The sequence below is a fragment of the Methylobacterium sp. Leaf465 genome, from assembly GCF_001424705.1.
Taxonomy (GTDB): Bacteria; Pseudomonadota; Alphaproteobacteria; order Rhizobiales; family Beijerinckiaceae; genus Methylobacterium.
This window is the reverse complement of the sequence record NZ_LMRA01000012.1, coordinates 455598-511779: the sequence shown is the minus strand read 5'-3', so window position 1 is coordinate 511779 and position 56182 is coordinate 455598. Positions and strand designations below refer to the sequence as shown.

The 56182-nt window shown below is 70.3% G+C and carries 53 protein-coding genes (1 of these 53 running past the window's edge); 24 read left to right on the top strand and 29 right to left on the bottom strand.

The genetic code is table 11. From position 1 onward, the window contains the following. The 6 genes from ASG51_RS10805 to rpsT all read right to left on the bottom strand — a co-directional run. On the bottom strand, positions 1-859 hold the 5' portion of the coding sequence (locus ASG51_RS10805; RefSeq protein WP_056380724.1) for a hypothetical protein. The gene continues 305 nt to the left of window position 1, outside the view; only the first 859 of its 1164 coding nucleotides appear in the window; its start codon is at positions 857-859; its stop codon lies beyond the left edge, outside the window. Between the two features lie 172 nt (positions 860-1031). Further along, on the bottom strand, positions 1032-2882 hold the full coding sequence (recQ, locus tag ASG51_RS10800; RefSeq protein WP_056380723.1) for a DNA helicase RecQ: 1851 nt from the start codon (positions 2880-2882) through the stop codon (positions 1032-1034). Between the two features lie 287 nt (positions 2883-3169). Next, positions 3170-4297: a DNA replication/repair protein RecF gene (recF, locus tag ASG51_RS10795; RefSeq protein WP_056274775.1), complete on the bottom strand. Its 1128-nt coding sequence runs from the start codon at positions 4295-4297 to the stop codon at positions 3170-3172. Between the two features lie 60 nt (positions 4298-4357). Continuing rightward, the gene (gene dnaN / locus ASG51_RS10790; protein WP_056222704.1) at positions 4358-5479 is read right to left on the bottom strand and encodes a DNA polymerase III subunit beta; all 1122 of its coding nucleotides are present in this window, start codon (positions 5477-5479) and stop codon (positions 4358-4360) included. A 187-nt stretch (positions 5480-5666) separates the two neighbouring features. Next, positions 5667-7181, bottom strand: coding sequence for a chromosomal replication initiator protein DnaA (gene dnaA, locus ASG51_RS10785; protein WP_056223003.1), 1515 nt, complete (start codon positions 7179-7181; stop codon positions 5667-5669). A gap of 579 nt (positions 7182-7760) precedes the next feature. Then, positions 7761-8027 carry a 30S ribosomal protein S20 gene (gene rpsT / locus ASG51_RS10780; RefSeq protein ID WP_055951936.1) on the bottom strand — a complete coding sequence of 89 codons (267 nt, stop codon included), beginning with the start codon at positions 8025-8027 and terminating at the stop codon, positions 7761-7763. A 292-nt stretch (positions 8028-8319) separates the two neighbouring features. Here rpsT and speB point away from each other — a divergent pair, with 292 nt between their 5' ends. Together speB and ASG51_RS10770 are read left to right on the top strand one after the other, a co-directional pair. Further along, positions 8320-9258, top strand: coding sequence for an agmatinase (gene speB, locus ASG51_RS10775; protein ID WP_347379733.1), 939 nt, complete (start codon positions 8320-8322; stop codon positions 9256-9258). Positions 9259-9528: 270 nt separating this feature from the next. Continuing rightward, on the top strand, positions 9529-10164 hold the full coding sequence (locus ASG51_RS10770; RefSeq protein WP_056380719.1) for a glutathione S-transferase family protein: 636 nt from the start codon (positions 9529-9531) through the stop codon (positions 10162-10164). 44 nt (positions 10165-10208) lie between these two features. Here the strand turns inward: ASG51_RS10770 and ASG51_RS10765 are convergent, their stop codons facing one another. The 4 genes from ASG51_RS10765 to ubiE form a co-directional block, all read right to left on the bottom strand. Continuing rightward, positions 10209-10496, bottom strand: a complete 288-nt coding sequence (locus ASG51_RS10765) for a hypothetical protein (protein WP_244480013.1) — start codon at positions 10494-10496, stop codon at positions 10209-10211. Between the two features lie 269 nt (positions 10497-10765). Beyond that, a complete protein-coding gene (coaBC, locus tag ASG51_RS10760; protein ID WP_056380716.1) occupies positions 10766-12037 on the bottom strand; it encodes a bifunctional phosphopantothenoylcysteine decarboxylase/phosphopantothenate--cysteine ligase CoaBC in 1272 nt (423 codons plus the stop codon). A gap of 47 nt (positions 12038-12084) precedes the next feature. Continuing rightward, entirely contained in the window at positions 12085-13641 is a 1557-nt protein-coding gene (ubiB, locus tag ASG51_RS10755; protein ID WP_056380714.1) for a 2-polyprenylphenol 6-hydroxylase, read from the bottom strand. 31 nt (positions 13642-13672) lie between these two features. After that, a complete protein-coding gene (gene ubiE / locus ASG51_RS10750) occupies positions 13673-14458 on the bottom strand; it encodes a bifunctional demethylmenaquinone methyltransferase/2-methoxy-6-polyprenyl-1,4-benzoquinol methylase UbiE (RefSeq protein ID WP_056222692.1) in 786 nt (261 codons plus the stop codon). A 131-nt stretch (positions 14459-14589) separates the two neighbouring features. On the opposite strand from ubiE, the gene mutM reads away from it, so the two are divergent. Beyond that, the gene (gene mutM / locus ASG51_RS10745; protein ID WP_056380713.1) at positions 14590-15489 is read left to right on the top strand and encodes a bifunctional DNA-formamidopyrimidine glycosylase/DNA-(apurinic or apyrimidinic site) lyase; all 900 of its coding nucleotides are present in this window, start codon (positions 14590-14592) and stop codon (positions 15487-15489) included. A 241-nt stretch (positions 15490-15730) separates the two neighbouring features. Further along, positions 15731-17134 (top strand): sensor domain-containing diguanylate cyclase, encoded by a 1404-nt coding sequence (locus ASG51_RS10740; protein ID WP_244480114.1) that lies wholly within the window; start codon positions 15731-15733, stop codon positions 17132-17134. A gap of 7 nt (positions 17135-17141) precedes the next feature. On the opposite strand, the gene ASG51_RS10735 is transcribed toward ASG51_RS10740, so the two are convergent. From ASG51_RS10735 to uvrB, 3 genes are all read right to left on the bottom strand, one after another. Further along, on the bottom strand, positions 17142-17867 hold the full coding sequence (locus ASG51_RS10735) for a YidB family protein (RefSeq protein WP_056380711.1): 726 nt from the start codon (positions 17865-17867) through the stop codon (positions 17142-17144). A 50-nt stretch (positions 17868-17917) separates the two neighbouring features. Then, positions 17918-18301, bottom strand: a complete 384-nt coding sequence (locus tag ASG51_RS10730; protein ID WP_338011826.1) for a hypothetical protein — start codon at positions 18299-18301, stop codon at positions 17918-17920. Between the two features lie 103 nt (positions 18302-18404). Then, complete coding sequence (uvrB, locus tag ASG51_RS10725) at positions 18405-21353, bottom strand: excinuclease ABC subunit UvrB (RefSeq protein WP_244480113.1); 2949 nt, start codon at positions 21351-21353, stop codon at positions 18405-18407. Positions 21354-21405: 52 nt separating this feature from the next. On the opposite strand from uvrB, the gene ASG51_RS10720 reads away from it, so the two are divergent. The 5 genes from ASG51_RS10720 to ASG51_RS10700 all read left to right on the top strand — a co-directional run bounded on the left by ASG51_RS10720 (position 21406) and on the right by ASG51_RS10700 (position 27194). After that, positions 21406-23025, top strand: coding sequence for a glycosyltransferase family 61 protein (locus ASG51_RS10720; RefSeq protein ID WP_056380709.1), 1620 nt, complete (start codon positions 21406-21408; stop codon positions 23023-23025). 105 nt (positions 23026-23130) lie between these two features. Beyond that, on the top strand, positions 23131-23688 hold the full coding sequence (locus ASG51_RS10715; protein WP_056222680.1) for an ankyrin repeat domain-containing protein: 558 nt from the start codon (positions 23131-23133) through the stop codon (positions 23686-23688). 71 nt (positions 23689-23759) lie between these two features. Then, the gene (locus ASG51_RS10710; protein ID WP_056380851.1) at positions 23760-25526 is read left to right on the top strand and encodes a PQQ-binding-like beta-propeller repeat protein; all 1767 of its coding nucleotides are present in this window, start codon (positions 23760-23762) and stop codon (positions 25524-25526) included. Between the two features lie 94 nt (positions 25527-25620). Next, the gene (locus tag ASG51_RS10705) at positions 25621-26043 is read left to right on the top strand and encodes an acyl-CoA thioesterase (RefSeq protein ID WP_056380707.1); all 423 of its coding nucleotides are present in this window, start codon (positions 25621-25623) and stop codon (positions 26041-26043) included. Further along, positions 26040-27194, top strand: coding sequence for an endo-1,4-beta-xylanase (locus ASG51_RS10700; RefSeq protein WP_056380705.1), 1155 nt, complete (start codon positions 26040-26042; stop codon positions 27192-27194). Before ASG51_RS10705 ends, ASG51_RS10700 begins: the two co-directional genes overlap by 4 nt. Positions 27195-27261: 67 nt before the next feature. Here the strand turns inward: ASG51_RS10700 and ASG51_RS10695 are convergent, their stop codons facing one another. Both ASG51_RS10695 and ASG51_RS10690 read right to left on the bottom strand, forming a co-directional pair. Beyond that, positions 27262-28170, bottom strand: a complete 909-nt coding sequence (locus tag ASG51_RS10695) for an alpha/beta hydrolase (RefSeq protein WP_056380703.1) — start codon at positions 28168-28170, stop codon at positions 27262-27264. Positions 28171-28316: 146 nt separating this feature from the next. Then, a complete protein-coding gene (locus ASG51_RS10690; RefSeq protein WP_200941336.1) occupies positions 28317-29297 on the bottom strand; it encodes a lytic transglycosylase domain-containing protein in 981 nt (326 codons plus the stop codon). 138 nt (positions 29298-29435) lie between these two features. Here ASG51_RS10690 and ASG51_RS10685 point away from each other — a divergent pair, with 138 nt between their 5' ends. The 4 genes from ASG51_RS10685 (at position 29436) to ASG51_RS24065 (ending at position 32876) form a co-directional block, all read left to right on the top strand. Beyond that, positions 29436-31064, top strand: coding sequence for an ABC transporter ATP-binding protein (locus tag ASG51_RS10685; RefSeq protein WP_056380701.1), 1629 nt, complete (start codon positions 29436-29438; stop codon positions 31062-31064). Between the two features lie 11 nt (positions 31065-31075). Then, positions 31076-32296 (top strand): phosphopentomutase, encoded by a 1221-nt coding sequence (locus tag ASG51_RS10680; RefSeq protein ID WP_056380698.1) that lies wholly within the window; start codon positions 31076-31078, stop codon positions 32294-32296. A gap of 19 nt (positions 32297-32315) precedes the next feature. Next, positions 32316-32507, top strand: coding sequence for a DUF1192 domain-containing protein (locus ASG51_RS10675; RefSeq protein WP_056222663.1), 192 nt, complete (start codon positions 32316-32318; stop codon positions 32505-32507). A gap of 207 nt (positions 32508-32714) precedes the next feature. Continuing rightward, entirely contained in the window at positions 32715-32876 is a 162-nt protein-coding gene (locus ASG51_RS24065) for a hypothetical protein (protein WP_156389656.1), read from the top strand. A gap of 9 nt (positions 32877-32885) precedes the next feature. Here ASG51_RS24065 and ASG51_RS10670 read toward each other — a convergent pair whose 3' ends face one another. Next, on the bottom strand, positions 32886-33980 hold the full coding sequence (locus ASG51_RS10670; protein ID WP_056380697.1) for a helix-turn-helix transcriptional regulator: 1095 nt from the start codon (positions 33978-33980) through the stop codon (positions 32886-32888). A 252-nt stretch (positions 33981-34232) separates the two neighbouring features. On the opposite strand from ASG51_RS10670, the gene ASG51_RS10665 reads away from it, so the two are divergent. From ASG51_RS10665 to ASG51_RS10645, 5 genes are all read left to right on the top strand, one after another. Then, on the top strand, positions 34233-34880 hold the full coding sequence (locus ASG51_RS10665; RefSeq protein ID WP_056222983.1) for a TetR/AcrR family transcriptional regulator: 648 nt from the start codon (positions 34233-34235) through the stop codon (positions 34878-34880). Positions 34881-34958: 78 nt separating this feature from the next. Beyond that, the gene (locus tag ASG51_RS10660; RefSeq protein WP_056351113.1) at positions 34959-35411 is read left to right on the top strand and encodes a DUF2852 domain-containing protein; all 453 of its coding nucleotides are present in this window, start codon (positions 34959-34961) and stop codon (positions 35409-35411) included. Between the two features lie 184 nt (positions 35412-35595). Further along, on the top strand, positions 35596-36237 hold the full coding sequence (gene upp / locus ASG51_RS10655; protein ID WP_056222654.1) for a uracil phosphoribosyltransferase: 642 nt from the start codon (positions 35596-35598) through the stop codon (positions 36235-36237). 123 nt (positions 36238-36360) lie between these two features. Then, entirely contained in the window at positions 36361-37371 is a 1011-nt protein-coding gene (locus ASG51_RS10650) for an NAD(P)H-quinone oxidoreductase (RefSeq protein WP_056380694.1), read from the top strand. A 131-nt stretch (positions 37372-37502) separates the two neighbouring features. Continuing rightward, positions 37503-37805 (top strand): hypothetical protein, encoded by a 303-nt coding sequence (locus ASG51_RS10645; RefSeq protein ID WP_056222648.1) that lies wholly within the window; start codon positions 37503-37505, stop codon positions 37803-37805. A gap of 28 nt (positions 37806-37833) precedes the next feature. Here ASG51_RS10645 and ASG51_RS10640 read toward each other — a convergent pair whose 3' ends face one another. From ASG51_RS10640 to ASG51_RS10610, 7 genes are all read right to left on the bottom strand, one after another. After that, on the bottom strand, positions 37834-38715 hold the full coding sequence (locus tag ASG51_RS10640; protein ID WP_056222980.1) for a 3-hydroxybutyryl-CoA dehydrogenase: 882 nt from the start codon (positions 38713-38715) through the stop codon (positions 37834-37836). A gap of 189 nt (positions 38716-38904) precedes the next feature. Further along, on the bottom strand, positions 38905-39852 hold the full coding sequence (locus ASG51_RS10635) for an FAD-binding protein (protein ID WP_056380693.1): 948 nt from the start codon (positions 39850-39852) through the stop codon (positions 38905-38907). A gap of 101 nt (positions 39853-39953) precedes the next feature. Continuing rightward, complete coding sequence (locus ASG51_RS10630) at positions 39954-40703, bottom strand: electron transfer flavoprotein subunit beta/FixA family protein (protein WP_056274741.1); 750 nt, start codon at positions 40701-40703, stop codon at positions 39954-39956. Positions 40704-40943: 240 nt separating this feature from the next. After that, complete coding sequence (locus ASG51_RS10625; protein ID WP_056380691.1) at positions 40944-41516, bottom strand: cob(I)yrinic acid a,c-diamide adenosyltransferase; 573 nt, start codon at positions 41514-41516, stop codon at positions 40944-40946. Between the two features lie 163 nt (positions 41517-41679). Continuing rightward, a complete protein-coding gene (locus tag ASG51_RS10620) occupies positions 41680-42240 on the bottom strand; it encodes an acyloxyacyl hydrolase (RefSeq protein WP_244472653.1) in 561 nt (186 codons plus the stop codon). 258 nt (positions 42241-42498) lie between these two features. Beyond that, positions 42499-42684: a twin transmembrane helix small protein gene (locus ASG51_RS10615; protein ID WP_056222977.1), complete on the bottom strand. Its 186-nt coding sequence runs from the start codon at positions 42682-42684 to the stop codon at positions 42499-42501. 92 nt (positions 42685-42776) lie between these two features. Beyond that, on the bottom strand, positions 42777-45413 hold the full coding sequence (locus ASG51_RS10610) for a TIGR02302 family protein (protein WP_056380689.1): 2637 nt from the start codon (positions 45411-45413) through the stop codon (positions 42777-42779). A 196-nt stretch (positions 45414-45609) separates the two neighbouring features. Here ASG51_RS10610 and ASG51_RS10605 point away from each other — a divergent pair, with 196 nt between their 5' ends. After that, the gene (locus ASG51_RS10605) at positions 45610-46125 is read left to right on the top strand and encodes a DUF533 domain-containing protein (RefSeq protein ID WP_056380687.1); all 516 of its coding nucleotides are present in this window, start codon (positions 45610-45612) and stop codon (positions 46123-46125) included. A gap of 3 nt (positions 46126-46128) precedes the next feature. On the opposite strand, the gene lysA is transcribed toward ASG51_RS10605, so the two are convergent. The 5 genes from lysA to ASG51_RS10580 all read right to left on the bottom strand — a co-directional run bounded on the left by lysA (position 46129) and on the right by ASG51_RS10580 (position 49957). Beyond that, the gene (gene lysA, locus ASG51_RS10600; RefSeq protein ID WP_056380684.1) at positions 46129-47406 is read right to left on the bottom strand and encodes a diaminopimelate decarboxylase; all 1278 of its coding nucleotides are present in this window, start codon (positions 47404-47406) and stop codon (positions 46129-46131) included. Between the two features lie 110 nt (positions 47407-47516). After that, complete coding sequence (locus ASG51_RS10595) at positions 47517-47870, bottom strand: hypothetical protein (RefSeq protein WP_056274735.1); 354 nt, start codon at positions 47868-47870, stop codon at positions 47517-47519. A 101-nt stretch (positions 47871-47971) separates the two neighbouring features. Then, positions 47972-48268, bottom strand: coding sequence for a hypothetical protein (locus ASG51_RS10590; RefSeq protein WP_056380682.1), 297 nt, complete (start codon positions 48266-48268; stop codon positions 47972-47974). Positions 48269-48458: 190 nt separating this feature from the next. Then, positions 48459-49202 carry a hypothetical protein gene (locus tag ASG51_RS10585; protein ID WP_082513971.1) on the bottom strand — a complete coding sequence of 248 codons (744 nt, stop codon included), beginning with the start codon at positions 49200-49202 and terminating at the stop codon, positions 48459-48461. A 134-nt stretch (positions 49203-49336) separates the two neighbouring features. Further along, positions 49337-49957: a DUF1134 domain-containing protein gene (locus ASG51_RS10580; RefSeq protein WP_082487359.1), complete on the bottom strand. Its 621-nt coding sequence runs from the start codon at positions 49955-49957 to the stop codon at positions 49337-49339. A gap of 153 nt (positions 49958-50110) precedes the next feature. On the opposite strand from ASG51_RS10580, the gene ASG51_RS10575 reads away from it, so the two are divergent. Next, on the top strand, positions 50111-50593 hold the full coding sequence (locus ASG51_RS10575) for a hypothetical protein (protein WP_056380680.1): 483 nt from the start codon (positions 50111-50113) through the stop codon (positions 50591-50593). Positions 50594-50606: 13 nt separating this feature from the next. Here ASG51_RS10575 and ASG51_RS10570 read toward each other — a convergent pair whose 3' ends face one another. Continuing rightward, entirely contained in the window at positions 50607-51473 is an 867-nt protein-coding gene (locus tag ASG51_RS10570; protein WP_082487371.1) for a 3'(2'),5'-bisphosphate nucleotidase CysQ, read from the bottom strand. A gap of 142 nt (positions 51474-51615) precedes the next feature. On the opposite strand from ASG51_RS10570, the gene ASG51_RS10565 reads away from it, so the two are divergent. The 4 genes from ASG51_RS10565 to ASG51_RS10550 all read left to right on the top strand — a co-directional run bounded on the left by ASG51_RS10565 (position 51616) and on the right by ASG51_RS10550 (position 56127). Then, positions 51616-52350 carry a histidine phosphotransferase family protein gene (locus ASG51_RS10565; RefSeq protein ID WP_056222608.1) on the top strand — a complete coding sequence of 245 codons (735 nt, stop codon included), beginning with the start codon at positions 51616-51618 and terminating at the stop codon, positions 52348-52350. A 152-nt stretch (positions 52351-52502) separates the two neighbouring features. Next, positions 52503-55202 carry a hybrid sensor histidine kinase/response regulator gene (locus ASG51_RS10560; RefSeq protein WP_056222605.1) on the top strand — a complete coding sequence of 900 codons (2700 nt, stop codon included), beginning with the start codon at positions 52503-52505 and terminating at the stop codon, positions 55200-55202. A 32-nt stretch (positions 55203-55234) separates the two neighbouring features. Continuing rightward, positions 55235-55720 carry a chemotaxis protein CheW gene (locus ASG51_RS10555; protein WP_056274868.1) on the top strand — a complete coding sequence of 162 codons (486 nt, stop codon included), beginning with the start codon at positions 55235-55237 and terminating at the stop codon, positions 55718-55720. A 23-nt stretch (positions 55721-55743) separates the two neighbouring features. Next, positions 55744-56127 carry a response regulator gene (locus tag ASG51_RS10550; RefSeq protein ID WP_056222602.1) on the top strand — a complete coding sequence of 128 codons (384 nt, stop codon included), beginning with the start codon at positions 55744-55746 and terminating at the stop codon, positions 56125-56127. Positions 56128-56182 lie beyond the last annotated feature (55 nt).

Sequence of the window (56182 nt, the reverse complement as noted above, 5' to 3'; positions counted from 1 at the left end):
CCCACTTGGCCCGGACGTCGAGCCAGCGGATCGCGTCGCTCGCCGCCACCCGGGCGAGGGCGCCACGGGTCTCGGTGGCGCGGGGATCGAGGGTGATCCACGGGATGACGCTGCCGATGCTCACGAAGGAGACCGGCGTACCGCGCCGGCCGAATTCGGGATCGGCGACGAGCACCCGGTCGAGCGCCTCGAGACCGAGGAAGCTCGACGAGGAATGGCCGATGACCACGATCTCGGAGGCCTGGCCCTCCGCGCCCCGGATGATCGACGCGAAGGCGTCGAGCCGGGCGCGCATCCGGGTGTCGGCGCCGCTGGCGTGATCGTGGGTGAAGGCGGTGTCGTCGACGAGATGCGCCACGTAGAACGGCTTGCCGCGGGTCGCCCGTATGAGCAGCGCGAGGAGCCCGTAGGCCAGCACGGGCACCGCCAGGAGCCCCCAGATCCCGGACAGGCCAGGCACCAGGGCGACGGCAGCCGACGCGAGGCCGAGGCTCAGGACGACGAGGAACAGGTAGATCAGGTGGACGCCGACGATGACCCGGGCGAAGCGCCGGGCCTCACGCCGGAAGGGAGCGACGTAGCCCGACCGGATCAGGCGCCACCACAGGGCCGGCACCTCGAGCAGGCGGCGTCCGTTGGTGCGGGGGAACCGGGCCGCGACGATGTCGTCCCAACGCAGGAGGGTGTAGTGCGTCGTGTGTCCGTCGAGATCCACGCGCCAGTCGACGGCCAGCCCGTCCGCGCTCCGCTCCGGATCGCCCACCGTGATCGCCAGTCCGCGCCGGACGGCCGTGAGCCGGGCTTCCCGCCGGAACAGACCCCAATAGGTCTCGGGTTCGCGGGGATCGAAGCCCGGCATGTAGAAGACCTGACGGGCAGCCGGTGCGGGCGGTTCTGAAGGCGTGATGATGGGGACCCGTCCGATTCGAAGCTGGCGGCCGCTGGCCGCGCCCGTCCCTACACGATGGCGATCCGGATAGACGAGTGCGAAAGCGCATCCGGGCGCCGTCGGGGCGCCCCGACCGCCCGTCCTACCGGGCGGCCGGCGCGTGGGACAGGAAATCCGCCACCGCCGCGACGAAGCGCTCGCCGTAGGCCTCGCGCTTGCGCTCGCCGACTCCGTGGACCGTGCGCAGGGCGTAGAGGTCGACGGGCTTGGTGCGCGCCATCTCGATCAGGGTCCGGTCGGGGAAGACCATGAAGGCGGCGATGCCCTCGGCCCGGGCGATGGTGGCGCGCAGGCCGCGCAGGTGCTGGAACAGGGCCTCGGTGGCGGGATCGAGATCCAGGCTCGCGTCCTCGCGGGCCGCCCCGCGCTTGCGGTCGCGCGGCTCGGCCACCTTCGGCTCGGGGTCGGGCCGCATCTGGATGGCCTCGCGGCCGAACAGGATCGCCTCGCCCTTGTCGGTGAGCGAGAGCCCGCCGAACCCGTCGCCGTTCTCGGTCACGGCCCCGGCGGCGAAGAGCTGGCGCAGCATCGCGCGCCAAGCGGCGATGGGCTTGTCGGCACCGACCCCGAAGGTCTTCAACGCCGCGTGGCCGTTACGCCGGATCGTGTCGGATTCCTTCCCGTGCACCACGTCGCAGACATAGGCGGCGCCGAAGCGCTGGCCGGTGCGCACGATGGCCGAGAGCAGCTTCTGGGCCGGCACCGTCGCGTCGATGAGCGAGACGCCGCTGCGGCAGAGGTCGCAGCGCCCGCAGGGTTCGCTCGCCTCGCCGAAATAGCCGAGCAGCGACTGGCGCCTGCAGGTGGCCCCTTCGCAGAGCGCGATCATGGCTTCCAGCTTGCGCCGCTCCACGCGCCGGCGCTCGTCCGGCACGTCCTTCTCGTCGATCTGGCGGCGGCGCAGGGCCATGTCGTCCAGGCCGTAGATGGTCAGGGTGTCGGCGGGCAGGCCGTCGCGGCCGGCGCGGCCGATCTCCTGGTAGTAGCCCTCGACGTTGGAGGGCATGTCGGCATGGCAGACGAAGCGCACGTCGGGCTTGTTGATGCCCATGCCGAAGGCCACCGTGGCGGTCATCACCACGCCGTCCTCCTGCAGGAAGGTGTCCTGGTTCCGCATGCGCGTGCCCTGGTCGAGGCCGGCATGGTAGGGCAGGGCGTTGAAGCCGTCCTTGGCCAGGGTCTCGGCCAGTTGCTCGGTGCGCTTGCGGGACGAGCAGTAGATGATTCCGCTCTCGGCGCGCCGGTGGCGCAGGAAGCGCTCGATCTGGCGGGTGGGGTTGTCCTTCGGCGTGAAGGTCAAGCGGATGTTCGGCCGGTCGAAGGAATGGACGAAGGCCTTGAGTTCGCGACCCGCCGGGAACAGCCGCTCGGTGATGTCGGCCCGGGTCGCCTTGTCGGCAGTGGCGGTGAGCGCCACGGTCTGGACGTTGCCCAGGGCCTCGCGGGCCCGGGCGAGGTCCCGGTATTCCGGACGGAAGTCGTGACCCCATTGCGAGACGCAGTGCGCCTCGTCCACGGCGAGCCGGCGCACGCCGGCGCCCCGCAGGGCATCCATGAGCCCCTCCATCATCAGCCGCTCGGGCGAGACGAAGAGCAGGCGCAGGTCGCCGGAGCGGATCTGCCGCCAGGTCTCACGGGAGGTCGCCTCGGCGACGGACGAGTTCAGCGTCGCGGCGGCCACACCGAAGCCGAGCATCTGCTGCACCTGGTCGTGCATCAGGGCGATCAGCGGCGAGACCACGACGGTCAGCGACGATTCGACGAGCGCCGGCAACTGGTAGGTCATCGACTTGCCGGAGCCCGTGGGCATCACGGCGAACACGTCGGTCCCGTCGAGGACGGCGCCGATCACCTCGTCCTGGCCCGGCCGGAAATCGTCGTAGCCGAAGGTGGTCTTCAACGCGGCGCGAGCCTCGTCGAGGCGGCTTGTCATGGGCATCCTGGCCTGATGGTGAGCGGGCGGGCCGCTTGCGGCGCCGATGTGTCGGCAAGACGCTCGACGCGTCTACACGGGTGACGCGTCGATCCGGGGATCGGCATAATGCCTCTGACCATCCGAAGCGAGGAGGTCAATCGCCTCGCCGAGAAGGTGACGACTTGGCCAAGACGAGCCAGACCGAAGCGGTGCGCCGGGCCCTCGCACAGGAGTTCATCGGCCACGACTTTTCGCAGACCGACAGTTCGGGGATTCTCGTCTGACGCTCCGACACCATTGGGCAATCAGTTCGACGCGATCCGCCCGTCCGCGACCTTGACCATATCGGCCCGCCCGTCCAGCTCGCCGAAGAGGGCCGGGTCGGCCCCCGTCATCCAGACCTGCCCCTGCAGGGCTTCGAGGGCATCGAAGAGCCCGGCGCGCCGGCGCGGATCGAGATGGGCCGCGACCTCGTCGAGCAGGATCACGGGCGCCAGACCGCTCATGGCCTGGACCAGGCGGGCATGGGCGAGGACGAGGCCGATGAGGAGTGCCTTCTGCTCGCCGGTGGAGGCGGTGGCGGCGGGCACGTCCTTCGGGCCGTGGCGGACCACGAGGTCGCTGGTCTGCGGTCCGCTCAGGGTCCGGCCGGCGGCGCGGTCGCGGCTGCGGCCCTGGCGCAGGGCCATGCGGAAGCGGTCCTCGGCCTCGATCGCGGGCCAGACCGCCACGAGGTCGTCGAGGTCGCCTTCCAGGCGCAGGCCGGCCCAGGGAAAGGGCTGGGCATCGTCACGGGTCTCGGCGATGAGCCGATCCAGACGCTCCGCAGTCTCGCGCCGGGCCAGCGCCACGGCGACGCCGAGCTCGGCCACCTCGCGCTCGATCGCGTCGAGCCATTGGCCATCGTTGGGCCGCTCGTCGAGCAGGCGGTTGCGCGAGCGCAGGGCGCGCTCCATCGCGTTGACGCGGGCGCCGTGGCTCGCGTCCACCGCGAGGACGAGGCGGTCGAGAAAGCGGCGCCGGTCACCGGCTGGGCCGCGAAACAGACCGTCGAGATCCGGGGTCAGCCAGACCACCCGGAGGAACTCCGAGAAGGCCACGGGCGAGGGCGCGGTGGCCCCGTCGATCCGGCACAGGCGGGCGGCGCGGCCGTCGAGGCCGGGCGGTTCGTAGCCGGTGCCGATCCGATGCTCGGTCTCGTCCCCCGCCAGGGTCATGGACACGGCGAAGCCGCCCGGCCCGCCGGTCCGCGGCATCGCCGAGAGGTCGGCGCGGCGCAGGCCGCGTCCCGGCGAGAACAGCGAGATCGCTTCCAAAAGGTTGGTCTTGCCGGCCCCGTTCTCGCCCACCAGGGCGACGAAGCGACGGTCGACCGCGAGGTCGAGGTCGGCGTGGTTCCGGAAGTCGCGGCAGATCAGACGGGTGAGACGCACCCGCCTGCCCTTAGCCGATCACCCGCGGCCTGTCTCGCACCGCGACGCCACGAGCGGCGATCACACCCGCATCGGCATCAGCACGTAGAGGGCGGCGGCGCCCTCGCGGTCCTGGATCAGGGTCGGGGAGCCCGGATCGGCCAGCTTGAAGAGGGCGGTGTCGCCTTCGAGCTGACTCGTGATGTCGAGGAGGTAGCGGGCGTTGAAGCCGATATCGAGGGCGGGGGCGTCGTAATCGACGTCGAGTTCCTCGGTGGCGCTGCCGGAATCGGGGTTGTTCACCGAGAGGGCGAGGCGGCCCTCCTGCACGGCGAGCTTCACCGCCCGGCCGCGCTCCGACGAGATCGTCGAGACGCGATCGACGGCCTTGGCGAAGACGTCGCGCTCGACGGTGAGGAACTTGTCGTTGCCCGACGGGATCACGCGCTGGTAATCCGGGAAGGTCCCGTCGATCAGCTTCGAGATCAGCACCACGCCGCTGGCGAACTTGAAGCGGATCTTGGCCGGCGACAGGTCGATCTCGACGCTCTCGCCGCCATCCTCCACCAGCTTGATGATCTCGGCCACCGCCTTGCGGGGCACGATGATCCCCGGCATGTCGCGGCTGCCCTCGGGCGCCTCGATCTCGACGCGGGCGAGGCGGTGCCCGTCGGTGGCGACGCCGCGCATGCGCAGGGTCCCATCGACCTCGATGGTGTGGAGATAGATGCCGTTGAGATAGTAGCGCGTCTCTTCCGTCGAGATCGCGAACTGCGTCTTCTCGATCAGGCGCTTCAGGTCGGAGGCCGCGATCACAAAGCGGGTCGGCAGCTCGCCGGCCGCGAGATCGGGGAAATCCCCCTCGGGCAGGGCGCCGAGCGAGAAGCGCGAACGCCCCGAACGGATGGTCATCTGCCCGGTCTCGCCGCTGGTCTCGAGCGAGACCTGGGCGCCGTCCGGCAGCTTACGCACGATGTCGTAGATGACGTGGGCGGGCACCGTGGTGGCGCCGGCATCCACAACGTCGGCCGGAATGGTCTCCGTCACCTCGATGTCGAGGTCGGTCGCCCGCAGCTCCAGGCTGCCCGCGTCGCAGCGGAGGAGGACGTTGGACAGGATCGGGATGGTATTGCGGCGCTCCACCACGCGGTGCACGTGGCCGAGCGACCGAAGAAGGGCCGCACGCTCGACAGTGACTCTCATGGTCTGAACTCGTGGTCTCTCGTCGGACGTCGCCGGAACGGGCGCGATCGAAGCGCTCCGGTTCCACGTGCGCCCTGGCACCGTGGTTGTCGAACTTGGCGAAGCCTCCGGGCGAACGCAAGTGCGAGAGGCCGGCTATCCGCGGATGTTTCGGGGCGTCGCACAACGGCGCGACACCCCGGCGCGCTTAATCCTGCAGCATGCGCTTCAGGAGCTCGACCTCGTCGTTCAGAACGTTGTCCTCGCCGATCAGCTTGTCGATCTTGCGCACGGCGTGCAGCACGGTGGTGTGGTCGCGCCCGCCGAAGCGGCGGCCGATCTCGGGCAGCGAGCGCAGGGTGAGCACCTTCGACAGGTACATCGCGATCTGGCGCGGCTTGACCACGGCGGCGGTGCGCCGCTCGGACAGGATGTCGGAGCGCGAGACGTTGTAGCGCGAGGCCACCAGCTTCTGGATGTCCTCGATCTTGATGCGCTTGGGCTCGCGGTTCTTCACGAGATCGCGGATCGCGGTTTCGGCGGTCTCCATGGTCACGGCCGTGCCCGTGAGGGTGGCGTGGGCCAGGAGCCGGTTCACGGCGCCTTCGAGATCGCGACCATTGGCCGTGATCGCCCGGGCGACGTAGGTGGCCACCGTCGGGGACACCTCGAAGTTCGGATGCGAGACCTGCACCGCAGCCAGGCGCGCCGAGAGGATCGAGGCGCGCAGCTGCTCGTCGAGGCTGCCGATCTCCACCACGAGGCCACCGGCCAGGCGCGAGCGCACGCGCTCCTCCAGGGCTTCGAGCTCGGTGGGCGGACGGTCCGAGGCGACGACCACCTGGCGGCCAGCATCGATCAACGCGTTGATGGTGTGGCCGAACTCGGCCTGGATCGACTTGCCCTGGATGAACTGGACGTCGTCGAGGATGAGGAGGTCGATGGCGCGCAGGCGCTCCTTGAAGGCCAGCGCGTTCTGGGTCTTCAGCGCGTTGACGAAGCCGTACATGAAGCGGTCGGCGGTGAGGTAGATCACCCGGCGGCCGGATTCCCGGGCGGCATGGCCGATGCCGTGGAGGAGGTGGGTCTTGCCCAGGCCGACGCCGGCATGGAAGTAGAGCGGGTTGTAGAGGGCACCCTGGCCGTCGTGGCGGGCGACGCGCTCAGCGGCGGCGTGGGCCAGGGCGTTCGAACGGCCGACGACGAAGCTCGCGAAGGTCAGGCGGTTGTCGAGGGGGGCGCCGTTGAGGTCGCCGCCGGCCTCGCCACGCGGGGCCTGGGCCGACTCGCCCTCGGAGACGTTCAGGCCGTCCCCGTGCGACGGCATCGCCGAGCCGGCGGCCTGGAGGCGGGCGAGGGGGCTCGCGGCGCTGCTCGCCGTCTTCGGGACGCTGGGAACGGGGCGGGCCGCGGCGGAGGGACCCCGTACCGAGACGTCGAGGCGCGACACGGTCTCGACCTCGCTGCGGAAGGTGTTCAGCACCCGGTCGAGGTAGTGGGATTCGATCCAGCTCTTGAGAAATCGGGTGGGCACCGTGAGGCGGGCGGTTCCGTCCAGGACCTCCACCAGTTCGAGGCGGGCGAACCAGCTCGCGAACACATCCTCGCCCAATTCCGCCCGCAGGCGCCGCTTCACCCGGGCCCAGGCAGCCACCGTATCGGGACCGCTCACGCCGCTCATGCCCATCTCGGCATTGCCGGACACGCTACCGTCGACATGCATCATCGCTCTCCTCGTCCCGAGAGCGGAGGGCCGCCACCGGTACGTACGCACACTTGACTGACGTTGCGCCCCGCGAGGCATTCGCGAGACCCATATTGCCGGACCAGAGTCAACTGCCCCCGGGAAGGCTTTTGTCGATGAAGCAAGCCTATCAACAATAAGCTACGGTTCTCCTAACAACGGGACTTACGGGGATAGCTAAAATTGCAGCAATTCCGACGCGGGGTTCCGGTGCCGAGTCCAGGCGACGCTCCCACCTTGTGTACGATTCGCCCTGGACTCGCCGTAACCGGGTATTTGTTGGTTCATCGTGACACATCGTTAAGCTACACTCGCCCTCGACAGGTCGCAACAAGACAGATTTCAGTTAGCGTTAACGCCGTGTCACCGGATCTGTCCTGATTCGGGAGTGTAAGGGGCGTCGTCTCGCATGGTCTCGGTCGCGGCGGGCGCGTGCTCCGCGCAAGGGCCGCAGAAGCCAGCGGATGTCCGCGCCCCGACCCCCCTGTCGCAGAAGTCGAGACGAAAAAAGCCCGGCATCGCTGCCGGGCTTTTTCGCGTCTCTGCTGGAAGGATGGCTTAGGCTGCGAGCGCCTTCACCCGCGCGGCGAGGCGCGAGACCTTCCGGGAGGCGTTGTTCTTGTGCACGATGCCGTGCTGGGCGGCCCGCATGATCTCGGGCTCGGCGGCGCGGAGGGCGGTCAGCGCGTTGGACTGATCACCGGCGGCGATGGCCTCCTCGACCTTGCGGACGAAGGTGCGCATACGGCTGCGACGCGAGCGGTTGACCGCGGTGCGCTTCGCAATCTTGCGGGTCATTTTCTTGGCCGACACGGTGTTGGCCATGGGGCATCCTCGTCACGTTTGAGGCGATCGCGACGGGCCCGCGGGCTTGAGTGTCGGTGGATCGCGTGCAGGTTGTTCGGGCAATGGCGAAGCCGACGATCGCGGAGTGCGCGTCCGTCGGCGATGTGGGCTCTATAGCCACGCGTTGCCGATCCGTCAACGGAACGTCATCGTGCCGTCGTCGGTTCGGCGCCCAGGGGGGCTGTCGACGCGCCACCCGGGCGCGAGAGGAGAGCGGATGCGGAGCGAGGCGGATCGAGCGCGGATCGCGGGGCATCGACCCCAATCGGGCATGGCGACCCCGCGATTCTCGGGGCTCGCCAGTTTCATGCGCCTGCCCGTGATCGACCCGTCCGAAGCTCCGGGGCGAATCGAGATCGGCCTCATCGGCATTCCCTTCGACGGCGCGACCACCAACCGGCCCGGCGCGCGGCTCGGTCCGCGCGGCGTGCGCGAGGCCTCCACCGGCACCCGCGCCCGGAACGCCGCTACCGGCGTGGCACCCTACGACCTCGCGGCCTGCGCCGATCTCGGCGACGTTCCCGTCAATCCCGTCGACGTGGCCGCCACGGCCCGGGCCATCGAGGCCTTCTACCGGCCCCTGGCGGATGCCCGGATCGTTCCGCTCTCGGTCGGGGGCGACCACTTCGTCACCTACCCGGTGCTCCGGGCCCTCGGAGGAGCGCGTCCCGTCGGCCTGATCCACATCGATGCCCACGGCGACACCGATGACGCGCAGTACGACGGCACGCGCCTGACCCACGGCACCCCGTTCCGCCGCGCCATCGAGGACGGCGTCCTCGATCCCCGCCGGATGGTGCAGATCGGCCTGCGCGGCAGTACTGATTCGGCGGACGAGCTCGACTGGGCCCTGGCCCAGGGCGTACGCATCCTGCCGATGGAGGCGGTGATCGATCGCGGCCTGCCAGCGGTCCTGGCCGAGGCCCGCGCCGTGATAGGCCCCTTGCCGGCCTACCTGAGCTTCGACATCGACGCCCTCGATCCCGCCTATGCGCCCGGCACCGGCACGCCGGAGATGGGGGGCTTCACGGCGCGCGAGGCGCTGCAGATCGTGCGGTCCCTGCGCGGCCTGGATCTCGTGGGTGCCGATGTGGTCGAGGTCGCACCGCCCCTTGATCCCTCCGGTGTGACGGCGCTCGCGGGGGCGACTCTTGCCTTCGAGATCCTCTGTCTCCTCGCCGAGGCGGTCGAGGCACGCAGATCGGGTTGAGCGAGCGGCCGACACACGGATGTCCGGCGGACCGGTTGAGAACCCTCTCGCGCTGAATCGCCGGGAACGAACCGAATCGGTGCTCACCGACGAGAATGGGACGCGGGCAAGCCTGGATATTAGTCTGATAGCGGGCGTGCGCGACCTCAGGCGAGCGCAGACCCGCACCCTCCCGGGCCCGGCGCCGCATCGGGCACTGGTTCGAACGGTTGACCTAAGCGGTCCCGGCGCAGAGCCTGCGCCGACCGATTCACCCGGAAGGTCTGCCGCTTGGAACCCGATCTCACGCTCTACCACGCCCCCCAGACGCGATCCTCCGGCGTGCGCATCCTGCTCGAGGAACTCGCCGCGCCGCACACGCTGGACGTTCTGGACCTGCCGTCGGGACGGGGGCGGGAGCCCGATTACCTGCGGATCAATCCCCTGGGGAAGGTGCCGGCCCTGCGCCACGGCGAGGCGCTGATCACCGAGCAGGCGGCGATCTACCTCTACCTGGCCGACCTGTTTCCCGAACGGGGCCTCGCTCCGCCCATCGGCGACCCGCTGCGCGGGCCGTACCTGCGCTGGATGGTCTTCTATGGCTCGACCTTCGAGCCGGCAGTGGTCGACCGGGCACTTCAGCGCGAGCCCGGTCCGAGGGCGATGTCGCCCTACGGCGACTTCGACGCGGTGCTGGGGACGGTGGTGGAGGCCCTGACGCCGGGTCCCTACCTCCTCGGCGACCGGCACTCCGCCGCCGATGTGCTCTGGGGCGCCGCGCTCAGCTGGACCACGAGCTTCAAGCTGGTGCCGGAAGAGCCCGCGATCATGGCCTACCTCGCCCGCATCAATGCCCGTCCGGCGGTCCGCAAGATCATGGCGGCCGAGGCCGCTCTCTCGGCGGAGCTGGAGGCGGCGCGGGCCTGAGCAAGGGGCCGCCCCCCAGCAAGAGAAGGGATACGGCCGGACGCTCAGCCCGGCGGCAGTGCCGCTCCGCTGCCCCGGGCCACCATCTCCTGCGGGGGAACGTCCGCCGCGAAGGCGGCGATCAGGTGAACGCCGATCACCGGGCCGAACACCAGCGTCATCATCACGGCCATGATCAGCGCGACGCTGGCATCGCCCGGCGTGGAACGCCGTGTCCTGGGCCGGCGCGCCTTGACGCGCACGAGCTTGGAGCCATCCGCGCGGCGGAAGCTGAGGGTCCGCACGGGCGCCACGGCGACGCGCAGGCGTGGAAAGGCATTCGAGAAGGTCATGGGCTCACCTCGTTCGACCGGGCCATCGGGGCCGGTCGCGGGCGAGCCGGATCAAGCGATCAGGCGCGGGTCTCGCGGCAGGCCATCGGCGGCGCGGTCCATCGACTACTGTCGCTGGGCATTGGGGTCGGGAGTTCCTGTGGAGTTGCGCGGGCGAGCGGATCTGCTGCACGTGCGAACGACGCCGAAATGATGCGGCGAGAGGCGTTAGTCAAGCCTTAACGCGCCAGCCCGCGATCGGCTCCGCACGCTTGTCCCGCGCCTGTGGATCAGGGGTCGAGGAGGCGGGCGAAACGCTGGATCAGGCGGCGGCCGACCTCGTCCTTGTCGAGGGTCGGCCAGGTCTCGACGGTGCCGTCGCGCCCGACCAGATGGACGGTGTTGGCGGTGCCGCCCATCACCCCGCCGGCCGGCGACACGTCGTTGGCGACGATGAGGTCGCAACCCTTGCGGGCGATCTTGGCGCGGGCGTTCTCGAGAACCCGGTCGGTCTCCGCCGCAAAGCCGACGACGAGGCGGGGGCGCCCGGCCGAGCGTCCCGCGATGGTGGCGAGGATGTCGGGGTTCTCGACTAGGGCGAGGGGCGCCGGCGCGGAGCCATCCTTCTTGATCTTGGACGCGCGCGTCTCGGCCGGTCGCCAGTCGCCGACGGCGGCGGCGAAGATGGCGAGGTCGGCGGGGAGGGCGGCCTCCACCGCCGCCAGCATCGCGCGGGCGGTCTCGACCGGGACCACCTGCACACCGGGCGGGTGGGGAATCGCCACCGGCCCGGAGACCAGGATGACCGTCGCGCCGGCCGCCGCCGCGGCGGCCGCGATGGCATGGCCCTGGCGCCCGGAGGAGCGGTTGGCGAGGTAGCGCACGGGGTCGATCGGCTCGTGGGTCGGCCCGGAGGTGACGAGCACGCGCCGGCCGGCCAAGGGGCCGGACGCCGCCTCGGCGGTCGCGCCGCGTCCCGCCAGGAAGCCGAAGCCCGAGGCTGGACGGGCCTCCGCCAGCATCGTCTCCACCGCGTCGGCGATCTCGGCGGGCTCGGCGAGGCGGCCGGGCCCGAACTCCGCTTCGGCCATGGCGCCTTCATTGGGACCGACGACACGGACGCCGTCGCCGCGCAGGGTCGCGAGATTGCGCTGCGTGGCCGGGTGCTGCCACATCCGCACGTTCATCGCGGGCGCGATCAGGATCGGCAGGGTCGTGGCCAACAGCACCGTGGCGGCGAGGTCGGACGAATCGCCCGTGGCCATGCGGGCCATCAGGCTGGCGGTGGCCGGCGCGACCACGATGGCGTCCGCGTCCCGGGCAAGCTTGATGTGACCGATGTCGGCTTCCTCGGCCCGGTCGAACAGGTCCGTATGGGCGCGTTCACCGGCGAGGGCCGCCGCCGCCAGGGGCGTCACGAATTCCTGGGCCCCCTTGGTCAGGAGCGGGCGCACCTGTGCCCCACGCTCGCGCAGGCGCCGGATCAGGTCCAGCGCCTTGTAGGCGGCGATGCCGCCCCCGATGACGAGGAGGATGCGGCGGTTCTGGAGCGGGCGGGTCATGGTCGAACCCCTCGGGAGGCGAGCCTGACGGAGCGTTGCAAGGCAGGCTACCGGAACGCCATCACCAGCGCACCGATGGCGATGCCCCACAGGGCCACCGTCGACCAGATCGCGCGCTTGCGCTCGGCCCGGGCGAAGGCGTCGAGGCGACCGGCGTCGCTGGAACCCCGCTCGTCGAGGCGCACCAGGATGCGGCGCAGGCGCTGGGCGAGGTCGGGGAGGTCCGAGACCACGTCGGTGATGGTCAGAGCGGCGCGGCCGAGGCTCTCGACACGGCCCACCGGCCCGAGGTTGCGGGCGATCCAGGAGCGCACCACGGGCTCCGCGCCGGTCCACATGTCGAGTTGCGGATCGAGCGAGCGGGCGACGCCCTCGACCACCACCATGGTCTTCTGCAGCATCACCAGTTCGGTGCGGGTGCTCATGTCGAACAGGGCGGTGATGTCGAACAGCAGGGTGAGCACCTTGGCCATCGAGATCTCGTCGGCCTTGCGCTGATGGATCGGCTCGCCGATCGCTCGGATCGCCTGGGCGAAATCCTCGACCGAATGGTGCGCCGGCACGTAGCCGGCCTCGAAATGCACCTGGGCCACGCGCTTGTAGTCGCGCAGGATGAAGCCGAGCAGGATCTCGGCGAGGAAGCGCCGCTCCATGTGCCCGAGCCGGCCCATGATGCCGAAATCGACGGCCACGAGCGTTCCGGTCGGATCGACGAACAGGTTCCCCGGATGCATGTCGGCGTGGAAGAAGCCGTCCCGGATGGCGTGGCGCAGGAACGACTGGATCACGGCCCGGCCGAGGGCCTTCGGGTCGTGTCCGGCCGCCACGATGGCGGCGCGGTCGTTGAGGCGGATGCCCTCGATCCACTCGCTGGCGAGCACGTCGCGGGCGGTCAGCTCCCAGTCGGGCTTCGGCACGCGGAAATCCGCGTCGTCCCGGGTGTTCTGCGCCAGCTCGGACATCGCGGCCGCTTCGAGCCGGAAGTCCATCTCCATCATCACGGAGCGGGCGAGGATCTCCACCACCTCGCGGGGGCGCAGGCGCTCGGCCTTGGGCGAGAGCACATGGACCACGCGGGCCATGAAGCGCATGACCTGGAGGTCGCGCTGGAAGCGCTCGCGCACGCCCGGGCGCATGATCTTGATCGCCAGCACGCGCTCGTTGCCGTCGAGGTCCAGGCAATGGGCCTTGTGGACCTGCGCGATCGAAGCCGCCGCGATGGGCGGGCTGAACGAGACGAAGAGATGCGCCACCGGCTTGCCGAGCGCCGCCTCGACCAGGCGGATCGCGGTCTCCTGCGGGAACGGGGGGACACGGTCCTGCAGGGTTTCGAGGTCGCGGGCCGCTGCCACGCCGACGATGTCGGGGCGGGTGGCGAGGAACTGGCCGAACTTGACGTAGCTCGGCCCGAGGCGCGTCAGGGCGCGCTGGAGCGGGCCGGCGCCGACCCCCAGGCCGGGACGCTCCAGCATCCGGCCGATCCGCAGGACGAGGCGGAGGTGCGGCGGCAACTCGGTCGGGTCGACCAGGGCGAGGGCGCCCTCGCGCGCCAGCACGAAGCCGACATGCGCGCCGCGGGCCAGGTGAACGACGGCGCCGAGCATCAGGCGGCCCGCGTCGTCACGAAACCCGCCGTCACGAGACCTTCCAGCCCGAATGGATCGCCACGATGCCGCCCGTCAGGGGCCGATGGCTGACGTGCCGGAACCCGGCCGCCTCGATCATGCCGGCGAAACGCCCGGGGGAGGGGAACTTGCGGATCGATTCCACGAGGTAGCGGTAGGAATCCGCGTCGCCGGCCACGCGCGCGCCGAGGCGCGGGATCACGTGGAACGAGTAGGCGTCGTAGATCCGGTCGAGCACCGGAAGATCGACCTTCGAGAATTCGAGGCAGAGGAACCGGCCGCCGGGCTTCAGGACCCGGTGCGCCTCGGCGAGCGCCTTGTCGATCCGGGGTACGTTCCGAATGCCGAAGGCGATGGTGTAGGCATCGAACCGCTCCGCCGGGAGGGGCAGCGCCTCGGCATTGGCCGTTACGAAGTCGATGCGCCCGGTGAAGCGGTCCCCGGCCCGCTCGGCGCCGACGCGCAGCATGGCCTCGTTGATGTCGAGCACGGTGGTGTGCGTCGCGGGGCCGCCGGCCTCCAGGGCGCGGAACGCGATGTCGGCGGTGCCGCCGGCCACGTCGAGGTGCCGGAAGGGCCGGTTGCGCGGCGGCCGCAGCATCGAGATGAGGTGCGACTTCCAGGCGCGGTGCAGCCCACCCGACATCAGGTCGTTCATGAGGTCGTAGCGCTTGGCGACGGAGCGGAAGACGTCGTCGACGCGCCCCTGCTTCTCGTCGAGGGACACGCTTTCGAAGCCGAAATGCGTGCTCGCCTCGTCCGCGGATTGATCGACCGACCGTTTCACCGAACTCATGGACCACCCTCTCGCGGACGCTCATAGCGAAACGTGGCCGAAATCGCCATCTGCCATCCGAGCCCAGTCCCCATCGGCGACGCCGCACGTGCCCCATCGGCGATGCCGCACCGAAGACACCGATCGCACGCATGCCCGAACTCCCGGAAGTCGAAACCGTACGGCTCGGCCTCGCCCCGGCCCTGGTGGGGTCCCGCTTCAGCCGCGTGATCCTGCGGCGTCCGAACCTGCGCTTCCCGTTCCCCGACCGCTTCGACGAGCGCCTGGAGGGCCGCACGGTCATGGACCTCGCCCGTCGGGCGAAGTACCTCGTGGCCGGTCTCGATTCGGGAGAGTCGCTGATCATGCATCTCGGCATGAGCGGGCGCTTCGACGTGGCCCTGCCGGACGGGCGCAATCTCTCACCCGGCGATTTCTACCTCGAGGGCGCACAGGGCAACGCCAAGCACGACCATGTCGTCATGGCGATGTCGAACGGCGCCACCGTGACCTACAACGACGTCCGGCGCTTCGGTTTCATGGATCTCGTTCCGACCCCCGCCCTGGGCGAGAGCCGGCACTTCGCCGGCATGGGGATCGAACCCCTGAGCGAGGCCCTGACCGCGGACGCCGTCGCGCGCCTGTTCCACAACAGGATCACGCCGCTGAAGGCCGCCCTCCTGGACCAGCGACTGATCGCCGGTCTCGGCAACATCTACGTCTGCGAGGCCCTTCATCGGGCGGGGCTGCACCCCGAGATGCGGGCGGGACAACTCGCCAGACCGGACGGGACGCCGACACCGAAGGCCCGGCGGCTCGCCAAGGTCATCGGCGAGGTTCTGACCGAGGCCGTGGCGGCCGGAGGATCGACCCTGCGCGATTACGCCCATACCGATGGCGGCAGCGGCGCGTTTCAACACGCGTTCCGGGTCTACGACCGGGTCGGTCACCGTTGTGGAGCGCGGGGATGTACTGGCACGATCGAGCGGATCGTCCAATCCGGGCGATCGACATTCTTTTGCGCGACTTGCCAGATCCGTCCGACAAAATAACGGGGGATGATGACGTGTCGCACCTTCGTTCGGGAAATGCTCAAACCTGGCTCGTTAAAGCTCATTTCGTAAATGGATGCGAACATGATGTTCGGCGAATGGGCATCCGGTTCTTCGGAAGACTGTCCGTCCAACTACACGATGAGCGCTTTCAGCCCGATGCAATCGGCTGGGCCCGGCACCCCGGAGGTGCCGGGCCCAGCCGGTCGGGTTCGCCGGTCCGCTGGAATCCAGGGCACGCATGTACCCCAAAGCGAGCAACGAAGCCGAGCGCCTGAGGGCGCTGCAGGATCTCGACATCCTGCAAGCGGAACCCGAACCGCATTTCGACGCCATCTGCCGCACGGCGGCGGTCCTGTTCGGCATGCCGATCTCCTACGTCTCGCTGATCGCGGAGGACCACCAGCACTTCCTGGCCAAGTGTGGCCTCGACCTCGACGAGACGGCGCGCGAGGGCGCATTCTGCAACTACGCCATCCTGTCGGACGACGTGTTCGTGGTGGAGGATGCCTGGGCGGATCCGCGCTTTCGTGAGAGCCCCCTGGTGATCAATCCGCCGCATGTCCGGTTCTACGCGGGCGCCCCGCTCGTCGCCGAGGCCGGGTTGCGCGTCGGCATCCTCTGCGTCGTCGATCAGGTCCCGCGCCGGTTCGCACCGGAGGATCGCGCGCGGCTGCAAGATCTGGCCTCGGTCGTGGCGGCGCAGCTCAGCCTGCATCGGGCGAAGGCCAAGCTGCGGGAGCGCGAAGCCCATTACCGGCTTCTCGCCGAGAACAGCTCCGACATGGTGATCTGGGCCACCCTCGACACCGTGCGCCGCTACGTCTCGCCGGCCTCACGCACCCTCCTCGGCTACGAGGCCGAGGAACTGATCGGCACCCGGCCCCTGGACCAGGTCCATCCCGCCGATGCCGAGGCGTATGGACGGCTCCTGTCCGATCTCGGCGCGGAGCGCGTCACCCGGGCGGTGTCGACCCAGCGCTACCGCCGGAAGGACGGCAACTGGATCTGGGTCGAGGTCAATTTCAACCTGACCTACGATGCCGACGGCGGGCGGGCGACCGGCTACGTGGCCGCGGCGCGCGACATCAGTGCGCGCAAGGAGGCGGAATTCCAGATCGCCCACATGGCACGGCACGACGCCCTGACGGATCTCGCGAATCGGACGCTGTTCCGCGAGCGCCTCGTCCAGGAACTCGCCGTGAGCCAGCGTCGCGGGGCCACCTTCGCCGTCCTCTGTCTCGATCTCGACCGCTTCAAGTTCGTGAACGACACCCTCGGCCACCATGCCGGCGATATCCTGCTGCGGACGGTCGCGAACCGCCTGCGCGCCCTGGTCCGGTCCGAGGACACCGTCGCGCGGATCGGAGGCGACGAGTTCATGATCATCCAGACCGGACCCGTGGTGAGCAGCAGCGTCCGGACCCTGGCTCAGCGGCTGATCGAGGTCGTGTCTCAGCCGATCGACGTCGACGGCACCAGCGTCACCGTCGGCGTGAGCGTCGGCGTCGCGATGGCGCCCCAGGACGGGACCGAGCCCGACCTGTTGTGCCGGAATGCCGACCTCGCCCTGTTCCAAGCCAAGGATTCCGGGCGCAACACCTTCCGGCTCTACGAGCCCGGCATGCGCTTCGGTTCGCCCTGACGGGCGGTCACCAGCCCCGGATATCCTCCCCTGTGGGTCGGCGGCCCTGCGGCGTCAGCCCGTTGATGACCTGGGGCAGGGCCTGGGCGAGCTGCGACAGCAGGTTGTCCCGGTCCAGGCCGGTGCGCTGTTGAAGGGCGTTCACCGTGTCGGAACCGAGGGCGTCGGCGAGACGATCGGGCGCCACGGGACGATTCTCGCCGGAGCCGATCCAGGATTCCATGACGTCGCCGAGGCCCCCGCGCTGGAAGCGGTCGATCAGCCCGTCGAGCCCGCTGCGGCCGTCCTGCGCCTCGTGATCGAGATGCGCGTAGGGCCCCGCACCGGCGCTGCGATCCTGAGGGGCCGAGGCACGGTCGCCAGGGCCGTCGAGCATCCCGGACAGGTCGCTGAAATCGCCTTCGCGTCCGGGCAGGGGCGAGGCGTCTTCGCCCCGATCGCGGCCGTAGCCCGGCTCCGGGCCGCGGTCCTGGCCGAAGCCGCCGATGTCACCCCCGTCATCGCCGCGGGGCGGGCGGCCCTCGTCGTGACGGCCGCCGCCCAGAAGATCCCCGAGGCCGCCGGCACCCTTCGACATCAGCAGCATCAGGAGGGCCTGAACGATCGGCGACATCGCCCCGCCGAGCATGCCGCCACTTGAGCCGCCACTCGGGCCGCCGCTCCGCTCGGGCTCGCGCCCGCCGCCGAGCACCTGTCCGAGAACGCCGCCGATGACTTGATCGAGCAGACCCATATGCGCTTCTCCCCTGTGTCGATGAACGATGGCGGCCCCGCGCCGACGCCTCAGTCGCGGCGCGTTCCACCCGTGGCCGCGCGATCCTTCGCCGGAAGGTGGTCCAGCGGGTTCGTACGCGCACCCGGCTTTGCGTCCGATGCGGTGACGGCGGTCGGGGCGGAGATCGCCTTCGGCGGCGCGACCTGGCCAGTCGGCCGCTCGGCGGCGCCCGCCGCGGTGTCGCGGCCGGGCAGGGTGCCGGGCGTCGGCTGATCGTTGGGATTGGCCACCGACTGTGCCGAGGCCGGCCGCAGGCTCGCGGGCCCGACGAGCAGGCCGACGGCGCCCGAGAGGGCGAGGCCCGACAGGAACAGGGCGGTGATCGCACCGCCGGCGCGGGGCCGGAAGGCCGGGCGGCCTGCCCGGGAGCGGGGCGAGAATGGGTGGGTCACGGGACAGGCTCCGAACGGGAGGGGGCGTCTGTTGCCGAACCAAGCCCCGCCGCCGCCGATGGGTTCCGGCCCGCCGCGGGCAAACCGCCGGGGTCCCGTGCGGTCAGCCGCGCTTGCGTCCGCCCCCGCCCTTGTATTTCGGCTTCTGTCCTCCGAGCCCCTGAGTCGAGCGGGCCTTCGGGCGCTCCTGCCAGACCGGAGCGCCGACCGGCAGCTCGCGGTCGGTCCCCGGCCCCATATTGTCGAGGGTCGGCTTGGAAATGCGGCTCTGCTTGGCGCCGAAGCGCCCCGCCTCCCGCTCCACGTCGCCCTGGCGGGCCATGGGATCGTCCGAGACCAGCAGCTCCGTGGCCTGCAGGCGTTTCAGTTCGTCGCGCAGGCGCGCGGCCTCCTCGAAGTCGAGATCGGCGGCCGCCGTGCGCATCCGCTTCTCCAGGTCGGCCATGACCGCCTTGAGGTTGTGGCCGATGGTGACGGCGTTCTTGGCGAACCCCGTATCGACCTGGACGTGGTCGCGCTCGAAGACGCTGTCGAGGATGTCGGCGATGCCGCGCTTCACGCTCTGGGGCGTGATGCCGTGCTCCGCATTGTAGGCGAGCTGCTTGGTCCGGCGGCGCTCGGTCTCGGCCATCGCCCGCTCCATCGAGCCGGTGATGTTGTCCGCATAGAGAATGCAGCGGGCGTCGGCGTTGCGGGCCGCGCGGCCGATGGTTTGAACCAGCGAGGTTTCCGAACGCAGGAAGCCCTCCTTGTCGGCGTCCAGGATGGCCACCAGGGCGCATTCCGGAATGTCGAGGCCCTCGCGCAGGAGGTTGATGCCGATCAGCACGTCGAAGGCCCCGAGCCGCAGGTCGCGGATGATCTCGATGCGCTCCAGGGTATCGATGTCGGAGTGCATGTAGCGCACGCGCACGCTGTTCTCGTGCAGGTACTCGGTCAGGTCCTCGGCCATGCGCTTGGTCAGCGTCGTCACCAGAGTGCGGTATCCGGCCTGCGCCACCTCGCGGACTTCGCCCAGGAGATCGTCGACCTGGGAGCGGGCGGGTCGGATCTCGATCACCGGGTCGACGAGGCCGGTGGGGCGGATGACCTGCTCGGCGAAGACGCCGCCGGTCTGCTCCATCTCCCACTTGGCCGGCGTGGCCGAGACGTGGATCGATTGCGGTCGCATCGCGTCCCATTCCTCGAACCGCAGCGGGCGGTTGTCGAGGCAGGAGGGCAGGCGGAAGCCGTACTCGGCCAGGGTCGCCTTGCGGCGGAAGTCGCCCTTGTACATGCCGCCGATCTGCGGAACCGTGACGTGGCTCTCGTCGGTGAAGACCAGGGCGTTGTCCGGCAGGTACTCGAACAGGGTCGGCGGTGGTTCGCCGGGCTTGCGCCCCGTGAGGTAGCGCGAATAATTCTCGATGCCGTTGCAGGCGCCGGTGGCCTCGATCATCTCGATGTCGAAGGTGCAGCGCTGCTCGATGCGCTGCGCCTCGATCAGGCGGCCCATCTTCGTCAGCTCGTCGACCCGCAGCTTGAGCTCGGTCTTGATGCCCTTGATCGCCTGCTGGAGCGTCGGGCGCGGCGTCACGTAGTGCGAGTTGGCGTAGACCTTCACGAACTTGAGGTCGTTGATCTTCTTGCCCGTGAGGGGATCGAACTCGGTGATGGATTCGATCTCGTCGCCAAACAGGCCGATGCGCCAGCCGCGGTCTTCCAGGTGGGCGGGCCAGAGTTCGATCACGTCGCCGCGCACCCGGAAGGTGCCGCGGGCGAAGTCCGACTGGATGCGCTTGTACTGGAGCGCCACGAGGTCGGCGATGAGCTGGCGCTGCTCGATCTTCTCCTCAAGCGACACCGTGAACGACATCGCCGTGTAGGTCTCGACCGAGCCGATGCCGTAGATGCAAGAGACCGAGGCGACGATGATGACGTCGTCGCGCTCCAGCAGGGCGCGGGTGGCGGCGTGGCGCATCCGGTCGATCTGTTCGTTGATCGACGATTCCTTCTCGATGAAGGTGTCCGAGCGCGGCACGTAGGCCTCGGGCTGGTAGTAATCGTAGTACGAGACGAAATACTCCACCGCGTTGTCAGGGAAGAAGCTCTTGAACTCGCCATAGAGCTGCGCCGCCAGGGTCTTGTTCGGCGCGAGGATCAGGGCCGGGCGCTGGGTCGCCTCGATGATCTTCGCCATCGTGAAGGTCTTGCCCGAGCCGGTGACGCCGAGCAGCACCTGATCGCGCTCGGCTTTCTTCACGCCGTCCACCAGCTCGGCGATGGCACGGGGCTGATCGCCGGCCGGCTCGAACTCCGATTTGAGCGTGAAGGCGAGACCGCCCTCGGACTTCTTCGGCCGATCCGGCCGGTGCGGCACCCAGGTCTGGCCATCCCGGAACAGCGGGTTGCCTTCGGTGAGCAGGCGCGACAGCGCGTCCACGGTGGCCGAGACGCCGTCCGCGGCCAGCGAGGTCTCCTCATCATCCGCCGGCTCGACCGCCCCCAGGCCCTCCGGGACCGGTCCGTCCTCCGGCGCGCGCAGGCCCAGGGCCTGGGCGAGGCGCGGATCGACGTCGGCTGCTTCGCCATGGGCGAAGGTCGCCTGCGCGGCCTCGCCGAAGCCCATGCCGGAGGCCTTGTCCGGGACGATCGCCGGGGCCTTGCTGGAAGCCGAGAGCGCCTGGCCCGAAGCCGCGGGCGCCTGGTTGGAAGCCGCGGGCGCCTTGGCACGTCCGCGCGGCGGCTTCGGCTGGCCCGGACGGGCCGGGGCCGGCGGCGCGACCGGCGGCAGGCGGTTCCGGTTCAGGGCCGGGCTGAGGAGGGCCGCTAGGTGCTCGTCGAGGGGCTGGAGCTCGGGCTTCGACGCCTTGGAATTCGGCGTCCTCGGTGCGGACGCCTTCGTTCCGGAAGCCTTTGCCCCCGCGGCCTTGGGGCCAGCGCCCTCGGCGCTTGCACGCTTGCCGTCCGAGCCCTTGCCGTCCGAGCCCTTGGAATTCCTGACATTCGTGGTCAGAACCTCCGCGTCGGGAGCTGGGTCGGACGCAGCGCGTGGCTTCTTCGGAGTCGGCATGGTGCAAGTATGGTTTCTACCGGCCGCTTGGAAAAGGGTCCGCAGCGGCCGGATGCTGCGCGCCCGTCGCTCCGCCGAGGCCGGAAACACCGCACGGGGCGATTTATCGCGCCTCGCCTGCGTGCCCGCCATCCTCGCCATGGCAACGCGGCCGAGCGCGATCCTGATCCTCTGCGATGAACTCGTTCCCGGACTCGAACCGTTCGGACGCCGCTTCATTCAGGCGCCGATCTGTCTCGTCACCGCCAATCCCGATCTCGCGACCCGGGCTCCGGGCGATGTCACCGTGGCATGCGGCCGCCTGGACGATCGGCGCTGGCTGCGCGGGCTGGCACGCTTTCACGGCCCGAGCCTGATCGTCGACCAGCGTCGCTGTTCCGAGGCCGAACGGGCTTTCGCCTTCGCCGTCCTCTATCCCATGCTGGCCCGGGGCGGCGTCTACGCGGTGCCGGAGCGCACGGGATTCCGGGCGCGCCTGCCCGCCCTGAACCCGTCGGCGCGCCTCCTCGACCAGCGGCTCGCGGCCGTGGGCGGAGGGGACCGACGCCACGGCGGGTACCGGATGGTGGGCAAGCCGGATGCCGCTCCCGCTTCGATCCGCCTCCGGCCCGCGGCCGAGATCCCGGCCCCCTCGGCGATCTCCATCGATGCACCGCCGTATCGGCGGGCCCTCGCCGAACTGGTCGGGGCGCCGCCGCGGATCGCCGACTTCGCGGCGCGGTTCTCCGGCTCCGAGGCCGTGCCCCCCGGGGCACGCGTCTACCGATTCCGGGATGCCCGCGTCTTCGGGTTCGCACTGGTTCAGGTGGGCGATGCCCTGGTCGAGGAGAGCCTCATCAACCGCGATCGCGGCGATTATCTCGGCGCCCTGACGCTGGCGCCCGACGGAACGGGTTCGGTTCACCACACCCTCCCCCATCCGCGCCGGGTGTCCGGCCGCACGGTGCATCTCTGGCAGCTCTGGGCCGAGAATTACGGGCACTGGCTCATCGAGTGCCTGCCCCGTCTCCACGTCGCCGCCCGCGCCGGTCTGCTCGACGGCGCCAAGGTCACCGTTCACGCCATTCCGGCGATGGAAACGGTCTACCGGGACTCCTTGGCGGCCCTGGGCATCGGCGCGGATCGGATCGTCTGGCTCACGCAGCGCGAGGTCGTGTTCGCGGAACTGGTCTATCCGACCCCGATCACCCGGCAGCCGATCACCAAGTCGCCCCTCGTCATCGACTCCGCGCGGGAGATCCGCCAGCGGATCGGCCCCCCGCCCGAGCCGCTGGCGGAGCGGATCTACGTCAGCCGCAACCGCAACGCGCGGCGGCGCCTCGTCAACGAGGCGGAGGTGATCGCCGTGCTGGCGGAGCGCGGCTACCGAACCGTTCATCCGGAGACAGAGTGTTTCGCGCGCCAGGTCCAGATCTTCGCCGCCGCACGCTTCGTCATCGGCGGGATGGGGGCCGCCCTCAGCAACCTCGCCTTCGCCGAGCCCGGCGTGCGCTGCCTGATGCTGACCAACCAGGACATGCTCGACGACTTCTTCCTCGATCTCGTCGGCCTCGTGCGCGGCACCTACGTCTGCATCCACGGCAGCAGCGCCGCACCGGATCTCGGGATGCAGTCCGACTACGCGATTCCGATCGACATCCTGCGAGACACCCTCGACCGCCACGGGTTCTGACGGCGGCCGCAAAGAATCCGCCCCTCCGTTCCTCGACACCTGCGCCCGCGGAGCTAGGTTGCGCGCAGGACCGCCGCCGCATCGCGCCCCAGACCGGACAGACCGATGGATCCCGAGACTTCTTCGACAGGCGAGACGTCGCCGAAACCCGAGCTCGACGCCGACACCCTGGCCTTCGCCGCCCGGGTCTTCCAGTACGCCCGCATGGGGCACGCGGAGGATCTCGCGACACTGTTCGGGCAGGGCCTGCCGGCGAACCTGCGCAACGACAAGGGCGACAGCCTGCTGATGCTCGCCGCCTATAACGGGCAGGCCGAGGCGACGCGGGTGATCCTGGAGGCGGGCGGCGACCCCGAACTCGCCAACGACCGGGGCCAGACGCCGCTGGCCGGCGCCGCCTTCAAGGGTGACATGGCCATCGCCGGCCTGCTCCTCGCCCACGGCGCCCAGGTCGACGGCACGGGGACGGGGAGCCGGACCGCCCTGATGACCGCGGCGATGTTCAACCGCACCGAGATGGTCGCGTTGCTCCTCGCCCACGGCGCCGATCCGGATGCCCGGGACGGCTCGGGGCTCACCGCCGCCGCCCTGGCGGGCTCCATGGGCGCCGCCGACACGCCCGCGCAGCTCGCCGGGGCCGGACGCCCGGGCGCGCCGGGCTGATCGGAACCGTTCCCGTCCCAGAATCCGCTGCGGATCGCCCGGCCACGGGGCAACCGAGGTGAGGAATGCTCATGCCGAACACGTTTTGCCGCGGACTCACCGCCCTCATTCTCGCGAGCCTGCCGGGGGCGGCCCTGGCGGCCGACGACTGGCCGATGTTCGGCCGCGACCACACCAACCAGCACTTCTCGCCGCTCACCGGGATCGACCGGGGCAACGTCAAGGCCCTGCGCCCGGCCTGGATCTTCCAGACCGGCATCACCGGCTACTTCCAGGCGGAACCCGTGATGGTGGACGGGACGCTCTACGTCTCGACCACCCAGAACCACGTCGCCGCCCTCGATGCGCGCAGCGGACGGGTGCTGTGGACCTACACCCACAAGGCGCGCACGGAGAAGATCTTCGGGCCGCCCTCGAACCGGGGCGTGGCCGTCTCCGGCGGCAAGGTCTTCGAGGCGACCATGGACGGGCGGATCATCGCCCTCGACGCGTCCACCGGAAAGGTCCTGTGGGACCACGAGGCGGTACGCCCGGAGGAGGGGGAATCGGAGACCGCCTCGGCCCTGGCGGACACGCTCGGGGCCGGCACGGTCCAGGGGTCGAGCCGCCTCGGCTTCAAGATGCCGCCCCTGGTGGCCGACGGCCTCGTCATCGTCGGCGTCGCCGGCGCCGGCTACGGCCTGCACGTGGAAGACGCCAAGGGCGGCCTCGACGGCGGCGCGGTGGTGGGCATCGAAGGCGGCTACGGCCGCCGCGGCTGGCTCGCGGCCTACGACGCCGCCACGGGGGCCGAGCGCTGGCGCTGGTACGTGACCAAGTCGGACGGCTGGGAGGGCGCCTTCTCGGCGACCACGCCCGACGGGGTGCCGCTGCACCGGGACATCGCCGCCGAGAAGGCCGCCGCCCCGGCCCACCCGGAAGCCTGGCGGGTCGGGGGCGGCTCGCTCTGGATGACGCCGGCCTACGACCGGGATCTCGGGCTGATCTACGTCGGCACCGGCAATCCGGCGCCGCAGAATTTCGGCCTCTCGCGCCCGGGCGACAACCTCTACACCATGAGCCTCGTCGCCCTCGACGTCCGTACGGGGCAATTGCGCTGGTACTATCAGCAGGTCCCGCACGACGAGTGGGGCTACGACGTGGCGAGCCCGCCCTTCCTCCTCGACCAGCCGACGCCGCAGGGCCCGGTCAAGGCCGTGGCGCAGGGCTCGAAGACCGGCTGGCTCTACGTCCACGACCGCATGACGGGGAAACTTCTGGCGAAGTCCGAGCCGCTGATCGCCCAGAAGAACCTCTACGCGCCCCCGACCGAAACCGGAACGGTGGTCAGTCCCGGACCGCTCGGGGCGATCTCCTGGCACCCGGTGGCCTACGATGCGCAGCGAGGGACCGCCTTCGCCCAGGTCCGGCACGGAGCGACCACCTACGTGGTCCGAACGGTCCCCGCCTCGGGCGACCGGCCGGCGATCCGCTACACCGAGACCACCGAGGCCAAGGGCGAACCGAGCTTCAGCACCCTGACGGCGGTGGACCTCGCCCGGGGCGGCGCGATCAAGTGGACGGTGAAGGGCGGCAGCCGGCTCTCCGGCGGCACGCTGGCCACCGCCTCGGGCCTCGTCTTCTCCGGTGAGGAGGACGGCCATCTCGACGCCCACGATGCCGAGACCGGTGCGATCCTGTGGCGCTTCCAGTGCGGCGCCGGCATCGGCGGCCCGCCCATCACCTACGCCCTCGACGGCCGGCAGTACGTCGCGGTGGCGGCCGGCGGCGCCTCCTTCACCAAGGGGTCCGGCTTCGGCACCGGCGACGCCCTCGTGGTCTTCGCACTGCCGGATTGAGAACCTGGCCGCTCCACGGCCGATGTGACATGACGGCGCGGGCGGCGCACGGCTTGCGTGCGCCGGTCCAGCGCAACCAGAGACCCTCTCCTCCATGACGACCGACGCCTCCGCATCGCACCAGCCCGACGACCGCGGCCCGCCCGTGGTGCGCACCATCGCGATGCCGGCCGACACCAACCCGGCCGGGGACATCTTCGGCGGCTGGCTGATGGGCCAGATGGATCTCGCGGCCGGCAACATCGCCGCCCGGCGCTCCCGGGGCCGCTGCGCCACGATCTCGGTGGAGGCCATGACCTTCCACCGACCGGTCATCGTCGGCGACGAGGTGAGCATCTACGCCTGGATCGTGCGGGTCGGCCGCACGTCCATGGGCATCCAGGTGGAGGTCTGGCGCCGGGAGCGCGAGGGCGAGGAGACCATGAAGGTCACCGAAGGACTCTTCACCTTCGTGGCGATCGGCCCGGACCGCCGGCCCCGGGTGATCCCGCCGGAGCCCGAGACCGCCGGGGCGTGAGCCGTCCCGGCCCCTCCCGCCGAGCCGTCCTCGGCGGCGCTCTCGGCCTTGCCGGGAGTCCCGTCTTCGCAGCAGGGCCCGGCTTCGCCGCGGCGCCTTCGTGGTCGGAGGACAGCCTCCAGGCGGCGGCCGCGCGCAAGGGGGTGGCCTACGGCTCGGCGGTGAACGGCGTCACCCTGCGGCAGGACCCGGCCTACGGGCGCGCCCTGGCTCGGGAGGCCGGCATCCTCGTGTCCGAGAACGCGATGAAGCTGACCTATGCCTGGCGGGCACCGGACAGCCTCGATTTCACCTACGCGGACGAAGTCGCGGCCTTCGCGAAGGCCAACCGCCAGCGCCTGCGCGGCCACACCCTGGTCTGGCACGAGGGCCTGCCGGCCTGGGTCGGCGAACGGCTCGCGGCGGGGGAGGGCGAAGCCTTTTTGCGCAGCTGGATCGGCGCCATGGCCGGTCGCTATCGGGGGCAAATCGAGGCCTGGGACGTGGTCAACGAGATCTGCGGCCCCCAGGACGGGCGCCCGGACGGGCTGCAGCGCACCCGGTGGCTCGCGGCGCTGGGGCCTGCTTACGTCGATCTCGCCTTCCGCATCCAGCACGCGGTCGCACCGGACGCCGCTGGGGTCTGGAACGAGAACGATCTCGAACTCGACGCGGACTGGATCGACCAGCGCCGCGCGATGGTGCTGCGGACCCTGGAGGGGATGCGCCGCCGCGGCGTGCCGATCCGCCGGCTCGGCCTGCAGGGGCACCTCTACGCGAAACACCCGCTGAACCAGGACAAGCTGCGCACCTTCCTGCGCGAGGTGGCCGGCCTCGGGCTCGCCATCGAGGTCACGGAACTCGACGTCAACGACCGGACCTACCCCGCCGACCTGGATGCCCGCGACCGGGCGGTGTCCGACCTGGTCCGCCGCTTCCTCGACGTGGTCCTGGACGAGGCGGCGGTGCTCAACGTCCTCACCTGGGACATCACCAACCGAAACACCTGGCTCAACGCCAATCCCGAGCGCCGGCGCCCCGACGGGCTGCTCCAGCGTGCCCTGCCGCTGGATGAGCACCTCGCGCGCACGCCGCTCTGGTCGGCGATGCGCCGGGCCTTCGCCGATGCGCCGGACCACCGGCGGGCGCGGGACGCCTTGCGCGGCGCCTGAGCCCCTGGAATCTGTCTTGTCGTCTGTCGTTTCGGGATAATCGGTTTTAGCTGCGCCCCGACAGATCCTAGTGGGGCACCATCCGCGCCTGCTGCGGTCGCTCACCGGCGTGCTGGCGCAGGAAGGCCGCCATCTCGGCGAGCTCGGGGGCCTTCGACCGGAAGGTCACGGAGAGCGCCAGCAGGGTGTCGGCATGGTCGAGCCCCGCATAGATCCGCTCCTGCACCGGCACGCGGGCAGCGCGCAGCCGCGCGGCGAGGCTGCGCGTGTTGGAAGGGCGCACGGTGGTGTCGCCGTCGCCGGAGGCGAGGAAGGCCGGCGGCGAGTGCGGGCCCGCGAAGGTGATGGGCTGGGTCGCCGCCGTGTCGGGGGCCTCGCCGAACAAGTCCGTGGCGGTGCCGGCATCCAGCGGCAGGAAGTCGTAGGGACCGGACAGGCCCGCCACCGCCCGGATCACCCGCGGATCGACGCCGGCCCGGCGCAGGTAGGACGGGTTGAGCGCGAGCATCACTGCATTGTAGGCGCCGGCCGAATGCCCGGCGAGGACCACCCGGCTCGGGTCGCCGCCATAGGCGGCGATGTTCCGCTCGACCCACGCCAGGGCCTGCGCCCCGTCGTCGAGGAAGTCCGGGAACCGGACCTCCGGATAGAGCCGGTAATCCGGCAGCACGGTCACGAAACCCTGCGCCGCGAGGGCCTGTCCGACGAAGGCATAGTCCTCCTTCGCGCCGTTCTTCCAAGAGCCACCGTAGAAGAACACCAGCACGGGGGCGCCGGTGGGGCCGGCCACGGGGGTGAAGACGTCGAGCCGCTGGCGCGGATGGGCGCCGAACGCGGCGTCCTTCAGGCTGATCCGTCCGCCCTGGTCCCGGGGACCGATCGCGTCGAAGAAGGCGAGGGGGGAGCAGGCCGTGATGCCGAGCGCGACGAGCGCGAGTCCGGCGAGGCTGGCAAGGACGGCAAGAACCCGGGTCATGCATCTCTCTGTTGGGGGGCGAGCCCCCTGTGACAGGGCCGGCGCGGCGGATTCATGGCGCGAATGCAATTCATGGCGCGAGGTCGATTCGTAGCGACCTGTCGCGTCGCGGTGCGAAGCGGGTCCTCAGGTTCTTGGCGTCCCGATCAGGTTCTGAGGACGAGGCAGGCGCCGCCCACCTGCCGGATGCGCCCGCACAGGCCGTCGGCGGCCTCCCGGCTCTGGGCCGGGATGCGGATGCGGTAGAAGGCGCGGGTGCCGCGGCTGCGCAGGCGGGTGCCGATGATCATCGGACGAACTTCGCCGATCACGCTTGTGTAGAGCTTCCGTGTTCGCGCGAAGCTCTGCAGCGCCAGCGATTTCGAGAAGTTTCCGGCAAGCTGGATGCCCCAGGGCGCCGCCGGCCCCTCGTTTCCGCCGAGGGCGAACCGGTCGCCGCGCGACGGAATGCGCAGCGCCGCCGTTACCTTGAGGCAGCTGGTCTCGGAATTGGCCCCGGGCTCCGAAGCCGCGGCCTCGGATTTCTTCGGTCCGAGATCCTTGGTCTCCGGCGTCTTGGTCTCTTGCGTCTTGGTCGAACCGTCCTTCGCTTTCGGCGCGTCCTCCTCGGGCATCTCGATCGCCGCGCCCGGGCGCCAGGCTTCCGCGGGCGAGCCCGTGATCGCCAGGACGTAGTTCCGGGTCTCGGTAGGCAGGCCGCCGCTGCCCGCGAGCCAGGCCGAGACCCGGCCCGGCCCGCCGTTGTAAGCCGCCGCCGCCAGCCCGAGATTGCCGAATTGCCGGTTGAGGTCGGCGAGCAGATGAGCCGCGTGCGGGATCGCCTGCTCGGGATCGAACGGATCGGTCAGGCCGCGCTCCCGGGCCGTGCCCGGCATGAACTGGGCGACGCCCTGCGCGCCGACGGGGCTCACGGCGGTGACCCGGAAGGCGCTCTCGCGCCAGATCAGGCGCGTCAGGAACGGCACCGGCAGGCCGCGGGCCTTGGCCGAGCCCTCGATGAGGCGGCACAGGGCCTGTTCGACCGTCTCCGTCGCGCCCTCGGCGGCGGCGCGAGCCGACCCTGGGGCTAGGACACCGAGGAGGAGGGACAGCAGGGCGGCGGAGAGACGGCGAAGGGGCAAGGTCACGGTCGGGTTGTAGAGCGTGCGCGCCGACGATCAATTACAAACGCCCCCGACCGCGTCGCATCCGCGTTCGCCGATCCCGTCCGCCCACGCTATAACCCGCGTGTTGGCGAATTCCGCCGCGCTGCAGAACAGGCCTCGATGCCCGAAACGCTCCTCGACGTTCAGGATCTGTCGGTCGCCTTCCGGACGCGGGAGCGCGAGACCCGCGCCGTGGATCGCGTGAGCTTCACCATCACGGCCGGAGAGACGCTGGCCCTCGTGGGGGAATCCGGCTCGGGCAAGTCGGTGACGGCCCTCTCGATCCTGCGCCTCCTCGACGGCAGCGCCTACCATCCGGGCGGCCGCATCCTGTTCAAGGGCGAAGATCTGCTGACCCTCCCGGAGAAGCGCCTGCGCGGCATCCGCGGCGCCGACATCACCATGGTGTTCCAGGAGCCGATGACCTCCCTGAACCCGCTGCACACGATCCAGCGGCAGATCGGCGAGGTGCTGGAGGTGCATCGCGGACTGTCCGGTCGCAAGGCGCGGGCCCGCATCCTCGAACTGCTCGAACTGGTCGGGCTGCGCGACGCCGAGCGCCGCCTCAACGCCTATCCGCACGAGCTCTCGGGCGGACAGCGCCAGCGCGTGATGATCGCCATGGCGCTCGCCTGCGAGCCCGACCTGCTTGTGGCCGACGAACCGACCACCGCCCTCGACGTGACCGTCCAGGCGCAGATTCTCACCCTGCTGGCCGACCTGCAGAAGCGCCTCGGCATGGCGATGCTGTTCATCACCCACGACCTCGGCATCGTGCAGCGCATCGCCGACAACGTCTGCGTCATGCTCGCCGGGCGCGTCGTCGAGGCCGGCCCGGTGGCGGAGATCTTCGCCCGGCCGCAGCACGACTACACCCGCCGCCTCCTCGCCTCGGAGCCGAAGGGCCGGGCCAACCCGGTTCCCCCCGATGCCGGGCGCCTCCTGGAGGCCGGCCCGCTCAAGGTCTGGTTCCCGATCCGCGAGGGTTGGCTGCGCCGGACCACCAGCCACGTGAAGGCGGTGGACGGGGTGTCCCTGCAGGTCCGGGCCGGCGAGACCGTCGGGGTCGTCGGCGAATCCGGTTCGGGCAAGACCACCCTCGGCCTGGCGCTCCTGCGCCTCACCGGCTGCGAGGGCCCCATCGTGTTCCTCGGCCGCTCCATCGCGGGCCTGCCGCCCGCCGCCATGCGCCCAATCCGACGCGACATGCAGGTGGTCTTTCAGGACCCCTACGGCTCGCTCTCGCCGCGCATGACGGTGGCGGACATCGTCGCCGAGGGGCTGGTGGTCCAGGGCGCGGTGAAGACGCGGGCCGAGCGGCAGGCGGTCGTCGCCAAGGCCCTCGACGATGTCGGCCTCGATCCGGCGACCATGAACCGCTACCCGCACGAGTTCTCCGGCGGCCAGCGGCAGCGCATCGCCATCGCGCGGGCCATCGTGCTCAAGCCCAAATTCGTCGTCCTGGACGAGCCGACCTCGGCCCTCGACCGCTCGGTCCAGGCCCAGATCGTCACCCTCCTGCGCGACCTGCAGCGCGAGCGCGGGCTCGCCTACCTGTTCATCAGCCACGACCTCAAGGTGGTGCGGGCGCTGGCGAACTACGTGCTGGTGATGCAGAACGGCCGCGTCGTCGAGGAGGGCCCGGCCGAGGATATCTTCGCCGCGCCGAAGACCGCCTACACCCAGGCGCTGTTCGCCGCCGCCTTCGATCTCCAGAGCGACGCCGTCGCCGATCCGATCCCGGCCTGAGGGGAACGGGCATGCCGCGCGCCTTCCTCATCGTGCTCGATTCCGTCGGCATCGGCGGCGCGCCGGATGCTGCTCGCTACGGCGATGCCGGGTCCGATACGGTCGGACACATCGCCCGCGCCTGCGCCGAGGGGCGGGGCGACCGGGCTGGCCTGCGGCAGGGCCCCCTGGCACTCCCGAACCTGGCCCGCCTCGGCCTCGGGCTGGCGGCGATGGGCGCGACCGGCGCGGTGCCGCCCGGTCTCGCGATCCCCGGCGCCCCGACGGGCGCCTACGGCCACGCGGTCGAGGTCGCCGCCGGCAAGGACACACCCTCGGGTCACTGGGAGATCGCCGGCGTGCCGGTCCGCGAGCCCTGGGGCTACTTCCCCGTCGCGGTCCCGACCTTCCCGGCCGCGCTGACGGAGGCGCTGATCGCGCGAGCCGGCCTGCCGGGCATCCTCGGCGACTGCCACGCCGCCGGCGTCGCGATCATCGACAGCCTGGGCGCCGAGCATGTCCGGACCGGCCGGCCGATCTGCTACACCTCCGCCGACAGCGTCTTCCAGATCGCGGCGCACGAGGACAGCTTCGGGCTGGAGCGACTCTACGACACCTGCCGGATCGCCCGCGAGCTCTGCGACGCCTACCGGGTCGGCCGGGTCATCGCCCGGCCCTTCGTCGGCAGCGCGCAGGACGGGTTCCGGCGCACCGCCAACCGCAAGGACTATGCGGTCGAACCGCCCGGCCGGACCCTCCTGGACGTGCTCCGAGCCTCCGGGCGGAGCGTCGTCAGCGTGGGCAAGATCGGCGACATCTTCGCCCACCGGGCGACCGGGCAGGAGATCAAGGTTGGCGGCAACACCGCGTGTCTCGATGCCGCGCTGACGGCATTCGCGGCGCTGCCGGAGGGCGGCCTCGTCTTCCTCAACCTCGTCGACTTCGACACCGAGCATGGCCATCGCCGGGACGTGCCCGGCTACGCCGCCGAACTCGAACGCTTCGACGCCCGGCTGCCCGAGATCCACGACGTGCTGCGTCCCGGAGACCTCTGCATCATCACTGCGGACCACGGCAACGATCCGACCTGGGGCGGAACCGAACACACCCGGGAACAGGTTCCCGTGCTGGCCTTCGGCCCAAGCGTCACGCCGGGGTCCCTGGGCCGGCGCGAGACCTTCGCCGATATCGGCGCGACCCTCGCGCAGCATCTCGGGGTCGCGCGCCTCGATGCGGGGACGGGCTGGCACTGACGGACGAGAGGGGAGCACCATGCGCGACGAGGACGACCGAGCCATCCGGCAGACCATCGCTCACCGGGTCGGCGAACCGTTGGACACGCTGTCGGTCGAGGATCTCGAGGAGCGGATCCGCCTGTTGCGGTCCGAGGTGGAGCGGCTGGAGGCGGCGCGGCACGCCAAGAAGGCGGCCTTGGAGCGGGCGGGCTCCCTCTTTCGGCTCTAGGGCCTCCCCCGAAGGAATCGCTTTAAAGTTACATTTCCTGCGAAGGAATTCCCGCTTTCCCCCAAATGGGGGATGAAGGCCGCCCAACCCCACGCTTGAATACTCTCCAAACCACGGGCGAGGGCGGTCATGCTGGAGAGATGGACGATGGCGCCATGGATGCGCCGGCGGGTTGCGCGACACGTGCGGCGGGGCACGAGCGATCGGATGATCGCCTGCCTGATCAATCCGGCCCCGGCGCCCTTACCCGACAGCGTCGCGCCGACCGCGAACGGCGCCGAGATCACCGTCCAGTATGATCTTTCGAACGTTATCCTGTTCCGCGCCCTCGCGGCGAATCGGGTGGGCGGCGGCCGGGACGCCCGGTGACCTCCGCCGTCACCGGATCAGGCTGAGGCCCGAGATCAGCCGGGCCAGGTCGACCTGGCGCGTCACACCTGTCTTGGCGAAGATCGCCTTGACCTGACCGCGAATGGTTTCCGGCCGCACGCTCTGCTGCGCGGCGAGGATCGCGATGGTGACGCCGTCCGCGATGCCCCGCGCGATCCGCGCCTCGGCCGCCGTCAGGTCGAACAGACCGGCCAGCAATTCGGTGCCCGGGACGGGACGCGGCAGGACCGGGGCGGCGATCATCAGGAGGGTGCCGCCACCGAAGACGTCCTGGGCCTGCCCGCGCATGGGCAGCAGGTGGAGAACCATGGCGGGATGGTCGTCGTCGGCCGGGATCGGAATGGAGCGCGCCGCCTGCGCCCGCTGACCGGCGAGCACGTCCGCCATGAGGGCGTCCGCACCGGGATGAGCAAGGGCGACCCGCTCGCGTTGATCGCGCACCACCCGCGGCACGAGGCCGGTGAAACTCGCATTGCGTTCCTGCAGGCGCCCGTGGCGTGAGAGGACGGCCGCCGGGAGGCCCAGCACCTCCAGGGCGCCCACCGCGGCGCGTGCCCGTTCCAGCTTCAGCCGGGCTGAGACGAGGGCCGCGCGGCCCAGATGCGGCCGCAGGGTGTCGAGGACCACCGTCGCGGCCTGCGGCACCGGACCGTCCGTGTAGCGCCGCTCGATGCTGAAGATCAGCGTGTCGCCGGTGGTCAGCGGGCAGGCGGTGGCGGCACCCCATCCGAGCCCGCGCGGACGCAGGAATTGCTGGATCAGGACGTCCTGCTCCAGTTCGGCCTGGGTGTAGACGTCCTGCTCGCGGATGAAGCCCGCATGGCGGGCGGCGAGAAGCTTCGCCGTGCGCTGACCGGCGCTGCTCCAGCCCCCGGCGGCGAAATCGGCCATGACCTGATCGAGGGATTCGCTGTTGATCCAGCGATGGGTTTCGAGATCGGCCGCGATCAGGACCGTTCCCTGGGCGCCGGCGATGGCGGCGAGTCGGTCCAGGACCGCAGGCCACAGCTCGGGCAGGATCGCCGCCTCGTAGATGAGGTCCGTCAGGGTTTCGAAATCACCCTGTCCCGTCGACTGCCGCACGGCTCGTGATCCACAGCCCAAGGTTTCTACTTCGTAAATATCATGGGGGCAAAGCTTCGCGCCCGACAAGCGTCTTCGGGACGGAATCCCGTGATCTGCCCGTCGGATACGGGAAACCAGACGGGATTCGACCTCCGTGGCCTCGGGGAGGTCTCGTCAGCCGATCCCTTCGTGTTAGGGGAAGGGGCGACGGGGAACCTTCGGCCGACACGACCGGTCCTGTCGATGCGGAGCGGGGGCGGGGAGTTTGGCGTGCGGCATTGGCGCGAAGGACCGGGTGACCGGCGAAGCTACCACCACGGCAACCTCAAGGAGGCGCTGATCGAGGCGGCGCGCCGCTTCATTGCCGAGCGCGGCATCGGCGGCTTCACGCTGGTGGATGCGGCCCGCCTCGTCGGCGTCACGCCGGCGGCGCTCTACCGCCATTTCCGCGGGCGCGAGGCCCTGCTCGAAGAGGTGGCCGGCCGCGGCTTCGCCGACCTCGCCGAGCGCCTCGCCCGCGCCCTCACGGCCAAGGGCACGCCGCTGGAGCGGTTCACCCGGATGGGCGAGGCCTATCTGGCTTTCGCCGAGGAAGAACCCGGCTACTACGCGGCGATCTTCGAGACCCGCGGCCTCGCCGCCGCCGAACCGAACGCAGTGCCGAGCCTCCGACCGAGCCCGTTCGACCTCTTGGTGGAGGCCCTTCAAGCGACCTTTCCCGAGGGGTTCGGCGGCGTCGCGCCCCGGTTCATCGCCCTGGAGGTCTGGGCCCTCGCACACGGCCTCGCAACCCTCTCCGCGTCCGGACACCTGCCGAAATCCGCCGGCATGCCGGACAAGTATGAGCTGCTCCGCGCGGGCGTGCTCGCCCTCGTCCACGGCGCAGCAGCCGGCGGCCGGACGCGCGAACAGGCCTGACCGATTGAGCGCCCCTTGAAAGCGCGTCGCTCCATCCGCAAGTGAATGTCGTTCACATTTACATTGGAGCCGTGAGCCGTGAGCTTCTCTTCCTCCCCCTTCACCACCGGGAAGGTCTGCCGTAGCGGCCCCTTCCCCAAGCGATCCCTCGAAATCGGCGCCATCGTCGTCGCCTTCGTCTACTGGTGGCCCTTGGCCGCCGCCTACATCGCCTGGAAGGTCGCGGGGTATCCTGCGCTCAGCGAGTTGCGGGGCCTCGCCGGCCGCGGCTTCTCGTGGAACGCGAGCGCCACGCGCTCGCGCTTCGCCGCGGCGTTCGAGTCCGCCAATGGCGGCAGCACCGGCAACCTCGCCTTCGATGCCTACCGCCGCAGCGAGATCGAGCGGCTCGATGCGCAGCGCCGGGCCCTGCAGGAGGAGAGCCGCGCCTTCGCCGAGTTCGTCGAGGAGCTGAAGCGGGCCAAGGACCGCGAGCAGTTCGACGCCTTCATGCAGAAGCGCCGCAGCGCGGACGCCACCCGCGCGGTCTGAGCGACCTCTCCGCCGAAATGGAATGACGCGAGGGCTTCCGGCGCAGTTCGGGAGCCCTTTTTGCCGGGCGCAATCCGTCCGAAGACCTCGCTCGCAATCCCGCGATGCTCTAGAAATCCGGTCCCGGTCTTGCCTCGGTCTCCCGCCGCCCAGGATCAGACCTCGGCTTCATGGAGATCCAGCGATGCAGCCAGCCGCCGCGACCGTCCGGGTGGTGGACCACCCCCTCGTGCAGCACAAGCTGACCCTGCTGCGCCAGCGCGAGCGTTCGACCAAGGGCTTCCGGCAGATCCTCAACGAGATCGGCATGCTGCTGGCCTACGAGGTCACCCGGGACCTGCCCCTGGAGACGGTGACGATCGAGACGCCGATCCAGTCGATGGAGGCGCCGCAGATCGCCGGCAAGAAGCTGGTTCTGGCGCCAATTCTGCGGGCCGGCGTCGGCTTCCTCGACGGCATGCTGTCCCTGGTGCCCTCGGCCCGCGTGGCACATGTGGGGCTCTACCGCGACCCCGAGACTCTGGAAGCGGTGGAATACTACTTCAAGGCGCCCTCCGATCTGGTCGACCGGACGGTCCTCGTGCTCGACCCGATGCTCGCGACCGCGAACTCGGCGGTGGCGGCGATCAACCTCCTGAAGCAGCGCGGCGCGCAGGACCTGCGCTTCGTCTGCCTGCTCGCGGCCCCGGAGGGCATCGCCCGCCTGCAGGCCGCCCACCCGGATGTCCCCGTCTGGACCGCCGCCATCGACAGCCACCTCAACGACCACGGCTACATCGTCCCGGGCCTCGGCGATGCCGGCGACCGGATGTACGGCACCCGCTGAGCACCGCCGGCGCGGCGTGATCTCGCCAAGCGGCGATCTTGCCGAGCCGTGATCTTGCCAAGCCATGATCTTGCCAAGTACCAGCCGGGCGGCACATGACGGGGCTTCCAGGAGGAGACCCCGATGACAGCCAGCCTGCCCGAGACCATGCGACAGATCCGCTTCACCTCTGCCGGCGGGCCGGATGTGCTGGCCCTGGAGACGGTGCCGCTGCCGCAGCCCGGGCCCGGCCAGGTGCTGATCGAAGTCGTCGCCGCCGGGATCAACCGGCCGGACATCCAGCAGCGCGAGGGCAAGTACCCGCCGCCGAAGGGTGCCACCGAGATCCCCGGCCTCGAGGTCGCCGGCCGCATCGTCGCCCTCGGTGAGGGCGTCTCAGGCTTCTCGGTCGGCGACGAGGTCTGCGCCCTGGTGATCAGCGGCGGCTACGCCGAGTTCGCCGTGGCCGAGATCGGCCAATGCCTGCCGAAGCCCGCGTCGCTCTCGCTGGTCGAGGCCGGGGGCCTGCCGGAGAACTACTTCACCGTCTACAGCACCGTGATCGAGCGCGGGCGGCTCAAGGCCGGCGAGTCTTTCCTCGTCCATGGCGGATCGAGCGGCATCGGATCGACCGCCATCCAGATCGCCAAGCATCACGGCGCCCGCGTCTTCGCCACCGCCGGCTCGGCCGAGAAGTGCGCCTTCTGCCGCGACCTCGGCGCTGAGGCGGCGATCAATTACCGCGAGGCCGACTTCGTCGAGGAGGTGAAGCGCCTCACCGACGGCAACGGGGTCGACGTCATCCTCGACATGGTCGGGGCGCCGTACCTCGCCAAGAACCTCTCGGCCCTGGCGATCGAGGGGCGCCTCGTGCAGATCGCCTTCATGCAGGGCTACAAGGTCGATGCCTTCAGCATGACCCCGATCATGATGAAGCGCCTGACCTTCACCGGCGCGACGCTCCGAGCCCGGCCGAAAGCCGAGAAGGCGGCGATCGCCGAAGGCCTTGCCCGGGACGTCTGGCCACTGCTCGAAGCCGGGACGATCCGCCCGGTGATCCATGCCACCTTCCCGTTGGAGGAGGCCCGCAAGGCGCACGAACTGATGGAGTCGAGCGCCCATCTCGGCAAGATCATGCTGGTGACCGGCCGCTAGGTCGAACCTCGGCGGGAACTCCGCTCTCGACCGTCGCGTTTCAGACCCGAGCTAGAATCACGGGCAGGATTCACGGGAATCGGTGCTCGGGTCGAAACATCGGTCTTCAGGACCGTACAAGCGAGGATCGCATGGCAGAGAATCTACACGGTCAGGAAGCCCGGCAGGGCAAGCGCGGCAAGCCGGTACTCTACGTCCTCGTGGCCAGCCTCGTGCTGCTCGCGATCGCCATCACCGGCCTGATGACCTGGCAGGGCGCGAACTCGCCCAAGGACTACGCCAGCCAGAGCCAGGACGCCTCCCGCCAGGAAGTGACGGGGTCCGTGAAGGGTTCGTCGAACGCGACGTCGTCGTCGAACACCGGTTCGGTTCCGGCCGCGAACCCGGCCTATCCGAGCCCGGCCCAGCCGGCCGCGAACGGCAACAAGCAGTAAGTCTGAAGGTCGTCCGTGCCGGTCCGCCTCAGCGGGTCGGCACGGGCGTTTCGCCGCGATAATCGTAGAAGCCGCGCTTGGACTTGCGGCCGAGCCAGCCGGCTTCGACGTATTTCACCAGCAGCGGACAGGGCCGATACTTCGAATCGGCCAGTCCCTCGTAGAGCACCTGCATCACGGACAGGCAGGTATCGAGGCCGATGAAGTCGGCCAGCTGCAGGGGCCCCATCGGGTGGTTCGCCCCGAGCTTCATCGCGGTGTCGATCGATTCCACCGAGCCGACGCCCTCATAGAGCGTGTAGATCGCCTCGTTGATCATCGGCAGCAGGATGCGGTTGACGATGAAGGCCGGGAAATCTTCCGACATCGTCGACGTCTTGCCGAGCTTGGCGATGAAGGCCTTGGCCGATTCGTAGGTCGGGTCTTCCGTGGCGATGCCGCGGATCAGCTCGACAAGCTGCATCACCGGCACCGGATTCATGAAGTGGATGCCGATGAAGCGCTCCGGCCGATCGGTCGAGGCGGCGAGTCGCGTGATCGAGATGGACGATGTGTTGGTGGCGATCAGGGCATCGGGTTTCAATGACGCGCAGAGCGTGCTGAAGATCTGGCGCTTGGTCGATTCGTCCTCGGTGGCCGCCTCGATGACGAGGTCGCAAGGCGCAAGGTCGTCGAAGCTCTCCGCCGCCACGATCCGCGAGACCGCGCTGCGACGCTGATCGTCCGCGATGGTGCCCTTGGCCACCTGACGGGCGAGATTGCCGTCCACGGTGGCGAGGCCGTTGTGGATGCGGGCCGGGTCGCGGTCGTTCAGGCGGACGTCGAGCCCCGCCATCGCGCAGACATGCGCGATACCGCTGCCCATCTGCCCGGCGCCGATGATGCCGACCGTCCTGATATCGATGCCCATCGTCTGCACTCGCACCCCTGGGTCGTCCCGCCGTCGCGGTCCGGGTCCCGCCCGGCCGCCGAGGACGCCCGTCTCGCTTATAACGTTTCGCGGCAGCAGCGTCCTAGAGCATTTCCACGCTGGAAGGCCATCCGTACCGGGCGATCGGTGCGCGCGCGGCGCGCACCGGCCGGACGTGCCTGTTCCGCCTCAGCCCTTCGCCTTGGCGATTTCAGCCTGCAGCTCGGGGACGATCTGGAACAGGTCGCCCACGAGGCCGTAATCCGCCACCTGGAAGATCGGTGCGTCCTCGTCCTTGTTGATGGCGACGATGACCTTCGAGTCCTTCATGCCGGCGAGGTGCTGGATCGCGCCCGAGATGCCCACCGCGACGTAGAGCTCCGGTGCCACCACCTTGCCGGTCTGCCCGACCTGCCAGTCGTTCGGGGCGTAGCCGGCATCGACGGCGGCGCGGGAGGCGCCCACGGCGGCGCCGAGGCTGTCGGCCAGGGGTTCGATCAGCTCCTTGAACTTGTCCGAGGAGCCCAGCGAACGGCCGCCGGACACGATGATCTTGGCTGCGGCCAGCTCGGGACGGTCGGACTTGGCGATCTCCTCGCCCTTGAAGCTCGACTTGCCCGAGGAGGCGGCCGCCTGGATCGGCTCGATCGGGGCGGCCGCACCGCCCTCGCCGGCGGGCTTGAAGGCCGCCATGCGGACGGTGATCACCTTCTTGCCGGCACCGGCCTGCACGGTCTGGATCGCGTTGCCGGCGTAGATCGGACGCTCGAAGGTGTCGGGGGAGACCACGCTGATGATGTCGGAGACCTGCGCCACGTCGAGGAGGGCGGCCACCCGCGGCAGCACGTTCTTGCCGGTGGTGGAAGCCGCAGCGACGACGTTGTCGTAAGGCTCCGCCAGGGCGACGAGCAGCGCGGCCGTCGGCTCGGCGAGGAGGTGGTCGTAGGTGGCGTCCTCGGCCAGCAGCACCTTCTCGATCCCGTCGAGCTTGGCGGCGGCTTCGGCGGCGGGGCGGCTGCCGGCGCCGGCCACGAGGGCGTGCACGGGTCCGCCCAGGGCGACGGCGGCCGTCAGAGCCTTCAGGCTCGCGTCGCGGACCGCGCCGTTGTCGTGCTCGATGAGGAGTAGGGTGGCCATGGTGTGCGAACCTCGAAATCGATCAGCAGGAGGGTCCCGGACCCCGTCTCACCCGCCGCGTCGGCGCGGCGGGGTCTTGAAGCCATCGGCGGGGCGGGGTCTCAGAGAACCCCGGCCTCGCCCTTCAGCTTCTGCACGAGTTCGGCCGGGGACCCGACCTTGATGCCGGCCTTGCGCCCGGCGGGCTCCACGGTCTTGAGCACGGTGACCCGCGGGGTCACGTCGACGCCGAGCGCATCGGGGGCCAGCTCCTCGAGGGGCTTCTTCTTCGCCTTCATGATGTTGGGCAGCGAGGCGTAGCGCGGCTCGTTGAGGCGCAGGTCGGTGGTGACGATGGCCGGCAGGGTCAGGGTCACGGTCTGGAGGCCGCCATCGATCTCGCGGGTGACGTCGATCGCGCCCTCGCCGAATTCGAGCTTGAAGGCGAAAGTACCCTGGGGCCAGTCGAGGAGGGCCGCCAGCATCTGGCCGGTCTGGTTCGAATCGTCGTCGATGGCCTGCTTGCCGAGGATGACGAGGCCGGGGGCCTCCTTCTCGACCAGGGCCTTCAGGATCTTGGCCACCGCCAGCGGCTCGACCACGCCGTCGGTCTTCACCAGGATCGCCCGGTCCGCGCCCATGGCGAGGGCGGTCCGAAGAGTCTCCTGCGCCTGCTGCGGACCGATCGAGACGGCGACGATCTCGGTGACCTTACCCTTCTCCTTCAGGCGAATCGCCTCCTCGACGGCGATCTCGTCGAAGGGGTTCATGGACATCTTGACGTTGGCGAGGTCCACGCCCGAACCGTCGGCCTTGACCCGGATCTTGACGTTGTAGTCGACGACCCGCTTGACGGGCACCAGAACCTTCATGGCGTTCACAATCCTCCGCGCGGATAATGTTTTTCGACCAGGCCGGCGCGGCGCGCAAAGGACCTCCGGGAAACCCGGATGTCCAGAACCCTGGTCATTGAGGCGGCGGACCGTAACGGCCTCATTTCCGCCTTGTCAACGCGCCCCGCCGCCGCCCGCCCCGACGAGTGTCGTCCGGCGCTGCGGACCGGCCGCACGGCCTCGGGCCCGCAGCTCCGTGGTATTCCGAATGCCTGGCTCTCAGCGATTCTTGCCCGGCACCCAGAGCACGTCGTCGGCGCCGTTGGCATTGGCGGTCCGGCTCGCCACGAACAGGAAGTCCGAGAGCCGGTTCAGGTATTGCAGGGCTTCCGGCGAGACGATCTCGCCCTCGGTGGCGGCCAGGGCCACCGCCAGGCGCTCGGCCCGCCGACACACCGTCCGGGCAAGATGCAGAGCGGCCGAGGCCGGCGATCCCCCGGGCAGCACGAAGGACTTCAGGGGCGAGAGGTCGGCATTCAGCGCGTCGATGTCGCGCTCGACCCGCTGCACCTGCGCGGCGACGATCCGCAGCGGCTCATATTTCGGCGGCTCGGCGCTTTCCGGTGTTGCGAGGTCCGCGCCGAGGTCGAACAGGTCATTTTGGATCGCGCTCAGCATGGCGTCGAGGCGCGAATCGGCATGCAGCCGCACGAGGCCGATGCAGGCATTGGTCTCGTCGACGGTGCCGTAGGTCTCGATCCGCAGATCCGCCTTCGAGCGCCGTTCGCCGCTGGCGAGGGCGGTCGAGCCCTTGTCGCCGGTTCGGGTGTAGATGCGGTTGAGGGTGACCACGATGGCGTCCGATCCTGAGCGGGGCTGGCAAGTGAGGCCTGCAGGAGCGGGAACCTAGCGCAGTTTGCCGCCGCTGGGAGTCGCTGAATCGGAATGAGAAGGGCCGGCTCCGCATCGGCGGAACCGGCCCCTGAGGCTCACGGCGGATGCGAGCGCGGCGAACTCAGAAGGTGTAGCCGAGCTTGCCGCCGAAATTGGTCAGGCCGCGGTTGTTCGCGCAGAGGCCGGCATTCGACATGTGCTCGACGGTGGCCATGATGCTCCAGTGCTCGGTGAGCCGGAAGCCGAGGGCGGCCGCCTCGCGGAAGAGCGGGTTGCAGCCCAGCGTGTTGAACCCGGCCGGGGCGGTCGGCTTCGGGCCCGTGTAGCCGTTATGGGCGCCGGCGCCGAAGAAGCCTTCGAGGAAGACGATGTTGTTCAGGGTCTGCGGGAAGAGATCCACGGTCCAGGTCGCGCCGATATAGGCGTAGCTGGTGCGGCCGCCGAAGTTGTAGCTGCCGCCGACGGTGGCCCGGGGCACGAAGGCCTGCCAGAACGGATCGACGCTCACCAGCGGCTTGGAGAACAGAATCTCGCCGTTGATGTTGCTGGTGTTGTGCTCGGCACTGCCGGGATCCTGCACGGCGCCGCCGATGCGGACCTCGGAGACGATGCTCAGGGGCTTCACAGGGCTGACATAGGCGGCCGGCGGCGCGGACGGGAAGTCGGCGGCCTGGACCGGCATGGCCGTGGCGAGCACGGCGGCGGCAGCGGCGAGGCGAAGCGGGTGGGACTGCATCGGGATGGTTCCGGGTTGACCGAACGTGTCTAGCATGCCCGCTTACGGCATCGGCAGGCATCGCACGTCGCGGGGCGGCGATAGCTGTGCGGTGAGACCTCCCGGCCACACTCGCTCCGTTCGGGCGCTCAGCCCGCCGGAGGGGGCGCCAGCGCCCCGGTCACGCACCGATCTCAGGACGCGACGGCGCCCCACGCGACGGGGTCAGGCCGAGCGCCACCAGACCACGCCCATGATGAAGATGATCGCCAGGAACTGCAGCAGAACGCGCAGGCGCATGAGCTTCTGCGAGAGGTTGGCGCTACCCCCGCGCATCATGTTGAACAGGCCTAGGATCAGGACCACCGCCACCGCGACGCAGGCGAGGAGCACGAGAGAGTTGGAGGAGATCACGGCGTCAGGTCTCGTGGCTGTCGGGTCGGGAATTATCGCTCCTCATATGGGCCCCTCCGGGGGAGGAGCCCAGGGGGCGGTTCGATGCGTCAATTGCGGCGCAGGAGACGCTCGAAGTAGTCGAGCTCCTCGCGCGGGCGGCTCGGGTCGCCGAGCTTGCGCCGCAGCTCCTCCATGATGCGGCGGGTGCGCTGCACGGTGGATTCGTCGGCCGTCGGCACGCGGGCATTGCCGTTGGTCATGTCGCGGCCCTTGGTGGGTCGGCCAAGGGGATCGTCGTCGCGGTTGCCGGCCTGGCCCTGCTGACTCGGCTTCTCGCCACCCTCGCCCTCGCCTTTCCCGTCGCCTTCCCCCTCGCCCTCGGCCATCTCCTGCATCTGCTTCTGCATGCCTTCGGCGCCGCGCTTGAGTCCGTCCAGGGCCCGGCCCTGGGCCTCGACCGCGTCGCCGTCCTTGCCCTGGCCGAGGGCACCCTCGGCCTCGCGCATGGCCTCCTCGGCATCGGAAAGGCCGTCCTCGCCCTGCATGCCGAGGTCCTTCATGCGGCGCTGCAGATCGTCCAGGCGCTCGCGAAGGGCCTGCTGGCGCTGACCGGCGCCGCCCTTCTGGCCCTCGCCCTTCTGACCCTGCTGTCCTTGTCCTTGCTGTCCTTGGCCCTGCTGTCCCTGTTGACCCTTCTGGCCTTCGCCCTGCTGGCCCGGCTGCCCGCGCTGCGGGCGCTGGCCCCGCTGACCCTGGCCCTGCTGTCCGCGCTTGTCCTGGCCGTCCTTGAAGGTCTCGTCGCGCAGGTCCTGCTGCTCGCGGGAGAGCTTGTCGAGCTCGTCGGCCTGCTTGCTCATCTCGCGGCTGTTGGGGTCGGACTTGCCGCCGGGCTCCGCGGTCTGGAGATTCTCGAGGATCTCGCGGAGCTGGTCGAGGAGTCGCTGCGCCTCCGCGGTGTCGCCGCGCTTCATGGCTTCGGCCATGTCGTTCAGCATCTTGTCGAGGTCGTCCGGCGTCACCGTCTTGGCGTTCGCGTTCGGCTGGCTCTTCTCGGCCTGGGGCTTGCCGTCCTTGCGCTGGCGCTCGGCCATGCCCTTCATGAACTTGTCGAGGGCCTGTTTCAGGTCCTCCGTAAGCTTCTTGATCTCCTCGTCGGGCGCGTTGCGCTCGATCGCCTGCTTGAGGTTGTCCTGGGCGGCGCGGAGGCTCTTCTCCGCATCCGAGAGGTCGCCGTCCTCGATCTTCAGGGCCATCTCCCAGAGGAGGTCAGCCACCGCCATCAGGGCCTCGTCGCTCCGCGCGGCCTTCAGGCGGCGCGAGGCGGCCTTGAGCCCGAGGTAGACGCTGGCCTGGGGCGTGAAGGTGTCGGGCGCGATGAGCAGTGCGTCGACGGCGGTCTGGACCCGGACGCGGCTGTCGTCGGGCGCGGTGATCAGGCGCCGGCGCTCCTCGGCCAGGGCGCGGGCCAGGGGTTGGGTGAAGACCCGCGCGGGCAGCGTCACCTCGGCGGTGGGCGTACGCCCCTCCTGACCGGCCTCGTCCTTCACCACCAGGGTCAGGCGCACGCGCGCGCCGGACCACGGATTGTCGGTGAGATCGACCAGGGTCTTGGTATCGCGCTCGCCGGTGGCGTCCGCCGGCAGGGCCAGGGCGATCCGCGGCGGCGGCACCAGGGCGCGGGTGTTGGCCAGGGGTTCCACCACCCCCTCGGCGGAGGCGATGCCGTAATCGTCCTTGGCGCGGTAGGTCAGGTTGAAGGTCCCGCGCGCGTTCACCTCAAGGGCACCGATGCGCTCCACCTCGGGGGGCGTGTCGGGAATCGTCTCGACCAGGAGGTGCTGCGTCGTGCCGCCCGCCGCGACGGTGAGGTCGGCGACACCGCCGGTGAGCTGGAACCGGTCCTCGCGCAGGTCCGCATGGGGCGGCTTGCCGGGCAGCGGCTTCAGACCGGCCTTCGGCGTCAGGACCGCCTCGCCCTGGCCGGCGATCCGGACGATCAGGGTCGCGTTCACCGGCGCGCGCAGGCGCTGCTGCTCGCCGTTCATCGTCACGACCAGGGGCGGCAGGCGGGTGTAGACGGGCGGATCGATCCAGCCGTCGACCCGGAAAGTCGGGCCGGGCGGTGGCGGCGCCTGCCAGTCGAAGGCGCCGAGGATGCGGGAGCGCCACTCGGTACCGGCCACGAACAGGCTCGCCACTGCCGCGACGATCAGGCCGGCCCGCAAGGCGAAGGGATCGCGCCGTGCCATGGCGGGCCGGGGCGGCGGCGGCTTCAGCCCGGCCACGGCCTCGGCCGCACGCGCCTGATGCAGCGCCCAGAGGGCGCGGGTCGCCGGGTCGGTGGTGCCGACCGCGAGGGTGTCCTCGATGGAGGAGGCGGGATTATGAGACAGCGTCCCGCCCCTGGCGGCGGCCGCGCGGTCGATCCGCGCGAGGGCCTCGCGGCGGGTGTCGCGCCGCAGGCCGGTCAGCGGCAGGAGCGCGGCGACGAACGCCAGGGCGAAGAGCAGAAGGCCAACGATCCGGCCCAGGGGCGGCAGGTCGAGCCAGAGCCCGAGCCAGGACAAGGCGAGGAAAGCCAGGATCAGCCCGAGGCCACGCCACAGGATCGGCCAGGCCCGCTCCCAGAGGCCGGCCGCCTGCGAGCGGGTGACCAGCCGGTCAAGCCGCTGGCGCAGCACCGGACCGCCGGTGCCCTGCTCTGGCCCGCTGCTCGTGGAGGTCGCCGGGTCGGCCTCGCCCATCGTGTCTGGCTCCTCGCGCGTCGCATCGGCGTCGCGCCTTCCCCGCAAGGCTAGCATGGTGGAGGCGCCGCGCGACGGGGTCAAATCATCCCAGGTGGCGGGGAAGGGCGCCGAGCCAATCCCGTCCGCGATCTGAACCCGCGGCGTCTCTCGCGTGTTGCCGCCTCGCGTTCAATGCGTGAGAAGGATGCCCGCCATGGTCGATGTGAAGCCCCTCGTCGAGGCTCTGGTGCATGCGCGCCGCGGCCGTCTGGCCGCCGGTGCGGCCCTCGGCGGCCTCGCCCTGGTGGCGGGCCTCGCCGCCCGGGCCCTGCGCACGCCGGCCACGCCCGAGGGGGCCGCGGCGCCGGCCGCGCCCGCCGTCGGCGAGGACGAGGCCCGGCTCATGCTCCGCGCCATGGTGGCGGCGACCCTGGCCGACGGGATGATCGACAAGGACGAGCGACAGCGCCTCGATGCGGCGGTCCAGGCTTCCGGCCTCGCCAGGGACGGGGCCGCCTGGCTGGAGGCGGAGATCGCCGATCCGGCCGACCTCGACACCATCGCGGATGCGGTGAACACGCCCGAGCAGGCGACGCGGATCTATTCGGCGGTGCGCCTCTCCGTCCTGGCGGATACGCTGCAGGAGCGCGAATTTCTCAAGCGCCTCGCCGAGGCCCTGGACGTTCCGGGCGAGGCGGTCGACCGGATCGAGGGCGAACTCGCCGCCTGACGCTCACGCCTGCGGGCTCAGCCAGTCCGGCATCCGGTCGAGGGCGATCAGGTCCTCGTAGCTCTGGCGCGGACGCACGATGGCGGCGTCCGCGCCGCGCACCAGCACCTCCGGCACGAGGAGGCGGGAATTGTAGGTGCCGGCCTGCACCGCCCCATAGGCGCCGGCGCTCATCACGGCGATGAGGTCGCCCGGGGCGACCTCGGGCATCTCCCGGGCGAGGGCGATGTAATCGCCGCTCTCGCAGACCGGCCCCACCACGTCGGCCACGAGGCGCGGCGTCTCGGCCGTGGGTTCCCGAACCGGCCGCAGGCCGTGATAGGCCTCGTACAGGGTCGGGCGGATCAGGTCGTTCATCGCCGCATCGACGATGACGAAGGTCCGCCCCTCGGTGCGCTTCACGTAGATCACGCGGGTGACCAGGATGCCGGCATTGCCGGCGATCATCCGGCCGATCTCGAAGACCGGACGCAGGCCCAGCGGTGCGAAATGCGGACGCAGGATCGCCGACAGGGCCGCCGGCTCCGGCGGCGGCGCGTTGTCGTCGCGGTAGGGGATGCCGAGGCCGCCGCCGAAATCGATGTGGTGGAGCGGATGCCCCTCCGCCATCAAGTCGCGGGCCAGGCCGGCCAGGAGGCCGGCGGCGTGGTCGAAGGGAGCCAGGTCGGTGATCTGGCTGCCGATATGCATGTCGACGCCGGAAATCGCGAGGCCCGGCAGGGTCGCCGCGTGGGCGTAGACCGCCCGGGCCCGGCTGATCGGGATGCCGAACTTGTTCTCGGACTTGCCGGTCGAGATCTTGGCGTGGGTCCCAGCATCGACGTCGGGATTGACCCGGATGGAGATCGGCGCCGTCAAACCGAGGCTCGATGCCACCGCGGAGAGCTGGGCCAGTTCCGGCTCGCTCTCGACGTTGAAGCAGAAGATGCCGGCCTTCAGGGCGGCAGCCATCTCGACCTGGGTCTTGCCGACGCCGGAGAAGACGATGCGCTGCGGATCGACGCCCGCCGCCAGCGCCCGGCGCAGCTCGCCCTCGGAGACGATGTCCATGCCGGCCCCGAGGCGGGCCAGGGTGGCCAGCACGGCCTGGTTCGAATTCGCCTTCATGGCGAAGCACACGAGGGCGTCGTCCCCGCCGAAGGCCTTGGCGAAGACCGCGTAGTGGCGTTCCAGCGTCGCGGTCGCGTAGCAGTAGAACGGCGTCCCCACCGTCTCGGCGAGGGCGGTCAGGTCGACATCCTCCGCCTGGAGCCGACCGTCACGATAGTGGAAGTGGTGCATCGGCCTGCCTGCGGGCATCCCGCCCGGGAATTGCGGGCCCCGCGCGCGGCGCGACCGGGCGGGCGCGCCTTCCCGCACGAAGCTGGGGAAAGGGCTCTGGTGATCCGCTTCTACAGCAGCGGGTCGAGCAGGAAAGGCTCCTTGGGCACGACGTAGCCGCGCTTGGCGCCGCGCGTCGTCTTGACCGGCGCCTCGGCGCCCGAGCCCGGCACCGCCAGGGTGTCGAGTTCGTCACCGGCGCGGACCGCATCCGGCTCCGGCGTCGCCGCTTCCCCGCCGAGGCCGACGCTCTGGGGCAGCGCGCGCGGGCTCGCGACGCCGGGCAGGCCGGGCCGCGCCACCGAGCGCGCGGCGGCGGTGCCGGGCGGCGGCTCGAGGGCGCCGCGCCGGCCACAGGCCGAAGCGGACAGCGCGATGAGGCCGATCGCGGCGATCGTCGGCAGGGGGCGGGAACGGAGGAACATCAACGCTTGCGGTCCGGAACGCGGTGGCGGACAGCATAGCCGCTGCGGCTCGGCGATGCGAGCGAAACGGCTACGCTGTCCCGCGCGGCGTCGGGTTGGGCTCAGCCCTTCTTCTTGCCGTCCGTCTTCTGGTAGACGTCGATGGCGCGACGGCAGTTCTCCGAGAGCTTGGTCCAGTTGGTCTGGAAGCACTTGTCGAGGGCCGGATCATCGGTGGCGAGGTTGCCACAATAGGTCAGGTAGTCGCCGGTGCAGTACTTCTTCAGGGTTTCATTGCCGCGCTTCGTCTGCGGGGCGGTCGTGGCCCCTTGCGGCTGCGCCGCGGGCTGAGCGATCGCCGGTGCGGTGGAGACCGTGACGGCGAGGAGGAAGGCAAGCGACGTGAGCTTAAGGGCCATAGGGGGGCGCGGTCCGTCTCAAGAAACAGGGGAATGGGCGATCCGATGAAGCGCCGAGATGGTCGAAACATGGCGCGCGGATGGTCGCCGCGTGGTCAGGCCGCTTTCTACGCCGCGTTTTCCCGTCCGTGCAACGTCCGCGGCGTTTTCCCGCGCACATGACGCGCCGGGTTCGGCCCGTGAGCGGCATTCAGTTGGAGCGCGCCGAAATCGCGTACGCCGAGACGGGCGGAAGCCGGTCGCGCTGCATCAGGCTGTCGGCCACGTCGGAGATCCGGCGGCGCAGATCGGCGGCCTCGCCCTCGCGGCGCGCCATCACTTCGGCCAGGGCTGTCTCGGCCGCATTCAGGCTGGCCCTGAGGGTCTCGCGCTCGGCGACCAGGGCCGCGGTCAGGTCGGGGACCTCGGACCCGGTGGCGGCGGGAGTGCCGGCTGGGTCCGGCGGGACCTGGGCGGACCGCGCGGCGATGAGGTCGTCGAGCACCTCCTGGTGCGCCTGCTCGAGCACCTGCAGGGTGGCGAGGCCCAGCGCGGTCTCCTGGCGCGCCGCTTCCAGATCGCGCTCCACGCCGCCGAGGGTGGTGCGGGTCGCGGCCAGGGCGGCTTCGCGCTCGCTCAAGGTCGCGTCGCGGGCCTCGACCGTGCGGGTGAGGGCGGCGGCCTCCATGGTCCGGGCCCCGATGGCGGCGAGATCGGCGTGGCGATGGGCCTTCACGGCCTCGACCTGACGCTCCAGGCGGCGCTGGGCCACGGCGAACTGCGCCCGCAAATAGTCCTTCTCGGCGGCGACTTCCGAGAGCGAGAGGGGTAGGCGCGCCTCGATGCGGCGCTCCGACAGGCGGGCGGCCCGGGCATTCACGGCGGGCAGAAGCAACAGGGCGCACAGGCTCGCGGCCAGGAAGCCGAGCGCGAAGATCATCACGGTTTCGATCACGCGGAAACGCTCGCTCAACATGCCGTGGACGACAATGACGACGGAGCTGGCCGTCGACCCTCGTCGGCTTGTTTAGCCCATGTCCCCCCGGGATGGGCAAGACGCGCGGGGACACACCCCGGTCGTCCTGCGAATCAGAAGGGATTCCAGGTCGGCTTCGACGTGAACTTGAGATAGCCGATGTTGATGCCCAGCCGGGCGCCGACGCCGGTGCGGATCGGCACCACGACGATGTCGTCGGCGGTCACCGCCGTCATCCCGAAGCCGCCGACGAGGTAGGCGGAGCCGTCGACGCCGCCGAAGCGGCGGTAGAGGCCCGACACGGCCGGCAGGTTGTAGACCAGCATCATGGTGCGGTCGCCGTCGCCGCCGACGTCGAAGCCGATGGAGGGGCCCTGCCAGTAGATCCGCCGTTGCCCGGCATTGCGCGTGTAGAGCGTCCCCTCGCCGTAGCGAACGCCGCCCACGATGGCGCCGGAGGCTTCCTGGCCGAGGATGTAGCCGTTGGGCTCGCCCCAGCGCCGGGTCGCCTCCTCCACCAGCTGGGCGAGGCCGCGCGACATCGAGCCGAAGAAGCGATGGCCGTTGTCGACCAGCTCCTCGGGACGGAACTTGCCGGGCGCTCCGTCGCTCACCGCGAGGGCGCGGGACGAGACGCCGAGGAGGAGGGCGCCCGCCAGCGCACCGACGACGGTGCGCCGGGTCGCAGGTGCGTGCGATGGGCGGGCGCGGACGGCCCGATGGTTCGACGTCATGCCTCGTCCCTCCTGTCTGCCGACATCCGCCCGAGGGCGCTATCGTCTTGCTAACCGAGACCGCGCTATGGACCGGGCTGTCATCCGAGAGACCGTTCCGGCCGGGGCCGGTGCGCCTCGATACGCGGCGATCATGATGCGAAACAAAGCAACATGTGGTTAACGCGCCGTCACCTGCTTCGCGTCGCCGCGGCCGGTGGGCTGCACGCCGCCGGCGCCCGCGCCGCGACCCTGCCGCGCCTGCCCGCGGGCCGCATCGCCCTCGGGGGGTTCGATGCCGTCAGCTATTTCCTCGACGGTCCCGAAGCCGGCAGAGCCGCCTACGAGATCCTCTGGGACCGGCTGACGTGGCGCTTCGCGCGGGCGGCGAACCGGGAGGCCTTCCGCGGCGACCCTGCCGCCTACGCGCCACGCCTCGGCGGCTTCGATCCGATCGGCGTCCTCGCCGGCCGCCTCGTGGACGCCGATCCCCTGATCTATGCGCGCCTGCCCGGCCCGGACGGGATCGACCGGCTCTACCTCTGCCGCAGCAACGCGCACCGGTTGCGCCTCATCGCGGAGCCGCATCTCGCCGCCGAGGCGGAGCTGCGCTGGCCGACGCTGACGGATCAGATCGAGCGGGATTTCCCGGAATGAGGGCGCCCGGCGCTCAGATCCGGTGCGCGTCCTGCGGCGCGTGCCGGTCGGCGGGACGGGTGGACGGGCTGCGCTCGGGCAGGACGAGATTGGCCGCATAGCTCGCGTCGCCCAGGGCGGCGAAGGGACCGTTGCGGTAGTTCCGCGTATAATGCCCGTAGGTCATCGGCCGGCCGGCCGGCGCCACGACGCAGCCACCCGCCACCGTGAGGATGTGGTCGCCGGCCGCCGTATCCCATTCCATGGTCGGACCGCAGCGGACGTAGATGTCGGCCTCGCCGGCGGCGATCAGGCAGAACTTCAGGGCGGAGGCCGCCGACCGGGTCGAGCCCACCCGGAGCGCGCCGAGGCAGGTCTCGGTCTCGATGTCGCCGTGCCGGTTGCTGCGCAGGGCCACCAGCCCCTGGTCCGGCCGCGGCCGCACCGCGATCGGCAGGCGCGCGCCGAGATGTCCGTTCCGGATCTCCGCTTCGAACGCCTGGCCGCCTGCGCCCCAGACCCGGCCGAGGCCGGGGGCGGCCAGAGCGGCGGCGATCGGACGGTCGCCCGCGATCAGCCCGATATTGACACTGTACTCCGCGTTGCCGGCGAGGAAGTCCCGGGTGCCGTCGAGGGGATCCACCAGGAAGAACAGCGGCGCCGGGGGCTGGTCGTAGGACGATTCCTCGGCGATCACGGGAATGCCCGGCCAAGCCCTGGCGAGTTCCGCAAGGATGAAGGCCTCGGATTCGGAATCCGCCTGGCTCGCCGGCGAACCGTCGGGCTTGAGCACGTGCGGGCAGTCGCCCCCGTGGTGCCGCTTCAGGATCTCGCCCGCCCGGCAGGCAATTTCCATCAGGGTCGCCGCAATACGGTCGCGCGTCGGCGCATCGATCGACATGATACCGGTCATGATGCCCGCGCCACCGGCCCTTGTCGACCCGGATCGCGATCCGTCCGGGTGCTTTTCAAAGCTTCCGGCGCCGTCTATCGGTGCCGTTCACGACCGGACGCGGCCCCGAAACGCCTGCGCGGAGCGCACCATGACCCCCCTCAATCTCGACGCCCTCGATCTGTCCGCCCTCCTGTGCTCACGGGTCTGCCACGACGTGATCAGCCCTGTTGGCGCGATCGTGAACGGGTTGGAGGTCCTGGAGGACGAGAGCGACACCTCCATGCGGGAATTCGCCCTGGAGCTCATCGCCAAGAGCGCGCGTCAGGCCTCGGCCCGCCTGCAATTCGCCCGCATCGCCTTCGGGGCCGCCGGCTCGGCGGGCGCCTCCATCGACCTCGCCGACGCCGAGAAGGTGTCGCGGGGGATGTTCGCCGACGACAAGACGCAGCTCGCCTGGAGCGCGCCGCAGGCGCTCTACCCGAAGAACAAGGTCAAGCTCCTGCTCAACCTCGTGATGATCGCCCAGAGCGCGATCCCACGCGGCGGTCTCATCGACGTGGTGGTGCAGGGCGACGGCGAAGCTCCGACCCTGACCCTCAAGAGCAAGGGTTCCCACGCCCGGATCCCCGCCCACGTGGAGCAGATGATCGCCGGCACGCCCGAGAACGGCACCGTGGACGCCCACGGCATCCTGCCGTTCTATGCCGGCCTCGTCGCCCGCGCCGCGGCCATGGACGTGCGCTTTGCGATCGAGGGCGACACCGTGACCATCACGGCGACCGCCACGGCCGCCGCGATGCCCGAGGCGCCCGCCACGGCTCCCGCGGATCCGGAAGCCGATCGCCCGTCGGATTCGGAGCCGCCGGAGACGGCGCTGGCCTGACGCGCGGCGAGTTTCGGCCCATCGGCGGGAGATCGACAAATATTGTCGCGGTCTCCCGCTTTGTCGTTCGGGGTGAAACCCTTCCCTAACCGGTTAGGGGGCAAGGTCGGTCCTGCACAGACTGTAGTGCGCGTATGGACTGAGTACCCCTCATGGACGACTTGTTGCGTGAGTTCCTGACCGAGAGTGCCGAGCACCTCGACACGGTCGATGCCGAGCTCGTCCGGTTCGAACAGGATCCGAACAATCAGACGATCCTGCGGAACATCTTCCGCCTCGTCCATACCATCAAGGGCACCTGCGGGTTCCTCGGCCTTCCGCGCCTCGAAGCCCTGGCGCACGCCGCCGAGACCCTGATGGGCCAGTTCCGCGACGGCATGCCGGTCACCGGCCCCGCGGTCAGCCTCATCCTCGTCACCCTCGACCGCCTCAAGGCGATCCTGGGCGACCTCGAGGCCACCGGGTCCGAGCCGGCCGGCAGCGACGACGATCTCATCGGCGCCCTGGAGGAGATGGCCTCCGCCCCGATCGCCCCCGTCGCCCCCGCGCCCGTCGCGGAGATCACGCTGCCCGATCCGGTCCTGCGCGAGCTGAAGCCCGGCGAGGTCAGCCTCGAGGACCTCGAGCGCGCCTTCATGGAGGCGGAAGGGCCCGATCCGTTCGACGCGTCCGTCGCCTCCGCGCCGGAACCGGTCGCCGCGGCCCCCGAGCCGGTGCGCGAGGCACCCGCCCCGATGCCGGTGAAGGCCGCAGAGGCGCCCGCGAAAGCCGCCGACGCGCCCGCCGCGTCCGACGGCGAGGGGGGCATCGCGAAGGTCCAGACCATTCGCGTCAACGTCGACACCCTCGAACACCTGATGACGATGGTGTCCGAGCTGGTGCTGACCCGCAACCAGCTCCTCGAGATCGCCCGCCGGCACGACGACTCGACCTACAAGGTTCCGCTCCAGCGCCTGAGCCACGTGACGGCCGAGCTGCAGGAAGGCGTCATGAAGACGCGCATGCAGCCCATCGGCAACGCCTGGCAGAAGCTGCCCCGCGTGGTGCGCGACCTGTCGTCGGAACTCGGCAAGCAGATCGAGCTCGTGATGAGCGGCGCCGAGACCGAACTCGACCGCCAGGTGCTCGAGGTCATCAAGGACCCGCTCACCCACATGGTGCGCAACTCGGCCGATCACGGCATCGAGTCGGCCGCCGACCGCAAGGCCTCCGGCAAGCCGCTGCGCGGCACGATCCGCCTCTCCGCCTATCACGAGGGCGGCACGATCACGATCGAGATCGCCGACGACGGCAAGGGCCTCGATCTCGCCGCCATCCGCCGCAAGGCCGTGGAGCGCAAGGTCGCCAGCCAGGCGGAAGTCGAGCGGATGACCGACGCCCAGGTGGCGAAGTTCATCTTCCATCCGGGCTTCTCCACCGCCGCCGCCATCACCTCGGTCTCCGGCCGCGGCGTCGGCATGGACGTGGTGAAGACGAACATCGAGCTCATCGGCGGTGTCATCGACATCAACACGCAGCTCGGCCGCGGCACCACCTTCACCATCAAGATCCCGCTCACCCTGGCGATCATCGCCGCCCTCATCGTCAAGGCGGGCGAGCAGCGCTTCGCGGTCCCGCAGGTCGCGGTGCTCGAACTGGTGCGGGTCGACAAGGCGACGGCGCAGAAGGTGGAGCGCATCAACGGCTCGCCGGTGCTGCGCCTGCGCGAGCGCCTCCTCCCGATCGTCACCCTCACGGGCGTCCTCGGCCAGGACCAGGCCGCCGACGCCGTGGATTCCGGCTTCGTGGTGGTCGCCCAGGTCGGGCGCCAGCGCTTCGGCATCCTCGTCGACGAGGTCTTCCACACGGAGGAGATCGTCGTGAAGCCGATGTCCTCCAAGCTGCGTCACCTGCCGCTGTTCGCCGGCAACACCATCCTGGGCGACGGCGCCGTGGTGCTGATCGTCGATCCGAACGGCATCGCCCAGCAGGTCAGCCAGGGCTCGCAGACCGGCGCCATCCCGGTCGAGGCCGAGGTCGAGGAGGTCGAGGCCGCCGACGCCAAGGCGACGCTCCTCGTCTTCAAGGGCGGCGCCGGCAGCTACAAGGCGGTGCCGCTCTCGCTGGTCACCCGCCTGGAAGAGATCGAATCGGCCAAGGTCGAGTGGGTCGGCGGCCGTCCGCTGATCCAGTACCGCGGCCGCCTGATGCCGCTGGTGCCCGCCGATCCGTCGATCGAGATCCGCACCTCCGGCACCCAGGCCCTCGTGGTCTTCTCCGACGGCGAGCGCGCCATGGGCCTCGTGGTCGACGAGATCGTCGACATCGTCGAGGAGCGTCTCGACGTCGAGATCTCGGCCGACCGCTCGGACCTCATCGGCTCCGCCGTCCTGCGCGGCCGCGCCACCGAGATCATCAACATCGCCCACTTCCTGCCGCTCGCCTACGACGACTGGGCGCGGGGCCCCAAGAAGACGGTCAAGCGCAGCTCGACGCTCCTCCTCGTCGACGACTCCGCCTTCTTCCGCGAGATGCTGAGCCCGGTCCTGAAGGCCGCCGGCTACAGCGTGGTCACCGCGGCCAGTGCCGATGAGGCGGTGGCGGCCCTGCTCTCCAACGGGCGGATCGACGTGGTGGTGTGCGACCTCGAGATGCCGGGCCGCAGCGGCTTCGACCTCGTGGGCGCCATGCGCAAGGTGGAGGGCCGCGTCGCCGGGCTTCCCGTCATCGGCCTCTCCGGCACTATCGGGACCGAGGCCATCGAGCGGGCACGGACCCTCGGCATCGCCGACCTGGTGGCGAAGTTCGACCGCAGCGGCCTGATCTCGGCCCTGGCCGAGCTCGACGTCGCCAGCCTCGCCGTCGCCGCCTGACCGGCCCGCCCCCTTCGGAGTCCACGCCCATGATGCAGGCTGCCAACACCAACGCCGCGGAAACCGTCGGCACCCACGACTTCGTCACCGTGTTCGTTGGCGAGACCATGTTCGGTCTCGCTATCGACCGGGTCCACGACGTCTTCATCCCGGCCGGCGTGACGCCGGTGCCGCTCGCCCCGCCCGAGATCGTCGGGCTCCTGAACCTGCGCGGCCGCGTCGTCACCGCCCTGTGCCTGCGTCGGCGTCTCAGCATGGCGCCCCGCACCGGGGACGGCGCCCAGATGGCGATCGGCCTCGAGCAGGGTGGCGAGACCTTCGCCCTCATCGTCGACGGCGTCGGCGAGGTGCTCAAGCTCGGGGCCGAGACCCACGAGCCGGTGCCGATCAACCTCGATGCCCGCTGGCGCGACCTCACGCTCGGCGTCCACCGTCTCGACGGCCGCCTCCTCGTCATCCTCGACGTCGATGCGCTCCTCGCCTTCGGAACGAACGCCCGCACCGCCGGCGCGGCCTGAGCCCGAGCCAGGAGAAGGACCCGATGAAAACCTGCCTCATCGTCGACGACTCCGCCGTCATCCGGAAGGTGGCGCGCCGCATCTTCGAGACCATGAACTTCGAGGTCGGCGAGGCCGAGGACGGCGAGAAGGCCCTCAGCGCCTGCGGCAAGACCATGCCGGACGCGATCCTGCTCGACTGGAACATGCCGACCATGGACGGCTACGACTTCCTGCGCGCCCTGCGCAAGACCCCGGGCGGCGAGAAGCCCAAGGTCCTGTTCTGCACCACGGAGAACGACGTCGGCGCCATCGCCCGTGCCCTCCATGCGGGCGCCGACGAGTACATCATGAAGCCGTTCGACCGCGACATCGTCACGGCGAAGCTCGCGCAGGTCGGCTTCGCCACCGAAGCCGACGCGGCCTGACGCGGACCTGGACCGGGCATTCCGCCCCGTCCGGGGCCAGTTCCCACCCCGACCG

Excerpts from the sequence above, each read along its gene's own strand:
- ASG51_RS10605 (WP_056380687.1), top strand. The coding sequence starts at position 45,610 with ATGGTCGATGTGAAGCCCCTCGTCGAGGCTCTGGTGCATGCGCGCCGC.
- ASG51_RS10705 (WP_056380707.1), top strand. The coding sequence starts at position 25,621 with ATGACGACCGACGCCTCCGCATCGCACCAGCCCGACGACCGCGGCCCG.
- ASG51_RS10555 (WP_056274868.1), top strand. The coding sequence starts at position 55,235 with ATGCAGGCTGCCAACACCAACGCCGCGGAAACCGTCGGCACCCACGAC.
- ASG51_RS10580 (WP_082487359.1), bottom strand. The coding sequence starts at position 49,957 with ATGACGTCGAACCATCGGGCCGTCCGCGCCCGCCCATCGCACGCACCT.
- dnaA (WP_056223003.1), bottom strand. The coding sequence starts at position 7,181 with ATGCATGTCGACGGTAGCGTGTCCGGCAATGCCGAGATGGGCATGAGC.
- recQ (WP_056380723.1), bottom strand. The coding sequence starts at position 2,882 with ATGACAAGCCGCCTCGACGAGGCTCGCGCCGCGTTGAAGACCACCTTC.
- ASG51_RS10685 (WP_056380701.1), top strand. The coding sequence starts at position 29,436 with ATGCCCGAAACGCTCCTCGACGTTCAGGATCTGTCGGTCGCCTTCCGG.
- ASG51_RS10680 (WP_056380698.1), top strand. The coding sequence starts at position 31,076 with ATGCCGCGCGCCTTCCTCATCGTGCTCGATTCCGTCGGCATCGGCGGC.
- ubiB (WP_056380714.1), bottom strand. The coding sequence starts at position 13,641 with ATGCTCGGCGCCGTCGTTCACCTGGCCCGCGGCGCGCATGTCGGCTTC.
- ASG51_RS10575 (WP_056380680.1), top strand. The coding sequence starts at position 50,111 with ATGTGGTTAACGCGCCGTCACCTGCTTCGCGTCGCCGCGGCCGGTGGG.
- dnaN (WP_056222704.1), bottom strand. The coding sequence starts at position 5,479 with ATGAGAGTCACTGTCGAGCGTGCGGCCCTTCTTCGGTCGCTCGGCCAC.
- ASG51_RS10630 (WP_056274741.1), bottom strand. The coding sequence starts at position 40,703 with ATGAAGGTTCTGGTGCCCGTCAAGCGGGTCGTCGACTACAACGTCAAG.
- ASG51_RS10715 (WP_056222680.1), top strand. The coding sequence starts at position 23,131 with ATGGATCCCGAGACTTCTTCGACAGGCGAGACGTCGCCGAAACCCGAG.
- ASG51_RS10695 (WP_056380703.1), bottom strand. The coding sequence starts at position 28,170 with ATGACCCGGGTTCTTGCCGTCCTTGCCAGCCTCGCCGGACTCGCGCTC.
- ASG51_RS10740 (WP_244480114.1), top strand. The coding sequence starts at position 15,731 with ATGTACCCCAAAGCGAGCAACGAAGCCGAGCGCCTGAGGGCGCTGCAG.
- upp (WP_056222654.1), top strand. The coding sequence starts at position 35,596 with ATGCAGCCAGCCGCCGCGACCGTCCGGGTGGTGGACCACCCCCTCGTG.
- speB (WP_347379733.1), top strand. The coding sequence starts at position 8,320 with ATGGCGACCCCGCGATTCTCGGGGCTCGCCAGTTTCATGCGCCTGCCC.
- ASG51_RS10765 (WP_244480013.1), bottom strand. The coding sequence starts at position 10,496 with ATGACCTTCTCGAATGCCTTTCCACGCCTGCGCGTCGCCGTGGCGCCC.
- uvrB (WP_244480113.1), bottom strand. The coding sequence starts at position 21,353 with ATGCCGACTCCGAAGAAGCCACGCGCTGCGTCCGACCCAGCTCCCGAC.
- ASG51_RS10735 (WP_056380711.1), bottom strand. The coding sequence starts at position 17,867 with ATGGGTCTGCTCGATCAAGTCATCGGCGGCGTTCTCGGACAGGTGCTC.
- ASG51_RS10650 (WP_056380694.1), top strand. The coding sequence starts at position 36,361 with ATGACAGCCAGCCTGCCCGAGACCATGCGACAGATCCGCTTCACCTCT.
- ASG51_RS24065 (WP_156389656.1), top strand. The coding sequence starts at position 32,715 with ATGATCGCCTGCCTGATCAATCCGGCCCCGGCGCCCTTACCCGACAGC.
- ubiE (WP_056222692.1), bottom strand. The coding sequence starts at position 14,458 with ATGAGTTCGGTGAAACGGTCGGTCGATCAATCCGCGGACGAGGCGAGC.
- rpsT (WP_055951936.1), bottom strand. The coding sequence starts at position 8,027 with ATGGCCAACACCGTGTCGGCCAAGAAAATGACCCGCAAGATTGCGAAG.
- ASG51_RS10640 (WP_056222980.1), bottom strand. The coding sequence starts at position 38,715 with ATGGGCATCGATATCAGGACGGTCGGCATCATCGGCGCCGGGCAGATG.
- ASG51_RS10590 (WP_056380682.1), bottom strand. The coding sequence starts at position 48,268 with ATGGCCCTTAAGCTCACGTCGCTTGCCTTCCTCCTCGCCGTCACGGTC.
- ASG51_RS10620 (WP_244472653.1), bottom strand. The coding sequence starts at position 42,240 with ATGCCGGTCCAGGCCGCCGACTTCCCGTCCGCGCCGCCGGCCGCCTAT.
- ASG51_RS10610 (WP_056380689.1), bottom strand. The coding sequence starts at position 45,413 with ATGGGCGAGGCCGACCCGGCGACCTCCACGAGCAGCGGGCCAGAGCAG.
- ASG51_RS10720 (WP_056380709.1), top strand. The coding sequence starts at position 21,406 with ATGCTGCGCGCCCGTCGCTCCGCCGAGGCCGGAAACACCGCACGGGGC.
- ASG51_RS10675 (WP_056222663.1), top strand. The coding sequence starts at position 32,316 with ATGCGCGACGAGGACGACCGAGCCATCCGGCAGACCATCGCTCACCGG.
- ASG51_RS10550 (WP_056222602.1), top strand. The coding sequence starts at position 55,744 with ATGAAAACCTGCCTCATCGTCGACGACTCCGCCGTCATCCGGAAGGTG.
- ASG51_RS10645 (WP_056222648.1), top strand. The coding sequence starts at position 37,503 with ATGGCAGAGAATCTACACGGTCAGGAAGCCCGGCAGGGCAAGCGCGGC.
- mutM (WP_056380713.1), top strand. The coding sequence starts at position 14,590 with ATGCCCGAACTCCCGGAAGTCGAAACCGTACGGCTCGGCCTCGCCCCG.
- ASG51_RS10560 (WP_056222605.1), top strand. The coding sequence starts at position 52,503 with ATGGACGACTTGTTGCGTGAGTTCCTGACCGAGAGTGCCGAGCACCTC.
- ASG51_RS10565 (WP_056222608.1), top strand. The coding sequence starts at position 51,616 with ATGACCCCCCTCAATCTCGACGCCCTCGATCTGTCCGCCCTCCTGTGC.
- ASG51_RS10710 (WP_056380851.1), top strand. The coding sequence starts at position 23,760 with ATGCCGAACACGTTTTGCCGCGGACTCACCGCCCTCATTCTCGCGAGC.
- lysA (WP_056380684.1), bottom strand. The coding sequence starts at position 47,406 with ATGCACCACTTCCACTATCGTGACGGTCGGCTCCAGGCGGAGGATGTC.
- ASG51_RS10635 (WP_056380693.1), bottom strand. The coding sequence starts at position 39,852 with ATGGCCACCCTACTCCTCATCGAGCACGACAACGGCGCGGTCCGCGAC.
- coaBC (WP_056380716.1), bottom strand. The coding sequence starts at position 12,037 with ATGACCCGCCCGCTCCAGAACCGCCGCATCCTCCTCGTCATCGGGGGC.
- ASG51_RS10595 (WP_056274735.1), bottom strand. The coding sequence starts at position 47,870 with ATGTTCCTCCGTTCCCGCCCCCTGCCGACGATCGCCGCGATCGGCCTC.
- ASG51_RS10570 (WP_082487371.1), bottom strand. The coding sequence starts at position 51,473 with ATGTCGATCGATGCGCCGACGCGCGACCGTATTGCGGCGACCCTGATG.